Raw genomic sequence first — 57,671 nt, forward strand, 5'->3', positions numbered from 1 at the left:
CATCTTTGGAGTCTGGTAAAGCCCCGTGTAAATAACCTCCATACCAGCATCTTTGAACGCCTGAACCAGCACATGAGCCCCCCTATCATGACAATCTGCCCCAGGCTTCGCCAGTAAAATCCTTGTTCTCGGCTCTTGCACTACTTTATACCTCCTTAACTAACCCAAATTAATTCCTTCATTTTGTTATGTATCCATTATAGAGCTTACTCTGAAAACTTTCTCCACCACATTACCAAAACAAACCTTCCTCTTTATATGTTTATTTTCACTAATTCCTCATATGTTCATCTCCCCTATGGCTTTTGGAGCTAAAACCAATTACCTGATTGCAAATATAGCTTCTGCAATAATCATACCAACGCACGTTTCCGAATAAGGAAAGTCGTTTGTATTTAATGTAAGTTTTTGTTTTTTCGCCATATATCATAAACAAACGATCAAAAAGCGTTAATATGGATTTGTAAGAAAGAGTAATGGTTGGATATCAGCGTTGCAATTTTACAAACCCTTTATCGTCAAAGTTCTTAAGGGTTGGCTAGGTATTCCAGCGAACAGGATTTGCAAACTTGCACAACTTTTGCATTATTGCAAGTAAGGCAAGAAGGATTAGATTTGCAATGATAGATGACACATTTTGCTAAGTCTTATGTCGTTTGATCTTACGGTAGAGTGTGGATGGATGTAATTCTGCAAAGGCTGCAGCCTCGTTCAAATCCCCTCCTGTCTTATCCAAGATCTCTTGTATGTACCTTTTTTCAAATTCTGCTCTTGCCTTCTCAAAGGGGGATAGTGCAAACCATTTTTCAGATTTCTCTTTGGGCTCCCCCATTATGTATTTGGGTAAATCTCTGACTGTTATCGTCTTCTCTGGCTGAAAAACGATCGCCCTTTCAATCACGTTTTCGAGTTCTCTAACATTACCATCCCATCGGTAGTTAATAAGGGTATCCAACGCATCTGCGGATATGTCTTTTTTATCAACCCCTATTGTATTCGATAACTTATTCAAAAAATGGTCTACCAGAAGGGGAATATCATCCTTTCTCTCCCTCAGAGGGGGAAGTAATATCCTGATTACATTCAGTCTGTAATAGAGGGCAAGCTGAAAGCTTCCAGAGTCTACTTTCTTTTGAAGATCACCACTGCTGGCAGCAATAAGCCTGATATCTATCGGGATGGATTTTGTACCTCCCACCCTTATAAACTCCCTGTCCTGTATGACCCTCAGCAATTTAACCTGGAAGGATAAGTTTGTATCACCAATCTCGTCCAGGAAAAGTGTCCCTCCGTCTGCCTCTTCAAAATATCCTTTAGTGGTTTTATAGGCACCGGTAAATGCGCCTTTTTCATATCCGAAAAGAGTGCTCTCCAGCAAGTTTTCCGGTAACGCCGTACAGTTTGTCCCCAAAAACCTTTTGTCACTCCGTGGACTGTTCTGGTGAATGGCGCGAGCAACGAGTTCCTTACCTGTCCCACTTTCACCTTCTACCAATACATTGGAGTTTACCAAAGCCGATTTTCTTATCAATTCGAAGATCGCCTTCATTTGTTTGTTCTTACCCACTATGCTGGATACCTGAAAGTCCAGTTGGCTCTTGAGATAGATATTTTCCTTTTTTAACCTCCTTTGAGACAATCCATTCTTTATACTTATCAGTACCTTGTCGGAGTCTTCGAATGGCTTTGTAAGGAAATCACATGCACCCATTTTCATGGTTTCAATTACGTTTTCCATGGTCCCATAGGCAGTAATCATGATTACCGAAAGTTCACGATCTATCTCTTTTAGTTGCTTAAGAACCTCAATACCGTCTATATCAGGCATTCTTATGTCGAGTAGAACCAGGTCAAAGGTGTCTTCCTGAGACCTCTTTACTGCTTCATAACCACTGGCAACGGATTCAGTTGTATATCCGGACTCTCGTAAGAGAATTTCAAAATAGCCGCGGGTATACTTTTCGTCATCCACTATCAATATTTTCTCACTTGATTCCATAAAACACATCCTGGAAAAAATCTCTATTGCATATTTTGGGCTGGTAATCTAATAGTAAAGGTCGTTCCTTTACCCTCCATGCTTTCGACGTCGATTTTACCATTATGTTCTTTTACGATTGTGTACGCTATGCTTAGACCGAGCCCTGTCCCGTTATCCGCATCCTTTGTGGTAAAAAATGGGTCGAATATTTTATCCAGATTTTCTCTGGGTATCCCAACTCCTGTATCAATAAACCGTACCTCTACAAAACCATTCCTACGACTTGACCTCGCTTTCTCACTGTTTCTTACTTCTACCCTCAGGTTTCCACCATTCAGCATTGCCTGGAGAGCATTGACAATAACATTCAGGAACACCTGCTGCAGTTGTGTCTCATCACCTAGAATTTTTGAGATGTCAGGGTCATACTCCTTTATGATGCTAATCCCGTTTAAGAAAGATTGCCGCTTTACCAATAAAATGGAATTTTCTACGGTTTGAACCAGATTCAATTCTGAGAACACAGACCTGGGCTTTTTCGAAAATTTGAGAAGGCTGTTGGTAATCTTTCGACACTCATTGGCAGCCTCTCCTATTGTTTTTACTAATTCGAAGGTCGGGGCATCCTTCCTTATCCTTCTTGTGAGGATATCCGCCATATTGACGACACCAACCAAAGGGTTATTGAGCTGGTGGGCAAGTCCCCCAATCATCTCTCCCAAATCCGCCATTTTCTTTGATTGTATCAAACTCTGTCTGAGCTTCTTCTTTTCCGTAATATCTTCAATTAAGAAGAGTAGCGCTATCCTGTTTTCATCTTCATCTACAATCTTGGAAATGCTGAGCCTTGTTGGAAAATTTGAGCCATCTTTTCTCAGGCTAGTGACTTCTCCCTCCCAGTGGAAGGTATCAGACAGGATTATCTTTTTGATCCTTTCGTTTTCCTCTTCCGAAAACAAGAAGTAGTACTTACCTCCTAATACTTCGCCAGCATTTACTCCATATACTTGCTCGGCAGTTTTGTTAAAACTGATAACCCCATCGCACTTATCAATGGAGATAACAGCATTAGGAGATGCATCTATCAGGTTGTAGAGAAAGTTTGTTGAGAGCTTCAAATCCTTGGTCTTTTCTTTTACCTCCCTTTTCGTTTCATAAAAACTATCTTCCCTGTCTACGAAGATCACATATCCCTTATTCTTACGCAAGGGGGTCCCTCTCATACGAAAGGTGCTTTTTCCATCATTCACATTAGGTATATACAAGTCAAAGTTTACATCATAAGGGGCGTGCTTTTCAATCATATCTCTATGGGCAGCAGAAAGGAGGGGCTTCAGCATATTTCTAGGAAATGCTTCGTACATAGTTCGGTTTGACAGTCTTTCTTTTGCTACCTTAATATTGCTTTCTAATTTTCTATTACACCTTATGATTCTTTGGTCTTTATCCAAAATAAGAATCCCAATTTCAGACTCTTCGATAAAATCCTCTATTATCTTTTTCGATTCCTGGATTTCCTTCCTTAACCTAACCTCTCTGGTAACATCCTTGAGCACTGTTGTTACCCCTGTAACTTCATTAACTCCGTCCTTAAACGGATAGAGGCTGATATTGAAGAAGGTATTAATTGGATTTCTATCGTTTTGGGTACTTTCGCAAGTAACTCCTTTCTTTTTAAGGATACTTCCATTCGTTAAGACATCGGCGTACTTTCCTCTCCACTCCGAGGTGTCAAAAAGGGGAATTACATTAAAAAGGTATTTTCCTATTATATCATCTCTCGTTCTTTTGAGAAACCTCTCGACAAACGAAGTGCTATTTACAAATCTAAACGCCCTGTCTACAATAAATACACCCAAGTTCATATCTTCCAGGATTTCCCCTGCCCAATCAGGCAACTCAGGATTGGGCAGGTATCGATAAGGCTCTGATTCTTCCGATATACCTTCAAGAATCTGGTATTGATTCATCTCACAACTCCTTTAAACTAATGTCCCAAATACCTTCCCATCCTGAACCTTGGTGACAATAATGGGAATCTCCTCATTTGCCATATTGTTCCCTACATCTATCAACACGGGGATGTAATTTCGGGAAAATCCTTTCAAATAGTCTGTCCCCGCATCCCTTCTGGACTCAATAAGAATCGAAAGCCGCTTTCCAAGAAACCTCCTGTAGAATTCTTCTTTCTTCCTGATTCCCAGATCTCGCAGTATTTTCCCCCTCTTTTTTATAGTCTTACTGTCTACCTGATCTGGAAAGTCAGCAGCGGGGGTCCCGGGTCGTCTGGAATATGGAAAGACATGGAGATAGCCGACAGGAAGCTCCTCAATTAGATTCAAAGTATTAGTAAAATTTTCATGGGATTCTCCAGGAAAGCCTACTATGACATCAATTCCTATATTCAAATCAGGGATGGCTGAAACAAGCCTCTTTACCAGTTGCTTAAAGAACTCAGAAAGGTAGGGTCTATTCATCTTTTTCAGTACTTCATCTGCCCCGCTCTGTAGAGGGATATGCAGGTGATTACAGATTGTCGTGGAAGATGAGATGAGGTCTATCAGACCGTCATCGAATTCAGCCGGTTCAATAGAGCTCAATCTAATCCTGACGGGGATGCCTTTATCTTCTATTAATCTGAGCAGATTCAAAAGGGTGGTAGGCGGTATTAAATCCCATCCGTAAGAGCCCAGGTGTATACCCGTAAGGACTATCTCTCTGTACCCCTGCTCTGCCAGTCTGGATATGCGTCTTATTGTCTCTTCCTTTTCAAGGCTTCTGCTTTTTCCCCGGGCATAGGGAACGACGCAATAAGAACAGAAAGAATCGCAGCCATCCTGAACCTTTAGAAATGCCCTTGTATGCTCAGGGAAGGTGGTTATGTCACTGGTTATTCCAAGGGGAGCCCCTTTCTTTGAAGATCCATTGATAAAATCGACTATCCTTTCCTTTTCATCAATCCCGACTACATGATTCACCCCTGGAATATCTTTTATCTCCTCAGGTGCCCTCTGGGCATAACATCCGGTAACTATTATCAGGGCATCCGGGTTTAACCGGTGGTACCTCCGTATAAGCTGGCGGGATTGATAGTCTGCCCTCTGGGTAACTGTACAGGTATTTACTATGTAAATATCAGCTTTTCTGCCAAACGGGACAAAACTAAATTCAGCTCCTTCCAGAAGCTTGTGGATTACGGCAGAATCGTATCTGTTAACTTTACATCCCAGAGTTGCAATAGCTATCTTCTTCAAGGTTCTACTTGCCTGTATAGAAACCGGTGGATAGGTATCTCTCACCACTGTCTGCCAGGAGGGCAACCATATTGCCTTTATCCAGTACCTTAATCTTTTCAAGGGCTGCAAACATAACCGCCCCTGAACTAATCCCTGCCAGGATACCCTCTTTGTTAACCAGTTCTATGGCTGTTTTTATTGCCTCCTCATCCGACACCTTCACAATCTCATCTACCCATCTCTGGTCATATATCTCAGGTATCCTTGACTGTTCAAAGTTCTTTAAGCCATAGACCTTATGGTTGGGATAAGGCTCTACTCCAATAACTTTGACCTCAGGTTTCAACTCCTTCAGCCTTTTGCCGGCCCCCATTATAGTACCAGAGGTGCCTATTCCAGCTACAAAGTAATCAACCTCTCCACTGGTATCCTCCCAGATCTCCCTGCCGGTAGTCTCATAATGCGCCACCACATTATTTATGTTGAAATTCTGTCCCGCCAAAAAGTATTTCTCCGGATACTGGTTATAGAGCATCATGGCTTCATTCCTTGCCCCATCTGGTCCCTTTTCAGCAGGTATCAGGAAGACCTCCACTCCATAACACTCCAATAAACTTCTCTTTTCAAAGCTTGCAGATTCCAGCAAGGTAACCGCCACCTTGTAGCCCTTCACAGCACCCACCATTGCAAGACTGATACCCATATTGCCACTGGTGGATTCCAAAATAACCTTATCCCTGGTCAGTACCCCTTCTTCCTCTGCTTTGGAGATTATATAATAGGCTACCCTGTCCTTAAGACTTCCAGTTGGATTAGCACTTTCCATTTTGGCCATCAATTTAACCCTCTTGTTGGGATTCATGCGTCCTATTTTCACTAAAGGGGTATTACCGATGGTTCCTAGTATACTGTCCTCTACCACTTCTCAAACACTCTCCTTTATCCACCCGCCACCTACAACTACATTCCCATCATAGAAAACAATAGCCTGGCCAGGTGTAATGGCCTTCTGTGGTTTTTTAAACCTTACAAGAACGCTCCTGCCATTATGGGGTATAATGGTTGCTTCCGTATCCTTGTATCTGTATCGAATCTTACAAGAAATGCTAATCTCCGCATCTAAATCTGGAAATAAAATCCAGTTGAGATCTTCAGCAATCAAACCTTTACTCAATAGCTCCTCATTTCTTCCCACTATCACACTGTTACTTTTTAAGTCAAATCCCAGGACGTAATAGGGATGACGGGCAGGGATACCCAACCCTTTTCTCTGCCCTATGGTAAACAGATGAATCCCTTCATGCTTACCCAGCACTTCCCCATTTTTATTTATGACGTTACCCCTGGCACATTTGTCCCTCCCTATTCTCCCGGTTATAAACCTTCTGTATTCATTGCCCGGGATGAAGCATATCTCCTGACTCTCTTTCTTATAAGCCACTTTAAGTCCAAGGTTTGCAGCTATTTTTCTAACCTCTTTTTTAACAAAATCTCCTACCGGAAAAGCCAATCGTCTAATTTCCTCTTGTTTTAAAGTAAAGAGAAAGTAGGACTGGTCTTTTTCAGCGTCTTCTCCTTTGAGTAAAAGGTGTCGCCTCCTTGAATCATCCCAGCTTATTCTCGCATAGTGTCCGGTTGCCAGATAATCTGCCTGAAGCTCCAGGGCTTTCCTTAAGAGAATATCAAACTTCAGCTTTTGATTACACAGGATACACGGATTAGGGGTTCTTCCTTTCATATATTCGGATACAAAGTAATCTATCACCTCTTTCTTAAATTCATTCTCTAAGTTCAGCACATAAAAGGGTATATCAAGTTTGTCGGCTACTGCCCTTGCATGATAGATATCTTCAGGGGAGCAGCAACTCCTGAACCCTCCCTCTCCGTGGCTGGAATAATCCCAGATTTGCATGGATACCCCGATGACATCATAGCCCCTCTCCTTCAACAAGGCAGCTGCCACCGAGCTGTCTACCCCTCCACTCATGGAGACTACAACCCTTTTTTTGTCTCTGTTCCTCATAATGCCGAACCCTTCACCTTCTTGAGATAAAGAGGAGACATAGAGCGAAGCCTGTTTACTATCTCTGGAAGCACATCAAGTACATATTCAACATCCTCTTCAGTATTATTCCGCCCCAGACTGAATCTAAGAGAACCCTGAGCAATCTCCGGTGTAAGCCCCATAGCTGTTAGGACATGAGAAGGCTTAAGGGATCCCGATGTACATGCCGATCCGGATGAAACTGCAACCCCTTCCAGGTCTAAGTTTAGCAAAAGGGATTCCCCCTCGATGAACTCAAAACTGACATTTAAGGTATTTGGAATTCTCTTTACTGGGTGTCCGTTCAATTTTATATAATCCAATTTATCAATGATCCCTTCATAAAGCCTGTCTCTCAATTTTGTAATACGCTTTACCTGGAATCCCATGTCCCTGCTTGCTATCTCGCATGCCTTTCCAAGCCCCACTATGCCGGGGATGTTTTCAGTCCCTGCCCTCATGCCCCCTTCCTGGTGCCCCCCATGTATCAGGGGCACAAGGGATGTCCCTTTCTTTACATACAAACAGCCTATGCCTTTCGGCCCATAGAGTTTATGCCCAGACAGTGAAAGAAGATCAATCTTCAAATCCTTTAAATCCATGGGGATCTTCCCTACTGCCTGAACAGCATCGGTGTGAAACAGAATGCCTATATCAGCAGCAATCTCCCCAACTTCTTTTATGGGAAGGAGAGTTCCCGTTTCATTATTGGCATACATAATACTTATTAATACCGTTTTGCTAATAATAGAATCCTTTAGCTCATCTAAGTCGATCATTCCCTCATGGTCCACAGGCAGATAAGTTAGTTTATAACCTGCCTTCTCCAGATATTCACAGGTATTTAAAACAGCAGGATGTTCTACTTTTGTTGTTATTATATGGTTTCCCTCCTTCTTGAGGGCATAGGCAGCACCTTTAATGGCAAGGTTATCGCTCTCAGACCCCCCGCCGGTAAAGGCGATTTCAGAGGGGTCTGTATTCAAGAGATTGGCTACTTTTTCTCTTGCCTCGTCAATATACTTCCTTACTCCTCTTCCCGCCCAATGGATGCTGGATGGGTTTCCAAAGTTGTCCTTCAAAAAAGGCAACATAGCATCCAATGCCTCTGGATGGAGAGGGGTAGTAGCGTTATGGTCCATATAGATTTTTTTCATCCTTACCCCCAGGTTAAAAACTGTTAACGGTCAACTGTAATTAATCTATTAGAGATTGCTGGTTTTGTCAAGCAGTTATAAACCCCAACAGCATATCACTTGCACTTGCAATTTTTTGTACCAGTGTGGTAAAATGCAAAAAAACGGCACGTCATATTTTTTGCAAAAGGCCCCCCCTATGCTGTATAATTAGTCCACCCTGAAAAGTGAAAAGGGAATTTTTCAGGACGAACTAATTACCTATGGTGGGAAAGACAGGGGCTGGCATCATCTTCGCGGAAGAGATAAGAGAGGCAAAGAATCAAGAGGAGTTGAAGACCAGAAGATGAATGGGACCCGTTTAAAACAGATGCGATCCGAGGCTGAGGCCATTTTCAGGCATTGCATTAAGGCTGTTGATCCTTACATGGCAGTAAAGCGTTTCCTTCGCCTCGATGGCAAAAAGTTGATTCTGGGGTTAAAGGATCGACCCCTGTCAGAGTTTGATCTGAACGGGTATGATCGAATTTTCATTGTCGGAGGGGGAAAAGCAACGGCGCCCATGGCCAGGGCCGTCGAAGAGTTACTGGGAAAACAGATTAGTAGAGGAATGATCAATGTAAAATACGGTTTTACTGAAAACCTTGCCTGTACCGAGATTATAGAGGCCGGTCATCCCTTGCCGGACCATAACGGTGTGGCAGGAACCCGGGAGATTCTTGGTCTTCTTGAAGGTGCGTCTGAAAATGATCTGGTTTTTTCCCTCATATCAGGCGGGGGATCGGCTCTGCTTACTCAGCCTGGGGGAAAGATCACGCTTCAGGAAAAGCAGGAAGTTACGCGCAGTTTACTGGCATGCGGCGCCGGCATTGATGAGATAAATACTGTGAGAAAGCATATCTCATCTTCAAAGGGTGGGCAGATGGCAAGAACAGCATACCCTGCCACTGTTGTGAACCTGATGCTCTCTGATGTGGTGGGTGATAAAATGGATGTCATAGCGTCAGGACCCTTTGTCTCTGACAGTTCCACATACAAAGACGCCCTGGATATCCTCAAAAAATATGATTTAAAAGAGATCCCACCTTCTGTCCGGGAACATCTGGAAGATGGCTCCGGAGAAAGGCTCCCCGAAACACCCAAAGATGGGGATCCTATTTTCGATCGGGTTTTTAATATGATCGTCGGCAGCAACATACTAGCACTGGAAGCGGCAGGGGAAGAGGCAAAAACGCTCGGATACGAGGTTATAATTCTATCCTCTATGATGGAAGGAGAAACGAAGGAAGTGGCAGTAGTGCATAGTGCTATAGCCAAGGAGATATTAAAGACATGCCGGCCGATTCCGCCACCTGCCTGCCTCATCACCGGAGGAGAAACGACTGTAACCATTAAAGGCAAGGGGCTCGGCGGAAGGAATCAGGAGTTTTGCCTGTCAGCGGCAATTGACCTCGCAGGGCTTCCGCCACGGGTCGTTATCTTAAGCGGGGGTACAGACGGAAATGATGGACCTACTGATGCGGCGGGGGCTGTGGTTGATCCTTTTACTGTTAACAGGGGAAAAGATGCGGGGATCCATGCCGAACGTTTTCTGGAAGATAATGATGCCTATCACTTCTTTGAAAAGACGGGAGACCTGCTCATAACAGGCCCTACCAATACCAATGTGATGGATGTACGGCTTGTTCTGGTTCGTTAGGTGCCACTGGGCTTAAACAGAGATTAACGTTGTTTTTTTAAATTGTTTTGTTTAAGAGGCTTGGAGGAATAAACGACAATACACAATAAGGAGGTATCCAAAATGAAAGGAAAAGACAAGAAAAAAACAAATGAAAAGAAAAAACCACAGCAAACCCTTAAAGAAAAAAGGAAATTGAAAAAGGAAAAAGAGAAAAAGTGGTAGATTGTAAGGCATTGTTGATGAAGTCGTAAAAAGTCAAAATTAGGATGGTAAGGTAATCATCTATTGCCATTTGTTACCTTGAGGAATGTCCTGAAAACCCTAGAACACGCCATATTGAATGATACCCGGATAGTTTTTATGGCATTCTGGTATTTTTTAGTTCTGGAAATCATCTGTGAATATAATAGAATAGGGGTGATGGACGAAACCAGGGAATAAATTGCTGGACTATAAAAAATGACTAACCAATCAGACAATAGAATGGGGTGGATTCGGAATATTGAAAAGCTAGAAAAAACAACTTCTGAATATACCGCTGAATATGAGCTTGCATCTGAATCGCAAATTTTTGGTGTTCTGGATTATAAGAATGGAGCAATTCAATGTGGTATCATGACATTTAAAAAAGATTCAAATGGAACGTATAAATATTTGCTTAGAATAAAATATCCACCTTATAATGAAGAGCCCCACTTCTTAAAGGCAAACAAAAGCGGTTATCTTTTCCCGGAAGGAATTCCTGGCGAATTGATTTCAATTCTATTTTTATTTTTTCAATGTCGTTTCTTTCTTATAGCAGCTTACTCCGGAGATTTATCATCAAATGGCCTAAAGTTGAAGACAGAATATTTTCCGCAAATAAAAAGATGTGAACCTTACTTTGACCCAGATATGTTCCCAGATGGTAAGCGTAATTTTGCAGTTGGATTAGTAGATTTTCTTGAAAAACTGGCACGAATTAATGATCAGTATCATCAGAGACTGATTTTGGGGTTCTATAATTATGCAAGGGCGTTAAGAGAATTCGGGATTGACGAAGAAATGGTTTTTATTAGATTGGTTTCATCCATAGAAGCATTTACAAAATGGGTTAATTTAAGCGAGAATGATGACTTATTCAGCGGCGTGAATTTTGAGAATATTATTCAATCTGAAAGACTTTCGGCATCTCAGAAAGAGGAACTCAAAAACATTTTTTTTAATGTTAGGAAAGCTAAAACGAGATTTGCAAATTTTATACAATTATACTCGAAAGGATTTTTCACAGGTGGTAATTTTAGAGCACCACATACAAGGATAAAAAAAGGTGATTTGAAAAAAGCCTTAAGCGCCATATACGACAGTCGATCAAATTATTTACATCAAGGCGAGACGATGTATCTTAGTCGTCACATGAGAAGTGGTCATAAATGGGATACTGATCCAACAACCGGCATGATAATAGATAATAGACATTTTTCGGTGGATAAGAAGCTTCCTTATGCTTCATTTTTTCAGCGATTAGTCAGACATTGTATAATGCAATTTTTATCAGAAATATCAAATTTGGAAAATACATAAACCCAACAACGACTTACACCTGATAAAGGGGGAAAAGGGGGACGATCTTAAATAATAAAAATATCTACACTGCTCAATAAAGTTATTTACGAATTTAAGGTCGTCCCCCTTTCTGGTGAAAAAATGATAATAAGAATACTGGCAGTTTGTTTCATTCTTCTATTGTGCGTCACAGATTTTGGATATACCGAAGAACCTTTCGTTGATGTTCTTATTGAAGGATATGATGACGGCGTTAAATCCACCGTTCGAAATGACCGTGAAGAGGCACTGGTCGATGCCAAGCGCCAAGCCATTGAGCGGGCCGGTGTACAGGTATCTTCCACGACGCAAATGAAAAATTTTGTCATCAGAAAAGATTGGGTTGAAAGCAAGTCAAAAGGCATTTTACTCCCCGGTTTTCAGATTATCGATAAAGGGTATCAGGCTAACGGCTCCTATCTTGTCATACTTGCCGGAAGGATTCGACCCATCCTGACTGGCGCCTCTGTTTCTCATGATGAAGGCAGCAAAAAACCAGTCCAGGGAGATTTAGATTCAATTTATAATGAGGTGAATTGGGAAGTTTTACTCGGCGGGTGGGAATTCAAAAACAATTCAATCACATCAAAGTATACTTCAGACGATAACTATTTGATCCTGAAAAAAGAATTAAAAGATTATATTATGGAAGCGACCATAACGAAAATTCGAGGGGATTTCTGTTATATCACAATCGGCATACGTCAGAATATTTTTGAGGGCGGACATGAAAAGTTTTTCCGAAACAATACATCCAGCAGACAAGGGTATCAGTTTGGGATTATTTTGGATGGAAGATATAATTTATTCAACGGGTTGAATGGGTTATATTATACAGTAGAAAATGTGAAGGGACTTTTCAAAAAAAACTGGGAGACATCTCCTTTAATCGACAGCATACAAAACAAAGTAAAAATTGAAGCTATAGAAGACATTATAAAAATATCCTTGAATGGAAAAGACTTTGCCGAATTTAAAAATAATTCCCACCTCTATGGTTCTCCGATGTTCATAGTTTCAAAAAATGCCGTCATCCGCTTTACCGATATTAAGATTATCCCTAGATAGCCTATTACCAAATGAGGCGCCAGATGAATCCATTGAAAGGTATTTTAAACCTTTCCTCTCTGATGTTCATGTGGCGATACTTTCGCGGTCAAACCCCCTGGGACACCAATATCACCCCGCCTGAAGTTATGGAGTTTATCCAAAAAACATCTCCCGGCAGAGCCCTGGACCTGGGGTGCGGTACGGGTACCAATGGCATTACCCTGGCCCGCCATGGCTGGAAAGTTACCGGTGTTGATTTTGCCCCCATCCACCCCACGCTACAGACTGGTCATATTTCTGATTATATTCTTCTTGCAATATATGAAATGTTTTTCTATTATGACCGAAAATGCAGGTTATATGACCGTTAATTACAGTTTGGAGAGGGATCACGCTTATTACACTCGCACCTCTCAGACCGAGCACTGTATACAAAAGGAGTAACAATATAGAATGAAAAAACTTTTTTACGCAATATGTTTGACATTTTTACTATCGAGTAATGTTGTAGCTGAAGATGTAAGTGCTGTTGAAGTTAAAGTATTGGTGAAAACAAGTTTAAGCTGGGATGGGCAACTCCTGCCAAACTACCCAGAAGGCAAGCCGGAAATTACAATCTTAAGAATTAAAGTTCCGCCGGGGGTACAGTTGCCAATGCATAAACACCCTGTGATAAATGCAGGTGTATTGCTAAATGGAGAACTGACGGTGGTAACAGAAGGCGGTAAGACATTACATCTCAAATCCGAGGATTTGATCGTCGAAGTTGTGAATGCCTGGCATTACGGAAAGAATGAAGGCGATAAACCGGCAGAGATTATAGTTTTTTACGCCGGCATATCGGATATGCCGATAACCATTAAGAAATAGGATTGGATTAATATACCTGCAAAAAGGAAGGTTCTGATTCGTATAAACAGTCCGTAGCCGCCAACATCAGTTTAGATCAGTTAACTCTTGAATTGGAGGTACAAAAATGACAATCGTAGCAAAGGATGGTATTGTACAAATTGAGAGGCTGGAATTGGGGCCCTTTGGTACGAATGCTTATATCGTAATGTGCCAATTGACCAAAGATAGCGTCCTGGTGGATGCTCCCGGGGAAGCTTCAAAAGTTATCAAACATCTGAGGGGGACAAACCCCAGGTACATACTGATCACTCACAATCACTGGGACCATCTTGGTGCTCTTTCCCAGTTAAAGTCAGAACTTAAAATTCCAATAGCTGCCCACCCTGCAGACAGTGCAAATTTACCTTCACCCCCGGAGATACTTCTCAATGATGGTGATGTGGTAACTCTTGGGAACGTAAAGCTCAAAGTGCTGCACACCCCTGGACACACACCTGGTAGTGTATGCTTCCTGACTGGTAATTGTCTGCTATCCGGTGATACTGTATTTCCGGGTGGCCCGGGCAAGACCTCGTCGCCATTGGCTTTTGAGCAGATAATTAAGTCTATAACCAGCAAGATTTTTGTGTTGCCAGGGGATACACAGATATTCCCTGGACATGGTGATTCCACACTGTTAGAGAAAGAGAAGCAGCAATTTGAGGTCTTTTCTTCACGCCCCTGTAAATCCAATCTTTGTGGGGATGTGCTTTGGCTTTCGTAATAGTAAACTCTATCACTTCCATACTTACAAAGTTGAGTTAGTTTCTTTTTTTCTCTTATTTTATGCTAAAAAAGTGATATCATCAAAAAAAACTGGATTTTAGTGGGTAAGTGGTCTATTATAATATGGTGCCAAATCTTTTACAATCACCTATAATATAACCAGATGGATGACATAATTTTTGAACCCTAATATTAAATGGGGGCTGATTATGGAGGCGTCTTTCTTTTAATCCTACAGTTGTGGAGAAAAGAAGGGCGCTTTTTGTTTCATGTAGTGCTGCTATCAAAAGCAGTAACGGTTATAAGAAAGGAGGTGAATAAAGCTACATGTGATTGGTATTTGCAGTTATTTTAAATTAACCCTTAAGGAAGGAGGTAATGAGCATGCCCGAGAGTACTTACAAAATTATTGAGTTAGTTGGAACAAGTAAAACTTCCTGGGAGGAGGCCGCCAAAAATGCTGTCGAAACCGCTGGAAAAACCCTAAAAGACCTAAGGATTGTGGAGGTTGTCAGGCTAGACATGGCAGTGGAAGAAGGAAAAGTAACTAGTTACCGGGCAAGGGTCAATGTTTCATTCAAATATCATGGAGAACAATAATAAATGGAATAACGCGTCTTGAAAGAAAATAGAAGAGATAGAGAAAATAGGGTCAGAACCACCTTTTTTGAGAGTGAAGCTTTATATATAAGCATGTCACGAATTTCAGGAGCATCAGCTAGGAACTTATTAAACGGTTGCTGGCCCTATTTCTTATCAGTAAGTCATAATTCCCCAGAGTTTTGCCCCTTTTCCCTTGACAGACGGTAACGATTATGGTTTTATAAAAACTACAGATATATAATGATAGAGTCTTTGAGAGCTTTGAAAGAGTATCCCTTTTTGCTTAAGCATCTATAGGGGAACAGGATTTTAAGGTACCCAAACGAAAAAGGACAGTTTCCCCAGGCTTTTATTTTTACAGGTGGTGTATTTTCAAAAGGAGGTTCTGTGTGTATGGCTAATATAGAAAAGGCTATTAGGTTTCCATTTAATGATGAGCAGTGGTTACCGAAGCTTATTGTAGGAGGAGTGCTTAATGTAATCCCTATTATAAATTTTCTTTCGATTGGTTATGCCTACCAGGTGTTTAGGAGCACCCTGAAAAAGGAAGATGCTGTTATGCCAGAATGGGGAAACTGGGGTGATCTGTTTATTCAAGGATTAATCATTGCCGTAATTTGTTTGTGTTATAGTTTTATTCCAGGTTTTATAACCGCTTTAGGTATAAGCTTAATAACCAAAGGGTGGCTTGCCAGTTTTTTAGGCGCTCTTTTACTAATTATTGGTTTTGCAGTTGGACTGGTGATTACGTTCTTTTTACCTATGGCCATTGCCAGTTATGCATTAGGGGAAGAACAGATTGGGGATGCATTTAAAATTGGATTTATTCTGGATAAAGTTAAAGAGATATTGGATAGCTATCTCGTTTCTTATCTCGTAGGCATAGGTGCTATGATACTTGTTGCTCTGTTACTTTTTATTCCCATTGTAAAATATCTTATTTTACCAATAGCTCTGTTTTATGTGTATCTATTTCTGTCTGTACTCTTCGGGGAGACATGTGCCTCCGTTGGAGATGTAACTGAGGAAACGATAGAAGATGAAATATGAAAATATGTAACATTTGAAACTGATAAAAGCTGGGTATCTTTAATATGCCTGGCTTTTTTATTTTTTAGAATAATATGATAAGGCTAAATGACATTGTAGATAAAATACATACTTGTAATCCTGATACAGATGTGAATTTGATTGAAAAGGCATACGTATTCTCTGCCAAGATTCATCAGGGACAGGTCCGGCTTTCAGGTGAACCTTACCTTATCCATCCGTTGGAAGTAGCAGGTATCCTTGCCGATCTCAAGTTAGACGTTGCAACTATTGCAACTGGGATGTTGCACGATACTGTGGAGGATACATATACAACCTTGGAGGAGATCGAAAAGTTATTCGGTAAAGAGATTAGTTTTCTGGTTGATGGGCTTACTAAGATCAGTAAAATTACCCTTGGTACTTATGAAGAACAACAGGCTGAGAATTTTCGAAAGATGCTGATAGCGATGGCTAAGGATATAAGGGTAATACTTATAAAATTAGCCGATAGGCTTCACAATATGCGGACACTGAAATACCATTCTCCAAAAAAGCAAAAAGAGATTGCCAGGGAGACTCTGGATATTTATGCCCCTCTGGCAAATAGGTTGGGTATAGGCTGGGTTAGAGGCGAACTTGAAGACCTCTCCTTACAGTTTCTGGAACCAGAAGTGTATAATGATTTGATGGATAAACTAAAGGAAAGGAAACAAGAAGGGAAGGAATATATAAATGAGGTAAAAACTATTATTTCGAATAAGCTAAAAGAGTATAACCTTAAAGATCATGTGGAGGGGAGATTAAAACATATCTATAGTATTTATCAAAAGATGAAGAAACAAAACATAGATTTCGATCGGGTTTATGACCTTATTGCCTTCAGGATTATTCTTGACAGTGTTCAGGAATGCTATGAAGCCCTAGGAATTATTCATTCCCTGTGGAAACCTGTTCCTGGTCGATTCAAGGACCATATAGCTATGCCGAAGGCCAATATGTATCAATCCCTCCATACTACAGTTATAGGTCCTCACGGGGAGAGGGTCGAGATCCAAATACGAACAGGAGAGATGCATAGGATTGCAGAGGAGGGCATAGCTTCCCATTGGAAGTATAAAGAGGGGAAGGACATTGAGAAAAAGACAGATAGGGAGTTTGCCTGGCTGAGACGACTTCTGGAATGGCAACAGGACATGAAAGATCCCAGAGAGTTTTTAGAATCGGTTAGGGTTGATCTTTTCCCGGAAGAGGTATATGTATTTACCCCGAAAGGTGAGGTAAAGGAGTTCCCCCGAGGTGCTACCCCTTTGGATTTTGCCTATAGTATTCATACTGATGTAGGGCATCAGTGTAATGGTGCAAAAGTAAATGGTAAGATTGTTCCTTTAAAATATGAGTTAAGAAACGGTGATACAGTGGAGATAATAACCTCCTCCAATCAACATCCCAGTATAGACTGGTTAAAGATTGTTAAGACATCCAGAGCTAAGGCAAAGATTCGGCATTGGGTAAAAACCAATCAACGCCAACAGAGTATTTCACTGGGGTTAGAAATCTGTGAAAAGGAGTTTAAAAAATACAAGCTCAACTTTTCAAAGCTTACAAAGTTGGGTGAGTTGAAGGTAATAGCAGAAGAATTTGGTCTCCAGGATGTAGACGACCTGCTGGCTGAGGTGGGGTATGGAAAGCTTTCTGTTAAACAGATAATACATGCAATAATGCCGGAAGAGAGATTAGCTACGGAGTTTACAGAGGAGGCAGTATTAGAAAAGGTTGCCAAGAAGACAGGAAAGAAAGATGGCAGCGGTATTAAGATACGAGGCGTTGAGGATATAATGATGCGCTTTGGAAAGTGTTGCAACCCGCTCCCCGGTGATGATATAATCGGATATATTACTCGTGGCAGAGGGGTTACCGTTCACCTCTCTAACTGTCCCACTGTTCTTCATAGTGTATCTGAGAGAACGATAGATGTGGAATGGGATCTAGAAGATAAATCGATGCATCTGGTTAGAATTAGGGTTGTCTGTGTAGATAAAAAGGGACTGCTTGCTGCTATGAGCTCCTCTATTGCTTTATCTGAGGCCAATATTATAAATGCGCAGGTACATACCACTCAGGAGAAAAAGGCAGTGAGTATATTTGAGGTTGAGGTAAGTGATCTAAAGCACCTTCAGAATATAATTAATTCCATGCAAAACGTCAAAGGTGTTATCAATGTTGAAAGACTGAGAACATGAACCAATTAAACATTGGCGACAAGTCCAGACCTTATACAACGGGTACAGACATTAATCCTTTTTACCGATCCGTTTCTAACTGTTTTAACCTTTTGAATATTTGGGTACCATCTCCTTTTGGTTTTATTATTGGCATGGCTGACATTGTTACCAACTGAGGGACCCTTTCCGCATATCTCGCACACTCTTGCCATTTATATACCTCGCAACTCTATTTAACTATCCATGAATTTCTATATATCCCCAGAACTTACCTCGATTCCATTATCAATTAATAGTGCTGTTAGGACACCTTTCCCTTCTTTTAAACCATTATCATCCCAGATATAATTGACGCCACATGAAGGGCTCTTATCCTTTAATATCGCTTTATTAGCGCCTACCAACATGGCAACATTCAAAGCTTCAATAGCACCTTTTATAAACTGTGGGGTTACATCTCTGCCTTTTATATCTATAAGCCTGGCTCTGGACTTTAAGACATCGAATCCGTCCCCGCTTTGGATTTTAGCAGGGGTTCTGGGCGTGGGAAGTCCCCCCAGCTGTTCAGGGCAGACAGGCACAGCCCCTTTTTTCTTCAAGAGATCAAGAAGCTCAGGTTTGGTTTCACTGGAACCATCGTGCCTGCAATTGATTCCTACCAGGCAGGCACTGATAACAATCATATCTCTATCAAGTGCCTCTTCCATCAAAGGAATTTAAAGGATTTCTCTCCTTGTTCTCTTCTGGTAATCTCACCAATAATATATGCTTCTTCTTTTAAGCCTTTTAGTCTCAGAAGAATTTCATCGACATCAGGAGGGGATACGACAACCACCATTCCTATACCATTATTGAAGGTTCTAAACATCTCGTATTCGTCAACGTTTCCCTTCTCTTTGATAAACCTGAATATGTAAGGAGTTTCCCATGAATCTTTATATATTAGTGCCTGGCAGCTTTGGGGCAGTATCCGTGGTATATTTTCTAACAATCCTCCTCCGGTAATATGGGATATTCCCTGGATATTGAAATCCCTTATAAGGTTCAGAATAGCCTTTGCATATATCTTTGTAGGTTTAAGCAGTTCTTCACCGAGTGGGATTTGAATGCCTTCTACTTTAGCGTTTATATCCAGGCCAAGATCATCAAATATTATCTTCCTGACCAGAGAATATCCATTGCTGTGTAAACCGTTGGAGGCGATCCCTATAAGTTTATCCCCCACGGTTATAGCAGAGCCATCGATAATCTTATCATTATCAACAACCCCTAATGCAAAACCGACTAAATCATATTCTCCATCTTTGTAAAAAGATGGTATCTCGGCAGTTTCTCCACCTATTAAGGAACAGTTAGCCTCTTTGCATCCATCGGCAACCCCCTTAATGATATCTTCGGCTCTATGTAGTACCAATTTGCTTGTGGATATATAATCCAGGAGGAAAAGGGGTTCAGCACCTGAGGTTATTATGTCATTCACACACATGGCCACCAGATCAATCCCAACGGTATCATGTTTATCCATCATAAATGCAATTTTTAACTTGGTCCCGACTCCATCGGTAGAGGATACAAGAATTGGCTTTTTGTACTTTCTCGTATTTAATGAAAATAGACCGCCAAATCCACCGATTTCTGTCATAACTTCAGGTCTAAATGTGGATTTGACCAAGGGAGTTATCTTTTTTATAAATTCGTTACCTGCGTCAATATCCACACCTGCGTTTTTATATGTGTTTTTCTCACCCAATTTCCGCTCCTTTTCAGATTCCATGAGAATCCCTTAACACAGGAATACTTATCCATGATTATAAAAGAACAAAAGCCGGGTAATATTACCCGACCAGTCATTGTCTCCGTGATTATCATAGAAATCCGCCTCTGGCGGATAAATTTCTTGACATCAAATATTAGCCTGTACCTCTTAAGATGTCAAACCTTTTTTCTTGTCAAGGCTAAAATATTTTGATAGAAACAAATTAGATTCATATGTAACGAGTTGAAATTAAAACCAAATTAAGAACAGAAGCTTACTATGAGAGAACTTGTGGATATTATTGTAGCCTTATATAAACCACTGGACTATGTTTCGAAGAATTCCTTTGCCAATCTTGAGATTGTTAAGGGTTTAGAAACCCATGTTATGAATCTGACCAGTCAGGCTCTGTCCTTGCCTTTAGACTCGGAGAAGGTCAGCTTTATTCAGGGGTTGGCAAGAAACTTCACAGGTTTTGATTCCTTGGATGTATATTCAAAGAAGATTAGGGTGATAGATTCTTTAAGGGTGCTTCAACGGATAAAAGATAATAACGAGTGTCTACCATCACAAGAAAAAAAAGCCCTGTTGATTGAGTTCGTTAAGAAGAGGAAAGAGCTGTCCACACCTATTCAATTTATGAAGGGTGTTGGCCCTAAGTTGGCAAGTATCTTAAAAAAGAAGGGAATCAATACTGTTGAAGATGCCCTGTATTTTATTCCCCGAAAGTATGAAGACAGGAGGAGTATAAAGCCAATATCGGAACTTCAGGTGGGAAAAAGCGAAACAGTCCTGGGTGAGATAAGAGATTTGGGAGCCGTCTCTTACAAAAAGAACCGAAGGGGAGGCTTCGAGATGATTGTGGGAGATGAGAGTGGTACTATTACTGCCAAGTGGTTTGTTTATAATAGTCACATTAAAAACAGGTTTAAAAAGGGGCAAAAGGTAATCCTGTCTGGCGAGATAAAGGTTTATCGTTTTCAAAAAGAGATTCACCACCCGGACATTGAGGCAGTTAATGATATGAGTGATTCTCTCAATTTCAATCGCATTGTACCTGTCTACTCTGAATCTGAAGGGCTGTACCAAAAAACTCTAAGGAAGATAATGAAAAACATCGTGGATAGGTATTCGAATTCTATCCAAAGTGCTATACCTTCATATATATGCCTCAGACAGAATTTAATGGAGCTTTCCGAAGCTATAAGGGAGGTACACTTTCCAGAACATGACCGTAACCTTTCAGATATTGTATCTGGCAGATTCCCTGCTTATAGAACCATCATCTTTGATGAGTTTTTCTTTCTGGAATTAGGATTAGCCCTTAAGAAGAAGGGGGTTACAATTGAAAAAGGGATATCTTTCAATATTACCGATGAGAGTAGAAATAAGTTAATAAAGTCTTTGCCTTTTCATCTGACTGATGCACAAAAAAGGGTGATTGCTGAGATTGAAGAGGATATGAAACGTCCTTATCCGATGAACAGACTCCTTCAGGGGGATGTAGGAAGTGGTAAGACTGTTGTGGCGTTGCTCTCATCCTTAATAGCGGTGGATAATGGTTATCAGGTCAGTATTATGGCACCCACCGAGATTTTAGCTGAACAGCATTTTTCGAGTATTCAACATCTGACCAAAAAATTCGGTGTAAAAACGGTTCTGCTTACCAGTAATATAAAAAAAACACAGAAAGACAAGGTTATTGATGCCATTAAAGAGGGCAGTATTGATATAACTGTAGGAACTCATGCTGTTATACAGGAAACGGTTGAGTTTAACAGGTTGGGGCTTGGAGTTATTGATGAACAGCACAGGTTTGGGGTAATACAGAGGTCGATGCTGAAGCGAAAAGGCCACAATCCTGATATATTGGTAATGACTGCAACACCAATACCAAGAACACTGGCATTGACTGTATACGGAGATCTGGACGTTTCGATACTTGATGAAATGCCCCCGGACAGAAGACCTGTAGTTACAAAGCTGTACCATGAAAGAGATCGAAAAAGGGTATACGAAATTGTACGTAAAGAGACAGAAAAAGGTAGACAGGCATATGTAGTCTATCCCCTGGTGGAAGAATCTGAAAAGCTGGATTTGAAAGATGCAACCCAGATGGCTGAGCACTTCCAGAGAGACGTTTTCCCGGAATGTAAGGTTGGTCTGCTCCATGGGAGGATGAGTTGCGAGGAAAAAGATAACATTATGTTGGGGTTTAAGGAAAAAACGATAGATATCTTAGTCTCAACAACCGTGATCGAAGTGGGAATTGATATACCCAATGCATCCGTTATGCTGATAGAGCACGCTGAGAGGTTTGGATTGTCTCAGCTGCATCAATTGCGGGGGAGAATCGGTAGAGGTGAGTTCCCCTCCCTGTGTCTTCTCCTTGCCCAGTACAGCAAATCAGACGATGCCAGACGGAGGCTCAGAATAATGGAGAGCACCGCTGATGGGTTTAAGATATCCGAGGAGGATCTGGCTATAAGAGGACCTGGCGATTTCCTGGGGACCCGTCAGTCCGGGTTGCCCGACTTCAGGGTGGCAAATATTGTCAGGGACATAAAAGTACTTCAGGAGGCGAGAAGGGAGGCATTTAAAGTGGTAGAAATGGATCCAGCCCTGACAAATCCCTCCCATAGATACCTGAAAGAGATACTTAAGGAGAGATGGAAGGGTAGACTGGAACTGGCAAGTGTGGGATAATGAGGGAGAGAAGCAGAAAAACGAGGAGAAGGAAATATTATGGCGAAAAAAGTCCTTGACAACAAATTATCAATATGTTAGAGGATTGACTGAATGCTCATTCAGTTTAATCTTTTTGAGAGCTTTGAGAATCTATACAAACTGTCACTTATAAGATTTCTCCTTCCAGTCGAAATGGCAAAGTGCGTATTTTTCAAAGTTTTCCTTTTATCTTCATAAAGCCTACTTATAACTATAAGTAGGTTATTTAATTATATCTAAGAGGTGGAATCTATTCCAAAAATCCTCCATATGCAATATCTTGGCATTTCTCTTTAAATAAGAAACTATGTCCAATTAAACGTAGAAACCTTTTAATGGTGTCCGACACTTTCAAAGGGATAAGGAGATAAACGACATGCCAATTGATTACCTTCCCATCTTTGCTTTTCTGGTAATTGCTATACTCTTTGCTGTTGTGACAATAGCCCTATCTTCCATAATTGGGACAAAGAAACCTTCCCCGCAGAAAATGATGACGTATGAGTGTGGAGTAGACCCTATAGGGAGTGCCAGAAAGAGATTCTCTGTTAAATTCTATATTATAGCTATGCTGTTTATAATCTTCGATATTGAAGCGGTTTTTTTATATCCTTGGGCAGTGATATTTAAGGACCTGAAATTCTTTGGTTTTATTGAAATGGGGATATTTATTGTTGTATTGTTTGTTGGTCTTATCTATGCATGGAAAAAAGGAGCTTTAGAATGGGAATAGAGGCTCATCTGGGAAACAATATTATTACAACTACTGTAGAAAAACTCGTTAACTGGGGCAGGAGGTCATCTTTGTGGCCTGCAGGTTTCGGTTTGGCATGTTGTGCCATTGAGATGATTGTGGCTGCTTCTGCACGGTATGACCTGGCTAGATTTGGTTCTGAGGTTTTCAGGCCTTCCCCCCGACAGGCGGATTTGATGATTGTAGCAGGAACGGTAACTAAGAAGATGCTCCCCCCGGTTATCAGAATCTATGAGCAGATGGTAGAACCCAAATGGGTTATTGCCATGGGGGCATGTGCCTGCTCCGGGGGTATCTTTAATACGTATGCAGTAGTACAGGGTATTGATCAATACCTGCCGGTTGATGTTTATATACCTGGTTGTCCACCAAGACCAGAGGCCCTTATCTATGGTATTATGAAACTACAGCAAAAGATAGATAAGGAAAAACTCAATAGGTCGATTATTAATACATAGGATTAAGGATATGAATGAAGAAGATATTACGGTAAAGAAACTTAGGGAGCAATTCCCAGATTCTATTCTAAATGTTTCTTTTTTCAGGGATGAGGCGACTTTTGTTGTCAAGAGAGAAGATATTTTGCCAATTGCCAGGTTTGTTCAGAGTGATGCAGATCTTTCCTACGATTTTCTCTCAGATCTTTGTTGTGTAGACTACTTGAAAAGAGAACCGAGATTTGAGATAGTTTATCATCTCTACTCGATAAAAAACAACAAGAGAGTAAGAATAAAGGCTTCCATTCCCAGTAACCAGCAGGTAGTTTCGTCTGTATGCTCTATCTGGAAAACGGCTGATTGGTTGGAAAGAGAATGTTACGATATGTACGGGATAGGTTTTGAAAGTCATCCTGACCTCAGAAGGATCCTGCTTACCGATGACTGGGAAGGATATCCTCTTCGAAAAGATTACCCTCTAAAAGGAAAATGATGGGTTAAGATGGTTCAGGGAGTCAGGGATCCAAGTGAGATGTTAAAAAACAAGGCACTTATTGAATCCCTGGAAAACAAACGCTTGACCCCTTGAATCCTCGAATCCTCTTCTCCAACTAAACTCATATTAAAACAACTCTATTTACTAAACGTATAATTATAAAGAGGTAAAAATGACAAGAACAGAAACTCTGATGATAAACATGGGTCCCCAGCACCCCAGTACCCATGGGGTACTGAGGCTTGTTTTGGAACTGGATGGAGAGGTTGTTGTCAAGGCAACTCCCCATATTGGATACCTCCACAGGGGGGTAGAGAAATTAGCGGAAAACAAGACATACTATCAGTGTATCACCCTTGTTGACAGGCTTGATTATCTGGCTGGAATGTCAAATAATCTGGCTTATGTATTAGCAGTGGAAAAACTTTTGGACATTAAGGTACCTGAAAGGGCACAGTATATTCGGGTAATCATGGCGGAGTTGCAGCGAATTGCCAGTCATCTCATCTGGTTGGGCACTCATGGCCACGATATAGGGGCTATGACCCCTTTATTTTATGCGTTAAGAGAGAGAGATGAAATCCTTTTTCTCTTTGAGATGGTATGTGGTGCTCGCTTAACACCAAGCTACCTGAGGATAGGGGGTTTGGCATTTGATTTGCCGGATGGGTTTGAAACAAAGACAATGGAATTTATCAGGACCTTCCCATCCAAGGTAGACGAATATGAGACGCTTCTCACTAAGAACAGGATCTGGATACAGAGGACGAAAGGAGTGGGAGTCTTATCTAGAGAGGATGCCATCAACCTTGGTGTTTCTGGACCAGTGATTCGAGGTTCAAATGTTAAGTGGGATATAAGGAAGTCCACTCCATATTCGGGTTATGAGAACTTTAATTTTATAATTCCCACAGGCAAAAACGGTGACTGCTACGATAGATATTTAGTCAGAATGGAGGAGATGCGCCAGAGTGCTGAGATAGTGAAGCAGGCACTTGAGACCCTGCCAAAAGGGGAGATAAATGCCCATGAACCAAAGGTAGTCTTGCCTCCAAAAGAGGGTGTTTACACTGACATAGCCTCCCTCATTCATCATTTCAAGATTGTAAGTGAGGGGTTCAATCCGCCGGTTGGTGAAGTATACGTCAGTATAGAATCTCCCAAGGGAGAACTGGGATTCTACATTGTCAGTGATGGAACGAATAAACCCTATCGATTAAGGATCAGACCCCCGTCTTTTATCAATCTGGAAGCCCTCCCAGCGATGGTTGAAGGAAGGCTCATAGCTGATGTAATTGCGGTTATTGGCAGTATAGATATAGTCCTTGGTGAGGTTGATCGATAGGGCTCTCAAAGTATGAGAGGTGGATTCTGGAAGACCAGGAATTACAGAGTTTTGTTGACAAATACCATGTGTTTCGGTGCATCCAGTGCGGGAAGTGTTCCGGAGGGTGCCCGATGCTCAGAAAATCCCATTTCAACATCAGGAAATTCATCTATGACACCTTTGATAAAGATGCTGCAAAGGTTGTATTTGAAAGAGAAGGCATATGGGATTGTACAACGTGTTCTGCCTGTTTGAAAAAGTGTCCCAAAGGGGTAGATACTACGGGAATTGTTATGGGATTGCGCGGTCTTATGGTAGAGGATGGAAGGATACCTCCTCCCGTAAGAGATGCCTTAAAAAGCATAGCCATACACAAGAATCCATGGAAGATTTCTGCTGAAGAAAGAGCCAGATGGGCGGAGGGACTTAATGTAAAAAATATTTCTGAAGGGGGAGATATCCTATACTATGTGGGTTGTACACCTGCTTATGATGCACGACTTCAAAAAGTAGCAAGGGCAATTGTTGAGATATTGAATAAGGCAGGAGTGGATTTTGGCATCCTAGGAAATGAAGAAGGGTGTTGCGGAAGCGAGATAAGAAGGATGGGGGATATATGGACTTTTGAATATCTGGCAGAAGAAAACATTGAAATATTCAAAAAATACAATGTCAAAAAGGTAGTAACAACATCTCCTCACTGCTACAATGCGTTTAAAAACGAATATAAAGGTGCCGACTTTGAAGTTCTACATTATACAGAATTGGTTGCCTCTCTTATAGAAAAAGGTCGACTTTCATTTACCCACCAAATAGACAAAACCGTTACCTATCATGACCCCTGTTTTCTAGGCAAGCAGAACGGCGTCTTTGACCCTCCACGTAAAGTACTTACGAGTATTCCTGGAATAAAACTTGTAGAGATGGATAGGGCAAGAGAGAGAAGCCTTTGTTGTGAAGGTGGCGGTGGAAGGATGTGGGTAGAATCCGAGGATTCGGAAGATAGACTTGCAAAGATAAGGGTTGGAGAGGCTATGGATGTGGGTGCTCAAATATTGGCAACATCATGCCCTTTTTGTCTTCTGACTTTGGAAGATGTAGTGAAGACAGGTGATCTGGAAGAATCCATTAAAGTCATGGATATTGCGGAGATAGTTAAAGAGGCATTGTGAGGGTAGTAAGCAGGAAGGAATGGAAACGGTAGAGATAAGGATTGGGGTATATATATGTCATTGCGGGATAAATATTGCCTCTACAGTTGATGTGGATCGCGTAAGGGATAGTATATCTCAACTGCACAATGTTATTGTCAGCAGAGATTTTAAATATATGTGTTCCGATCCCGGCCAGGAACTGGTGATAAGGGATATAAAGGAAAAAGGGCTTAACAGGGTCGTTGTTGCTTCTTGCTCTCCCAGGATGCATGAGCCTACCTTCAGAATGACCATTCAGCAGGCTGGACTTAACCCCTATTGTCTGGAGATGGCAAATATAAGGGAACAGTGCTCATGGGTTCATGAAGACAGGGAATACGCTACTGAAAAGGCAGTGAAACTCGTATCTGCAGCGGTTGCAAGAGTATCGCTCCTTGAACCCCTGGAAGAGAAAGAGGTGGAGGTTAGACCACAGGCATTGGTAATGGGGGGAGGGATAGCGGGGATTCAGGCATCTTTAGATATAGCTGATGCAGGTTTTAAGGTATATCTGGTTGAAAGAGAGCCCTCCATAGGCGGTCACATGGCACAACTGGACAAGACTTTTCCTACCCTGGATTGCTCAGCGTGTATCCTGACCCCGAAGATGGTTGAGGTAGAACGCCATCCCAATATAGAGCTATTATCGTATTCAGAAGTGATAGAGGTGAGTGGTTACATAGGCAACTTCCATGTGAAGGTAAGGAGAAAGCCAAGGTATATCGCAATGGACAAGTGTACTGGCTGTGGGATGTGCGCTGAGGCATGCAGGATGAAGGGCAGGATTATTTCTGAATTCGATGTGGGTATGGGAAAAAGATCGGTACCATATATACCTTTTCCCTATGCTGTTCCTTCTAAGTACACTATAGACCCTGAAAATTGTTTGTTTATCACAAAAGGAAAGTGCGGAAAATCCCCTGCATGTAAAGATGCCTGTTCCTCAGATGCTATAGATTTTGAACAAAAGGAAGAGATTGTAGAACTGAATGTGGGAACGATAGTGGTGGCGACAGGTTTTGATCTCTTTGATGCCCGAGAAAAACCAGAGTATGGATACGGTTTATACGATAACGTTCTATCGGGGTTGGAGTTTGAGAGGCTTGTGTCCTCCAGTGGACCTACACAGGGGAAGATTGTTATCGGTGGCAAAGAGCCAAAAAACGTTGTTTTCGTTCAGTGTGTAGGATCCAGGGATAAGAGTGTCGGGAATGAGTATTGTTCAAGGGTTTGCTGTATGTATACTGCCAAGCAGGCCCACCTTATACATGAGAAGTTGCCCGATGCAAAATTAACGGTATTCTATATGGATATAAGGGCATTTGGTAAAGGTTATGAAGAGTTCTATGACAGGGTGAGAGAAGAGGGTGTCAGGTATATCAGGGGAAATGTCTCCGAGATAATAAAGAAAGGAGACCGATTGTTGGTAATGGCAGAGGATACCCTCCTTGGAGAGCCGGTTGACATAGAAGCCGACCTGGTAGTATTGGCAACGGGTATCGTTCCCAGGAGGGACGTAAAGGAAGTGGGGAATCTGCTGAAGATATCCCAATCCCCGGACGGTTTCTTCCTTGAAGGTCATCCAAAGATGCGCCCGGTTGACACCGCCACCGATGGCATCTATCTTGCGGGATGTGCTCAGGGCCCTAAAGATATTCCGGATACGGTTGCACAGGCAAAGGGTGCTGCATCTTCCGCAATGACAAAGATGGCTAAGGGCAGGGTAAAAGTGGAGGTGACCACTGCCAGTGTAGATGAGTTTGTTTGCCGCGGCTGTGGCAGATGTGTCGAGGTATGTGAATACAGTGCCCCCAACCTGGAAGAGGTGGAGCCGGGTATTTTGGTTTCCCGAATAAACGATTCCATTTGTAAGGGCTGTGGCGCGTGTTCTGTAGCCTGCCCTTCAGGGGCTATATCTATGAAGCATTTTAAGAACGAGCAAATCCTGTCGCAGATAGCGGCGGTAATATAAAAAAGTTGACTAAGGACTGTCGAATGAGCGCAGAATTCGAACCAAATATAGTTGGTTTTGCATGCAACTGGTGTTCCTATGCTGGAGCTGACCTTGCCGGCACATCCAGGATGAAGTATCCCCCGAACATAAGGATAATCAGGGTGATGTGTTCGGGTAGGGTGAGCCCTGCCTTTATTTTAAAGGCTTTTCAGATGGGGGCAGATGGTGTTTTGGTAACAGGCTGCCATCCGGGAGACTGCCACTACATAGCAGGTAACCTGAAGGCTGAAAGGACTATGGAAACCACCGGGAAGCTGATAGACGTTTTGGGTATAGGTGAAGAACGGCTTCGTCTGGAATGGGTATCGGCTTCTGAAGGAAGCAAATTTGCTGATGTAGTAACTGATTTTACCAATCATATTAGAGAATTGGGACCTCTTTCAGGAAAATCACAGGGATGAATTCCGAGGCTATTGTAAAGGAAACAAGGGCGTATCATTGTCTGGAATGCGGTGTGTGTACATCCAGTTGTCCGGTTGCAAGGGTTAACCCGTCATTTTCGCCCAGGCTGTTGGTAGAAAAGGCCCTTTTTGGATTCGGGGATGAGATTGTCAGAGACAGAGACCTGTGGTCCTGCCTGGTTTGTGGGAGATGTACAAGCCGTTGCCCTTCTAATGTAGACTATCTCAATTTTATAAAAGAGATGAGAATAGAGGCATTAAAACTAGGACAAAAAGGTCTTTTTTCCCATGATGGGATATTGAATACCATGATGGAACTTCAACTAATGAATCTCCAGCAGAAAAGGACCTCCTGGATTACCGATGACCTTGAAGTTGCCGATGAGGGTGAATACTTCTATTTTGTTGGATGTCTGCCCTACTTTGATATTGTCTTTGGCGAAGGAGGGTACTGTGACGTTGGTCAGAAACCTACGGAGAGGGCAAGGAATACCGTAAGGATACTCAATAAGATGGGGATAAAGCCTGTTGTAAGCAATGATGAAAGGTGTTGTGGCCATGACCTCTTATGGAATGGGGATTTAGAAGGATTTCGAAGGTTGGCTGAACTCAACCTGAAGACTATAAAGAAGAGTGGAGCCAAAAAGGTCATTTATCTTTGTCCTGAAGGGTATATGACCCTAAAAAAGGATTATCCTTTATATATGGGAGAACAGGATATAGAGGTTGTCCAGTTGTACCAGCTCCTTGCAGATGAGTTGAAGAAAGGGAGGTTGAACTTTGTTGAGAATAGTTCGGATAATCCTGTCAAAGTTACCTTTCATGACCCGTGTTCCTTGGGAAGGATGTCTGGAATATATGAAGAACCCAGGGAGATACTATCCTGTATCCCTGGTATAGAGCTCGTAGAGATGGAGAGAAACAGGGCTGATGCCCTATGCTGTGGTACAAGTGGATGGGTTAACTGTTCCAGCTGCTCCAAGCAGATTCAGACAGAAAGGCTTAAAGAGGCAGAGACTACAGGAGCGGATGTTCTTCTTACAGCATGTCCCAAGTGTGGAATCCATCTTAGTTGCGCAAAGTATAACAGCGACATAAAGATTGAAATTAAGGATATTACTGATTTAATAGTGGAAAAAATGGCATGATGGGAGATATTGATATGACCAAAAACGTCCTCGTGATAGGGGCGGGGATTGCAGGTATTCAGGCATCTCTGGATCTTGCTGATGCTGATATCAAAGTCTATTTGGTGGAGAGGGAACCAAGCATAGGCGGAAAGATGGCGCAGCTTGACAAAACCTTCCCCACAAATGACTGCGCCATCTGAATACTTTCGCCAAAGCTGCTGGATGCAGGCCGACACACCAACATAGAACTCCTCGCTTACAGTGAAATAGAAGAAGTTACGGGTCAGGCAGGCGATTTCAAGGTTAAGATAAAAAAGAAGGCACGGCTTGTTGATGAGAGCAAGTGCATTGCTTGCGGCCAGTGTGCTGAGAAATGCCCCAAGAAAGTACCTGATGAGTTCAATATGAAGCTTGGCAAAAGAAAGGCCATATACAAGCACTTCGCTCAGGGTATCCCTTCCGTATATACCATAGATAAAGAAAGCTGTATAAGGATTAAAAAAGGGGCGGGGAAAAAGAAAAAACCCTGCGGTTTATGTGCGGATGTTTGTCCTGCAGGTGCAGTCGATTTTGATCAGAGCGATGAATATATTGAAATTAACGTAGGGGCAATTGTCTTAGCAACCGGGTATGACCTGTTTGATCCTTCTGGATTAAGTCAGTACGGTTATGGGAGGATCAACAATGTGGTTCTCAGCCTGGAATATGAGAGGCTTATGAGTGCCAGCGGTCCTACACATGGCCATATTAACAGGCCATCCGATGGGAAATTGGCGAGGAAGATAGGGTTTATCCAGTGCGTTGGAAGCAGAGACCTGAGAAACAAGAGTTACTGCTCAAATTTTTGCTGTATGCACTCAATCAAGGAGGCCATCCTCACAAAGGAGCACGACACAGAGGCGAAGGTTTATATATTTTACAACGATCTGAGGGCTATGGGAAAGGGTTTCCATCAGTATAGAATACGCGGTGATAGACAGTACGGTATTCAGTACATCAGGGGCAGGGTTGGGGAGATAACGCAGGATCAGGAAGGGAATCCCATAATATGGTACGAGGATACAAGAGAAAGTAAGGTAAAAAATCTGACTGTGGATATGGCTGTTCTTGCTACGGCTTCTGTGCCTAGCGCAGGAATCGAAAAGTTAGCCAATATCCTGGGTGTCAATCTTGATGAAGATAGTTTTATCAGGTCAGATCCGATTCACCCTCTGATGACCTCGGTACCTGGGATATTTACCTGTGGAGCATGTCAGTGTCCCATGGATATCCCTGAATCGGTTGCCCAGGCCAGTGGGGTAGCATCAGCGGCAGCAGAGGTTGTATTGTCGGCTGCTCTATAGGAGCAATATATTGGAAGATGTAAGGATAGGCGTCTTTGTATGTGATTGTGGTTCAAATATTGCCGGGTTTTTAGATGTCCCGAAGGTAGTAGAGTACGCAAAGACCTTGCCTCATGTGGTTTTTGCCAAGGAAAATCTCTATTCGTGTTCTGAAACCGGGATAACAGAAATCAAAGATAGCATAAAAAAACATGCATTAACACGGGTTGTAGTTGCCTCCTGTACCCCAAGAACTCATGAACCCACCTTTAGGCTTGCGTGTGAAGAAGTTGGCATGAACCCATTTTATTTTGAGATGGTCAATATAAGGGAGCAGTGCAGTTGGGTCCATATGCAGAACATGGAAGATGCAACAAACAAGGCAAAAGACCTGGTGAGAATCGGTGTTGCCAAGGCAGCACTCCTGGATGCCCAGGATTTCATAATCGCTGATGTGAATAAAAAAGCGCTGGTCATTGGCGGAGGTATTGCAGGGCTTACGGCAGCTATTGCCTTGAGTCGTAGGGGATTTGAGGTAGCCCTGATAGAAAAAGAGAAAGAATTAGGGGGAAGGCTCAGAGATCTCTATATGCTCTATCCATCCGGTTTGAAGGCTTCGGAATTGATAGGGAAAAAGATTAAAGAAGCCACGTCAAGCCACTTAGTTGAAATTCATACTTCAAGTGTTATAAAGAGTGTACGGGGATATGTGGGAAACTATGAAGTGGACATAGAAACCGGTGGGCAAGATGTCCATTTTAATTGTGGTATCATCATTGTGGCAACAGGTGCTTCTGTCCTGGAACCCAGGGGGCTTTACAACTACAATGGTCAGAATATAATAACCCAGCTGGAACTGGAGAAGAGGTTAGCAAAGGGGAAGATCAAGGCTGAGAATGTTGTGATGATCCAGTGTGCAGGTGCGAGAACTGAGGAGAGGAACTACTGTTCAAGAACGTGCTGCATGACGGCAATCAAGAACGCAAATCTGCTGAAAGAAAAAATGCCGGACACGAAAGTTTTTGTCCTCTATCAGGATATGCAGTGTTACGGACTTGAAGGTGAAGCCCTTTTCCGTAAATCAAAGGAAATGGGGGTAATATTTATCAATTATGATCCAGGTAATCCACCAATTGTGGGAGATAAAAGTGTAAAGGTATACCATCGGTTGATGGGAAGAGATATGGAAATAAGATACGATCTGGTAGTCTTATCAACCCCTATGATCCCCGGAGAGGATACCGATGCCCTTTCCAGATTGCTGAGAGTCCCAAGGGATGAGAATGGTTTCTACCTTGAGGCACATGTGAAACTAAGACCCCTGGATTTTGCTACTGATGGGATATATCTGTGCGGAAGTGCTCATTGGCCTGCCGATACCCGGGAAAGCATTTCCCAGGCTCTTGGTGCTGTTTCAAGGGCATCAATCCATTTGGCAAGGGGTTCTGTCAAGGTTGATCCTATAGTTTCAACCCTGGCAGACGAAGATCTGTGTAAGGGGTGTGGTCTCTGTGCCGCTTTGTGTCCCTATGGAGCTATAGAAATCATTGATACCCCTAAGGGCAAAAAAGCCAGTATGATCTCTGTGGCATGTAAAGGCTGCGGGGTCTGTGGAGCTACCTGCTATCATAGAGGAATCAAGATGAACCATTTTACCAATGAACAGATTAGTGCCCAGATAGCAGCCGTTGTGGGTAATTAGTGGAAAATGGAAAAGGTAGATACAAATGCCTGAGGATAATAAAATAAAGATATTAGCGTTTGCCTGCACCTGGTGAGGCTACGGAGCTGCTGACTTCGCCGGTGTGGCGAGGATGCAATATTCTCCCGATATCCGTACCATACGGGTCATGTGTACGGGAAGAATCGATCCTTTTATGATCCTCGATGCCTTCCTTTGTCGGGTTGATGGTGTCCTCATCCTGGGTTGTAAGGATGGTGAATGCCATTACGTTACAGGGAACATGGAGGCTAAAAACAAGATAGATATGACAGGCCGCTTGCTGAAAATCATCGGTATTGACCAGAATAGAATCCAGTTTGGGCAATTGTCCTCTGCCGAGGGGGCTCGTTTTGTTGAATTGGTGGAGAACTTTACCAGAAGGATAAAAGAAATAGTTAATTTGGAAACCGAGATAAAAGAGGGTAAGGAAGAGTTGAAGTTCAGGCTTGAGGCGGCAAAGGCAGCGGTTGAGGGTGGAAAGCTGAGATGGATTATTGGGAAAAAGACAGAATTCATGGCTATAGGAAACAAATATGGGGAGACGTTTACCCGACATGAGATAGACAGGCTTTTAGATGGGGTAATCATGGATGAAGTTGTGGTAAGGGAGATACAGTTACTATTGCAAGAAATGCCGTTGTCGGTTAAACAGATTTCGGAAAGGCTGAAGATACCTTCTAACAGGGTTTTGAGGTACATAGCTGGTTTGAGGAGAAAGGGTGTTGTGGGGCTGGAGAGAGTAGATGGAACCTCTCCATTATATGGTTTGCAGGAATGAGGTTTCTCAATTGGGGAATAAGACTGTACTGATAATAGGTGGTGGACCGGCTGGTATACAGTCAGCGTTGGAGCAGGCTGAATCCGGTAATACGGTGTATTTGGTTGAGAATACTGCAGGTATTGGTGGTGAGAGGCTCTTGTATGATGAGGACTCAAAGACTGTGGATTTTGTCTCTCCGGATCTGGAAAAGGTTAAGAATAATAAAAATATCAGGATAATTACCAATGCAGATATAGAAAAGGTTGAAGATGATAACGGTAAATTCGGTATCAGGATAAAAAAAAGGGCTATCAGAGTCATCGAAGAAAAGTGCAACGATTGTAAAGCCTGCATTAAGGTATGTCCGGTAAATCTCTGGGATGATGAGGATCAGGGATTATCATTTAGAACAGCCATAGATTTTTTTAATCATGTAGACCCTTCCTACAATATAGTCAAAGAGGCACCTGTCTGTCAGAGGGCATGCCCGGTACACCTGGATATCAGAGGATACATTGGTTTCATCGCCGACGGTAAATTTAAAGAATCTCTTGCCCTGATTAAAGAGGTACTTCCTTTCCCATCTATATGTGGACATATATGTCCACATCCATGTGAAGAGGAGTGCAATAGGGGAAAGGTAGATTTTCCCCTTTCCATACGGGATTTGAAGCGTTTTGTTGCCGATATCGACTTGCAAGATTCCTGCAAATCCAAGCCGGGAATGGTGGTAAGGGGAGCAAATAAGGGGAAAAAGGTAGCCATAATCGGTGCAGGACCGGCAGGGCTTGCCTGTGCATATGATCTGGCTTTGCTTGGTTATGGTGTGACTGTCTTTGAGGCTTTGCCCAGACCAGGGGGGATGCTAGCTGTGGGCATTCCCGATTATAGATTGCCCAGGGATGTCCTGGAAAAGGAAATAGATGCAGTAAGTGCACTGGGGGTGGAGATCAGGTGCAATACGGTTATTGGTAAAGGCTTAAGTCTTGATGATCTCTTTGAGAAAGGTTATGAAGCTGTTTTTATCACTGTGGGTGCTCACAAGAATCAGGAAATGAGGATACCCGGTGAAGATGCCCTGGGAGTTATTCCAGGGGTTACCTTTCTTCGAGATTTGAATCTTGGAAATCCTGTTGATGTGGGTGGAAGGGTAGCCGTAATCGGTGGAGGTAATGTGGCTATTGATTCTGCCAGGTGTGCTCTTAGATTGGGTGCAAGGGATGTAACCATACTCTACAGGAGATCGAGGCAGGAAATGCCGGCAAGTGATGAAGAGATAGAGGCAGCCCTGGAAGAAGGGATTAAGATAGAATACCTGGTTGCCCCTCTGCAAGTATTTACTGCAGATGGTAAAGTGGCAAGTCTCAGGTGTATGAGGATGGAGTTGGGGAAACCTGATGCCTCAGGGAGGAGAATGCCGATACCAGTTGAGGGTTCAGAGTTTGATATAGAGTTGGACACGTTAATACCTGCTATAGGGCAGGTTCCCGATATATCTTTCCTTGGTGAAAGTTCTGAGATTGAGTTGACAAAGAAGGGGACAATAGCTGTCAATCCAGATACCCTGGAAACAAGTAGACCAGGGGTTTTTGCCGGTGGTGACTGCCAAACCGGACCTAAAATAGCCGTTGAGGCTGTAGCAGCCGGCAAGAAAGCAGCCGTATCCATTGATAAATATCTCAGAGGGAAATGACTGGTTATGGTGGAAGAGAAGAAGAGATATATACTAGAATTTCCAGATATCCCGGCAGAGCGTCAATCGGTACAGGAGCTTCCTGTCGAAGAGAGGGTAGATAATTTTAATGAAGTGAGCCTGGGGTTTACTGAAGATGCAGCCGTGAAAGAGGCAAAAAGGTGTCTGAGTTGCCGCAGATGCCTGGGATGTGGGCTTTGCCTGGCAGAGTGCGATGAAGATGCGATAGTTTTTGAACAGGCTGATGAAAAGCTTGACATATGTGTTGATTCTATGATAATCACCACTGGAATAGAAAGGGTTTGTCCTCCCCCACCGGAAAGATTTGGCTATGGTAGATATGCTAATGTAGTTACTGATATTGAATTTGAGCGAATTTTGAGCGATAATGGCCCGTATGGCGGCCTTTTGATTCGGCCTTTCGATGGAGAGATACCAAAGAAAATAGGTTTTGTATGCTGGGCTGATAACAATGAGGGAATAAGTGAAAGCGGTATTGAATCTTTGAGTTATGCTATACATGAGGCTATGTTGGCGAAGAGGAAGGTTGATGGACTGGAAATATCACTGTTTCTCCCTGATAATAACGACTATATAAAGGAATTAAAGAGAAATGATGGAAAAGTGCTGGGGGTCAGTGCTAAAAAGGGAGGAATAACGGCAATAAAAGAGGTTCAGGAGAGCAAAAATCTCATAGTCCAGTGGGACGAAAATGGGGATGTGAGAGAAGATGAATTTGAGATGGTTGTATTGGCGACAATGCCTGAACTCCCGACCTATATAATAGAACTGGCAAAAAAACTTAACATAAATCTGGAGGATATGAAGAAGGGTATCATCTCGCTGGAGGCATTTGATATAAATAAAGGGGGAAGAAGAAATCATGCTTGAGGCGATAATTGCTATAGCAATAATGTTGATAAAGATAATTGTAGTTTTTTCTGCCACAATGCTGGTGGTAGCCTATGTCACGTTGATGGAAAGAAAGGTTCTGGGACATATACAGGTGAGGCATGGACCGAGGAGGGTGGGCTGGCATGGATTATTGCAGCCTATTGCTGATGGATTGAAGCTTTTCTTTAAGGAGGAGATAACCGTTAGCCAGGCCAACAAAGGGATTTACCACCTGGCTCCGGTTATATATATGACCTGTGCACTGGTTGTCTACGCTGTCATTCCATTTGGAAATGATTTAAAAATCTTAGGGAGGGTAATCCCACTGCATATTACAGACGTAAATATCGGGATTCTCTATATCTTTGCCCTTTCTTCCCTGGGCGTGTATGGGGTAGTTTTAGCCGGTTGGTCTTCAAACAATAAGTATTCTCTGCTGGGAGCCCTGAGGGCTTCTGCTCAGATGATCAGTTATGAGCTACCACTGGGTCTTTCTATCGTAGGTGTTTTGATGCTGACCGGGTCCCTCAGTATGGTTGAGATAGTAAAAGCTCAGGAGAATGTATGGTTTATCGTATTACAACCCCTGGGGTTTCTTCTGTTTCTAACCTGTGCTTTTGCAGAGACCGGAAGGACGCCGTTTGATCTCACTGAATGTGAAAATGAGCTTGTTGCCGGTTATCAAACAGAGTACAGCTCCATGAAGTTTGCCATGTTCTATCTGGCGGAGTATACCCATATTGTTGCTGTAAGCGCCATTGCAGTGACCCTTTTCTTAGGAGGCTGGAGAGGCCCCTTCTTACCTCCTGTACTTTGGTTTCTAATTAAGGTGCTTGCCTTTGTGTACTTTTTTATCTGGGTTAGGGCTACCTATCCCAGGTTCAGATACGACCAGCTCATGAAATTTGGTTGGAAGGTACTGCTTCCATTGGCTTTAGTCAATATTGTTATAACTTCTTTTGTGATGGTAATTATTTAGGAGAATTCAATGATTATACCACTAATCAAAGGATTGAGTCTAACGCTCAGGAGGTTTTTTTCAAAACCAATAACCATACTCTATCCCGAAGAAAAATGGGAGTGCTATCCTCGATATAGAGGGCTTCATCAATTACAGCGTAAAGAGGATGGCAGCGCAAAATGTGTTGCATGCCAACTGTGTGCTACAGTCTGTCCTTCCGGGTGTATTAAGGTTGATGGTGTCGAAGGTCCAAACCACGAGAGATATGTAGAGAGTTATGAGATTGACCTGACCCGGTGTATCTTTTGTGGATTTTGTGTAGAGGCATGCCCGGTAGGGGCAATAACCATGACTTGCGAGTATGAATTGGCCAATTATTCACGTCAGGCTGTTCAGTACAATAAGGAAATGCTTCTAGAAAAATAGGTAACCGTTCACAGTTGTCGGTTTACAGTTCACAGTTTTTTCAATAAAATATTTGATGGAATTGATATAGATGAGCGCAGCATTTGATCTTTCATTCCATAATCACAGCACTCTCTTAATAATTTTTCTCTACCTTCTGTTTTTTTCAACCGTGAACTGATAACTGTAAACCGTGAACGGTTACAAAAAAGGAGTCATGTATTATGATAGTAACAGGCTTTTTCTTCTTTTCCATAGCGGTGGTAGTGTTAATTTCGGCGATTTTGGTTGTTGTTTTGCGAAACCCGGTTCATAGTGCCCTGTCTCTGGTTTTGACCTTTTTCAGCCTTGCCGGTCTCTATATCCTTTTAAATGCACAATTTATTGCTGCTATCCAGGTCATAGTGTATGCAGGGGCAATAATGGTGCTATTCTTGTTTGTGATTATGCTGCTTAATTTAGACAAGGAAAAAAGAGTGGGAGAAAAACACCCTTTGCAAAAGGCCTTTGGGATTGCTATTGCGGTCTTCTTATTGGTTGCTCTGGGTTCAATTGTAGCCGCAGGGGTTCTTTATGGGAATAAGGGGATACATACCGATGCTAAGGTAAGCGCCATAGGAAACACAAAGGCTATAGCCAGTTTGCTCTTTACGGACTGGGTTTTGCCTTTTGAGATAGCCTCTATCTTGTTATTAGCAGCTATTGTGGGAGCTATTGTTTTGTCAAAGAAGGAGTTGTAATGATGATACCATTGTCGTACTATCTTATCCTTTCTGCTGCCCTTTTTACGGTAGGAGTTATAGGTGTACTGGTCAGGAGAAATGCAATCGTTATATTTATGTCAATAGAGCTTATGTTAAATGCCGTTAACCTTTCATTTGTAGCCATTTCGAGATACCTTGACTCTCTGGACGGGCAGATATTCGTCTTCTTTGTTATGACCGTTGCTGCAGCAGAAGTCGCTGTGGGTCTGGCGATTATAATAAACCTGTTCAGAAACAGGGAAACAGTGAACGTTGATGAGATAAACATTATGAAATGGTAAAATTGATAGTCTCGTAAAAAGTCAAAACCTCCCGTCAGGGGAGGGAAAAGCGACTTTTTACGAAGCCATCAAAATTGGAGGAAAAATATGTTGGATTATGTGTGGTTGGTTCCCCTGTTTCCTATAATTGGCGCCATTATCAACGGAATTTTTGGGACTAAACTGAGCAAGAAGACCGTAGGTGTGGTAGCCTGTGGAGTTATAGGATTGTCATTCCTTGTGTCAGTTTTAGTATTTTTCAGCCTGTTACAGCTTCCTCCAGAGAGCAGGTCATTTGAAAAGATTATCTATACATGGATACCTGCCGGAGACCTGAAGACCACTGTTGGTTTTCTGGTGGACCCTCTTTCCATGATAATGATGCTGACGGTCTCAGGGGTCTCTTTCCTGATTCATATTTACTCTGTTGGGTATATGCATGACGATGAGGGATACAAACGTTATTTTACTTACCTGAATATCTTTGTATTCTCTATGCTGGTATTGGTTTCTGCCAATAACTTTCTGATGATGTTTGTAGGCTGGGAAGGTGTTGGGTTGTGTTCATACCTTCTCATAGGGTTCTGGTATCAAAGAAAGGAGCCCTCGGATGCGGGTAAGAAGGCATTTGTGGTTAACAGGATAGGGGATTATGGTTTCCTTCTGGCTATGATGTTAATCTTTGTCACATTTGGGACATTAGACTTCCAAAAGGTATTTAATATTGCCCACTATAACTTTCAGGCTGGCAGCATGGTAATAACGGCAATAACCCTTCTACTTTTTGTTGGGGCTACAGGGAAATCAGCCCAGATACCCCTTTACACCTGGTTGCCCGATGCCATGGAAGGTCCTACCCCTGTAAGCGCTTTGATTCATGCCGCTACGATGGTTACCGCAGGAGTATATATGGTTGTCCGCTGTAATGTTTTGTTCACTCTCGCCCCTATTTCCCTTACGGTTGTAGCCATTATCGGGGTTGCTACAGCTGTATTTACAGCATCCATAGCCCTGGCTGCAAACGATATAAAGAGGGTTTTGGCATATTCTACCATCAGTCAATTGGGATACATGTTTCTGGCTTGTGGTGTGGGGGCATTCAGTGCCGGTATCTTCCATCTCATGACCCATGCGTTCTTCAAGGCATTACTCTTTCTGGGTGCCGGAAGTGTTATGCATGCCATGGCAGGGGAACTTGACATGAGAAAGATGGGGGCTTTAAAATCCCATATGCCCAAAACGTACTGGACATTTCTAATAGCTACCCTGGCAATAGCAGGTATATTCCCCTTCGCCGGGTTTTTCAGCAAGGATGAAATACTATGGAATGCCTTTCAGAAGAATACGGTTCTCTGGGTATTAGGTGCCGGTGCTGCGTTAATGACGGCTTTTTATATGTTCAGGGCTGTGTTTATGACCTTTCATGGAGAGTCCAGGGTAGATGAACATGTGGCAAAACACCTTCACGAATCTCCATCTGTTATGACCAACCCCCTTGTTGTCCTGGCTATCCTGTCCGCGATCGGTGGTTTTGTGGGTATCCCCATAATAAAAGGGGCAAATGTCTTCCATGATTTCCTGGCGCCGGTTACAGGAGAACATCTGGCAGGCTCAGCAAAGATTACACTGACCAATCTGGCTTATGCCTCGAACACTGCCGCTACTTCCGGAGAAACAGTCCACCATTCTGTCGGTCTTGAGGTATCGATGATGATAGTTTCTCTGGCTATAGCGCTGGGCGGGTTATGCCTGGCATATTACATGTATATAAAAAACCCATCTCTTCCTAAGAGATTAGCAGAGAAATATAAACTCCTTTATCATCTCATCTGTAACAAATATTTTGTTGATGAAATATATGATTTTCTGTTCGTTAACCCTATCAAGAGGGGTTCCGAAGTCCTCTGGCAATTCTTTGATGCTAAGGTAGTCGATGGTATGGTTAACGGCTCAGGTCGTTTTGTCCAGTGGGGCAGTTCTGTTTTGAAAAGGATTCAGACAGGCTATGTTCAAAACTATGCCCTCTCTATACTGGTTGGCATAGGAGCCATTATTACTTATTTCCTTTTCAGGTAATTTCCTAATATTAAAAAAGGAGTTAGTTAATGAATCAGTCAGAGTTTCCTGTATTGACCCTGATTACATTTCTCCCCGCTCTTGGTGCAGTTTTCATCTTGCTCACGAATAAGGCGGAAATAACTCAGATAAGGTGGACGGCATTTATTACTACCTTCATGAACTTCCTGTTTTCTCTACCGGTATTTTTTTACTTCAATGCAGGTTCTGCCGAGATGCAGTTTGTTGAGGAGGTTGCCTGGATAAAGGAATACGGGATAAGTTATTTTGTGGGTATCGATGGAATAAGCCTGCTCCTCATCCTCCTTACAACCTTTTTTGCACCCATCTGTGTGGTGGCTTGCTGGAAGGACATAAAAGACAAAGTCAAGGAATTTATGATATGTCTTCTGTTGTTGGAAACGGGTATGATCGGCGTTTTTGTGTCCCTTGATCTGTTTTTGTTCTATGTCTTCTGGGAGGTCATGCTCATCCCCATGTACCTTTTAATAGGAATATGGGGTGCCCCTGCCCGGAGAATCTATGCTGCCATAAAGTTCTTTTTATTTACAATGTTTGGTAGCCTGTTAATGTTAGTGGCTATTCTGGTACTGTATTTTATTAATCATAGCGTAACAGGAGAATACACCTTCAACCTCTTAAAACTATATGAACTCTCTATACCTTTCCATGTCCAGACCTGGCTATTTCTTGCCTTCTTTCTGGCATTTGCCATTAAGGTTCCAATGTTTCCCTTCCATACATGGCTTCCCGATGCCCACACCGAGGCACCAACCGTGGGCAGCGTACTTCTGGCAGCGGTGCTTTTGAAGATGGGAACCTATGGATTCCTCAGGTTCAGTATGCCTTTATTCCCTGTAGCGTCCCACAACTTTATCCCGTTGGTATCTATACTTGCTATAATCGGGATTATCTATGGGGCTTTGGTTTCCATGGTGCAGAAGGACCTGAAGAGGCTGGTAGCATTTTCCAGTGTGAGTCATTTGGGCTTTGTTATGCTGGGGCTATTTGCCCTTAATATACAGAGTGTGCAGGGTGGATTAATTCAGATGATAAACCATGGTCTCAGCACAGGGGCACTCTTTTTGATTGTGGGTATGATATATGAGAGGAGGCATACCAGGATGATAGCAGACTTTGGAGGACTGTCCAGGGTGATGCCTGTGTTTGCCACCTTCTTTATGATTGTTACCCTTTCATCTATCGGGCTTCCTGGATTGAACGGTTTTGTGGGAGAATTCCTGATTCTTTTGGGTACATTTAAGTCCAATGTCGTCTATGCAGTATTTGCCGCTACCGGGGTTATCTTTGCAGCGGTTTATATGCTCTGGATGTTTCAAAGGGTTATGTTCGGAGAAGTTACCAGGGAGGAGAACAGAAACCTCAAAGACCTTTCCGTCAGAGAAATCGGTGTCCTGGTCCCTATCCTGATCTTTATATTCTGGATTGGGCTTTATCCAAAGACATTTTTAGGTAAAACCGAGGCTTCTGTACAGCATTTTTTGAAAGAGTTTAACAAGAAGTATGAGGCTAGTATCCAGAAAAAAGATAACATCCATGCTGTAAATAAGAGTGAAGAGTTGATTGTAAAGAAGTAACGAGTACATCAATCGGGGGAGATTCATATGGATTTAGCTATTCCTAAAATAGATGTGGCAAGTTTGGGGCCAGAGCTTATACTGAGTATTGCTGCTATGCTTGTTTTGCTGGTCAGTGTATTTTTACCGAAAGGGAGGAAAGACCCTGCTGCCTACCTGAGCTTATTGGGGATTTTCTTTGCTTTCGTAAGCGAAGTATTCCTGTGGGGAAACCCGAGATATGCCTTTAACAATATGATATTGGTGGACAACTTTTCCCTCTTTTTTAACTCGATCTTTCTTATCGCAGCAGGTCTCTCTATATTAATGTCTGTAAATTATCTTAAAGAAGAAGAGATGGACCACGGAGAATTCTATGCACTTATACTTTTTGCGACAGTAGGTATGATGTTTATGGCGATAGGGTCCAACCTGATAACGATTTTCTTAGGTCTGGAGACTATGTCCATATCGATATATGTTCTTGCAGGTTTCTTTCGAAAGAGTAACAAATCAAACGAGTCCGCGTTGAAGTACCTGTTGCTTGGTGCCTTTTCTTCTGCCTTTTTATTGTATGGTATAGCAATGATGTATGGTGCCACAGGCACAACGGATCTCAAGGGTATATCAGAGTACCTTTCCAAAGCCGCTTACCTGAAAGATCCGATGCTCCTGTCTGGAATGGGGCTTTTGATTGTTGGATTTGGTTTCAAGATAGCCTCTGTCCCGTTTCATATGTGGACCCCGGATGTCTATGAAGGTGCCCCCACTTCTATTACAGCCTTTATGTCTGTTGGGGTTAAGGCAGCGGCGTTTGCAGCTTTTGTAAGGGTGTTCCTCTATTCTCTATGGGATCTTCAGCCTGATTGGAACTATGTCTTGTGGATATTGGCCGTCCTTACAATGACTTTGGGAAACGTAGTTGCCATTGCTCAGAGCAACATAAAACGAATGCTGGCATATTCCAGTATTGCCCATGCAGGATATATAATGGTTGGAATGGTGGCTTCAAATGAATTGGGAACATCCAGCATACTGTTCTATATGTTAGCGTATGCCTTTATGAATCTGGGGGCATTTGCTGTTATCATCCTTTATGGCCGTAAAGGTGAGGAAAACCTGGATATCAACGATTACTCAGGCATGGGTTTTAAATACCCGGCGCTTGCCTTGTTGATGTCTGTCTTTATGTTCTCTTTAGCCGGCATTCCTCCGACAGCAGGGTTTGTCGGGAAGTTCTACATTTTCAGTGCAGCAATAAAGTCAGGATATATCTGGCTCGCCATCATCGGCGTTATGAACAGCCTGGTTTCAGTTTATTACTATCTGAGGATTACCGTGATGATGTATATGAAGGAGCCGGTGAAAGAGTTTGCAGGTCTCAAGTGGTCGCCATCTATAACTATTGCCCTGATTATTGCAGTAATCGGAACCCTGCTGATAGGGATATTCCCGTCTCCATACCTGGATATGGCAAAACAGTCCATTCAGCTTTTTATGTAATTACCTCTAATTTTTCTTCATCTATGCTTATTCCACCGAGCATTTTCCTGTCTTTTTAGGCGTTGACATATAAGTCTCCCATTGATACTATTAACACTATGATAATTGGGTAAGGCAAGTTTTACCCGAAAGTGCTTGTCGATCGACGGTTAGGCCGTAAAAAAATGATTGAATTGAGTATTTTGCCCCCAGAACCAGCCAGAACTCCAGAGCAGAACCCCCGTAGCCTTCCGCAGCCAATCACCAACATTGTAGGATCTGGCTGAACCCAGTGTTACATTAACGAAGCAATTTGCTGTATTGACTTTTATGTTTGTTTTAATTACAGTAATTCGAATTATAGGATGTGTATTTCATTATGCAATCCGGCATTAGTGGTTTCAGCAGCTTTTTTGCTGGATATAAATTAAATCTCAAATGATTAGGAGGTTAAAGATGCGTACATTTATAGCAGTAATTGCCGTGGCACTTTTATTTAACATCTCTTTTGCATCAGAAGGGCAACTCCCATCAAAGAAAAAAACCTTGCGATTACCTGACAGAACAACACAAAAAAAGTCGGCATCTACTGAAGATCCAAAAGTCAAATCTTTACAAGAAGCGCAGGCATGGCTTGCCTCTATAAACTACAAGAAAACGATCGAGCAGATACCTGAAATGAAACGGCTTCAGCTTCAGATGTACGGCTCTTTTAACGGTGTGAGTACTGGGCAGCTCATCAGCAATGAAAATATGCGTCACATCAAGGTGATGACAAAACTCGAAGAACTCACTCTTCCCAGATGGACAAATGATTCAGGTCTGTCAAATGTTGCAGGACTCACCAATCTTAAAATTCTTAGCATTCCAATAACAAATGTAACTGATGCCGGTATGGTTTATTTAAAAGATCTGAATTCTCTTGAGTCAATTGGTCTTCACGGCACCAAAGTTACAGGCGAAGGGCTAAAGCATCTGCAGGGCAAAAACTTATCTATCCTTGGCCTGAACCAGACTAACATAGGCGATGCCGACATGGAACTCATCGGAACATTTACCAATTTAAAGAGCCTTTATCTGGTCGGTACAAAGATTACAGATGCGAGCATACCTCACTTAAAAAAACTCAAAAACCTCCAGAGAGTTGATATCGTAGGTACAAAAATATCACAGCAGGGCAAACAGGATCTGCAGACAGCCATGCCAGGGTTGAAAATCTATTAAAAAATAGATAAGGTTACATCTGATAATACAAGGACTTCCTGAAGGTTTTGTTATATGAGCTGTTTTTTGTGGGGCTTTATTTTATGGAGGATATTATGAAAAATTTAGGAAGGAGTTGTGTAGATGAAAAGATCATTGATAGTGGGAGCGATGTCGTTTTTTGTATTCCTCTTAGTGGTGGGCTGCGGTAGGGACAAAGATGAGGGAATAACGGAGAAGGCAGAGGAAAAAGCCGCGATAGCCCAGGAGCTATCGGCGACGGTCGTGAGCAGTTCTGCGGGTAAGACGATAACAATGAAGATTTATATGAAACCGGGCAAATACCGGACAGATTATGAAGCGGCTGGGTCATCCACCATTGTCAGGATGGACCTCAACAAAGTCTGGATTCTCATTAAGCCGCAAAAAGCTTATATGGAAACACTTGGGGTGACAGATGAACAGATCAAAATGGCTAAAGAAAAAGTGAAGGGAGAGGTAAGCCGGAAGAAGGTCGGCAGCGAAACCATCGACGGTCATCCCTCAACAAAATATGAAGTGACCGCCAAGGTTGATGACAACCTCACGCAGACCTATCAGTGGTGGGCTACGGATATCAACTTTCCTATCAAGATGGCGGCCTTGGACGGAAGCTGGGTCATGGAATACCAAGACGTCAAGTTGGGCAGCCAGCCAGACAGCCTTTTCGAAGCGCCTTCAGATTACAAGAAGATGTCTATACCCGGAATGCCGGCAGGCATGAAGAGCAAGATACCGGGAATGGATACAAAATAAGTTTTGGTGGAGAAAAATAGTAAAAATAGATAGTAACCAGAACTAGAGAATTAATTGTTCGCCAGAAACGTAGACGAGGAGTGGAAAGATGTCTCCAGCAATCTTCAGATCAGGGCCGTACAGGTTCTACTTCGTGAGTCACGACCTGCACGAACCACCACATATAAATATTGACCAGGACTATTTTTCCTTACCTGGTGGATCATCGCATTTGACGGATCTACAAGGGAACCTAAGAGGATAAAGAGGGTAAAGGGGTAAAGGGGACGACCTTAAAAATTAAAATAACTTGACGTGATTTAAGAATGCTGGTATGTTTAGAGTATGCCAAGGATAGCCCGATTAGACACTCCCGGTTTGTTGCATCATGTGATTATCAGGGGGATAGAACGAAGAAAGATATTCACGGATGATAAAGACCGCGAGAACTTCATCGACCGGCTGGACGTACTGCTGCCTAAAACCAAGACCCAATGCTACGCATGGTCATTTTTATCAAATCACGCCCATTTTCTGATCAGAAGCGGCCCGATGGGAATTGCCGCTTTAATGAGAAGATTGCTTACCGGATATGCAGTATCTTATAATAGACGACATAAGCGCCACGGACAACTTTTCCAAAACAGATATAAATCGATTATCTGTGAGGAAGACATCTACTTACTTGAACTGGTTCGGTATATACATCTGAATCCTCTGAGAGCAAAGGTTGTGGTTGAATTAGATGAACTGAATAGTTACCCCTATTGCGGGCATAGCGCCTTAATGGGGAAGCAACAGAGGGGATGGCAAGATGTGGAATATGTGCTTGGGTATTTTGGAAAAAGGGTTGGTGAAGCGAGAAAGAAATATATATCCTATGTTCAGGAAGGCATTGCCTTGGGCAGGCGACCTGAACTGGTAGGAGGCGGCCTGATCAGAAGTCTAGGTGGTTGGGATGAAATCAAAAAGATGAGACTTGAGGGTCAGGATCGCATAAAGAGCGATCAACGGATATTGGGTGGGAGTAATTTTGCAAGATATGTACTTTCGGAATCAGAAGGAGAGTTTTCCCGTAAACACAAACTAAAACAGTTGGGGTATGATTTTGAAAAGGTTGTCGAGAGGGTCTGTGACTTGTTCCAGATGGAAAAGGAGTTCATAACCCAAAGAGGCAACCAACGAGATCGGGTCAAAGCGAGGGATTTAGTTTGCTATTGGTCTGTTATTGAATTGGGGATATCAATGGTGGATGTAGCGAGGAGACTAGACATAACACCTGCTGCCGTGAGTTATTCTGTTCAACGTGGAGAAAGAATGGCGAAGCGAGAAGGTTACCAATTGGATTCATGAGTTATTTTAATTTTTAAGGTCGTCCCACCTTTCCACACCTTTCACACCTTTCATCTGAGATAAAATGAAAAAGTATCTGCTTGTATTGGGCTTCTTTCTTATAACAGCTGTCATTGCCCTGGCACAATCTTTCGATAGCCTGGAGCAAGCTTTTCTTGCACCTGAAAAAGTGACACACCTTTCTCTTCACAAATTTGACCCTGAAATGAAACATTTGCCTTCCCAAATCGGATCACTTGTGAATTTAAAGGAATTGGAAATTTCTTGCCAGGAAAATCTTGAAGATCTTCCAGAGGAAGTCGGGAAGTTAAAGAAGTTAGAAAGATTAATTATTGATAATGGGAATGGCTGTCAAATTAACATCACTATTCCATCATCAATTGGCCAGTTACAAAACCTTAAGATCTTGATATTATATGGGGCTATAGATCCACGTGAAATTGGCTCCCGGAAACCTGTGCCCCCATCCAAAATCAAAAAATTGCCAGAGAGCATAGCAAAACTCCAGAACCTTGAAGAATTGAATTTGGGTAGGAATGGTCTTCAAACTGTACCGGCTGAGATTGCTTCCCTGAAAAAATTAAGAAGATTAGCCTTGGATTATAATGATATCCACCATATCCCAGCCTTTGTCGGGGATCTGAAAAACCTTCGAGAATTTTCAATACGCTCAAACGGTGGTATCAAACTGCCTCAGTCGTTAGCTAAATTAAAGGGACTGAAGGTGTTTATGGGGAATAATTTTCTCAAATTAAAAGATCAGAAGAAATTACGCAGCCTCTATCCTCACGCAGTTTTTTATTTTGAGAATGAATATAGTGACGTTTCTGCTAATGAAAAATCTTTGAAGTAAACATAGGATATAGGAGAAAAATTATGTTTGACGTGATTGCATTCATCTTAATGTTGTTCAGTTCCCAACATCTTCAGCCGGGGAATACTTGGACATATCTATTTGAACCGGGGCACTCTCTGCGAATTATGGAAGTTATTGAAGAGAAAAAAATAGAGGGAGAACCATTTTCCTTGATAAAAGATAGTGCTATGTTAAGGGGAATATTAGTTAGAAAAGCTCCTGGGTATTTGGAAGTTAAAAATCCAGATAGGGTAGACATGCCAGCAGAAAGATTCCCTTTGGTTAAAGAAGGTCCAATACCATTTTTCTTTTTCCCTGATTTCATTATTGAAACAAAGAATGTCCACTCTGCTGAGCTAGCAACACCAGCAGGTTCTTTTCAAGAGTGTATGGTATTTGATATTTTCATAAAATCACGCAATGCATCTCCCAATGAAAAAGCAAGGTTCGAAGGCACGATTTGGTACAAAAAAGGTATTGGTGCCGTCAAGATTGAAGGGCCTTTCTTTCGTGAAAAACCTGTGAGTTTAGTTATAAGCTCTTACCATGTTAAAAAAGTAACCTTGGCCATTCTTGATTTAGAAGAAGTTGGAACTGTTTCTGGGCTTGGAAAGACTATTGCAGAGGCTCTACGCACTTTTTGGATCAAAAGTGGTGAATATAGCATTGCAGAGAGGGTGATGATTCAAAAGGTATTGAATGAGCATGCATTAAATATGACTGGGTTGATTAATAACGAGACAATTGCAAAAGTTGGAAAATTGCTCGGGGCTGAGAAAGTGCTCGTAGGTTCTGTGTCCAAATTAAATAACAGTTTTATGGTTAACTTGAGGTTTGTCGATGTAGAAACTGGTTTAGCGAATAATGCACAAACAGTAATTGCTGACAACGAGAAGGAGTTATTGAAAAAACTGATTGCCGACAAAAAAATAAAGTAGTGGGGTTCTATTTTGGATTCTGATGTCTGCGTAAAAGGGATGCAGCCCTTTTCTTGATATTTTTAATTTAGGAAGTATATGTAATACATTATGCCAAGGATAGGTAGAATAGTTGTTGGAGGTATTCCTTGCTATGTATACAAGGATGTAACAAGCGAGAGGATAATTAGATAAGGAGACTTCTATGAGGATCAAGATTTGGGGTAGCCGGGGTTCTATCGTATCGCCTGGCCAGAAAACACTGCGCTATGGCGGCGAATCAACATGTCTCGAACTGACATCAGACACAGGACAGAAGATAGTAATCGATGCGGGGTCCGGGATACGTAAATTGGGGCATGAGTTGTTGAAAGATAAGACTGTTTCTAGTATCAACCTTCTACTCACACATTCTCATTGGGACCATCTCACAGGCTTTCCGTTCTTTTCGCCCGCATATCTTCCCGGCTTTTCCATAGTCATCTGCGGCTGTTCCATGGCGCAACAATCCATCTTAAAATACCTGGCCCATCTGATGGAGCCACCTTATTTCCCGGTAGCATTCGAGGTGTTGAATGCCAGATTTGACGTGGGTTGTATCTGCACCAGGGAATTATGTGATCACATATTGCCACATGATTCTTCCATAATGTGCCATTCGCTTCCCCTGAATCACCCCAACGGCGGTTACGGATTTAAGTTTGTAGACAAGGACAAAACGTTCGTGTTTCTGACAGATAATGAAATACGATATCACCACGAGACCGGTCTTTCCAGAAAAGCATACCTCGATTTCTGCGGCAATGTCGGTCTCCTGTTTCATGATGCCCAGTATACCGAGGCTGAATATGACAGGACACGCTCCTGGGGACACTCGACATTTAAGGACGCCGTTGACCTTGCTATGGAGGCTGAGGTGAAACGTCTGGGATTATTCCATCATGATCCCGACCGTTCGGATGAGGAAATTGACCACCAGGTAGATTGGTGCCGCGAGTATATTCTCAAATCCGGGAGCTCCCTTGAATGTTTCGCATGCGCCGAGGGAATGGAGTTCGTGTTGTAAGGTACCCGTAACAGGTGCTTAAAAGTACTTGAGGGCGTTGTTTCTAATTAACACTACTTATTGAGGGGGACACTTCTAAAATATATCAATTAATATAACTAGTTAGAAGATAATTGTTTGGGTTGTTAAAAGAGGTAAATAGGGTAGATCATTTTGTAGTCGAGGATTTGCCAATGATGCTATGAACAGCAAGAATAGCCTTTTCATCAAAGGCCTCATCAGATCATAAGCAGAGGGAATAATCAGGTGGTTGAGGCTAAACGACCAATAAGAGGAATACCAAGAAAATAGTTTATATCTATATGATATTACTAAATAATATTAGAACCGCCCCTGTAAGCTACGTCCCTGTAAGCTAAGGATTTGGAATCCCGCATATCCACAAAGAGAATTAAGATTCTTTAATGTCCGTCTAAGATTGGAGGATAAGTATGACAAGTATATTGGTTATTGACGATGAGAAACCTATCAGACGTTTGCTTGGTGGAATGTTGGATGTGGCTGGATATAAATGCAGTCTGGCTGCCGATGCAGTGGAGGCACGATCATTGATTAAGAGCCAAAATTTTGATCTTATTCTCTGTGATGTGAACATGCCTGGCGAGTCTGGGTTAGACTTAACACGATATGTTCTTGCCGAGCATCAGGAAACAGCAGTCGTTATGGTCAGTGGTGTGGATGATCCTGAGATTGCAGAGACTGCTTTGGAAATAGGGGCTTTTGGCTACGTTATCAAACCGTTTAGGCACAACGAGTTAATGATAAATATAGCCAATGCTCTAAGGCGTAGAGAACTTGAGATTAAGAATCGGATTCAACGTCATGGTTTAGAGCAGGCGGTTCTGGATCGCACCAGAGAACTCCAGACGACTCTTAATAAGTTGGAGGTAGCCACAGAGGGGGTCATTCAGGCAATGGCAATGACGATTGAAATGAGGGACCCTTATACTGCTGGCCATCAAAGGCGCGTGAGAGACCTTTCCTGTGCTATCGCTAAAGATATGGGCTTTTCAAAGGAACGATTTGATGCTATCCGGATGTCAAGCATGATTCATGATCTAGGGAAGATTGCTTTACCATCTGAGATTCTCAGTAAGCCCGGTCGGTTAACCAAGACCGAATTTGAACTGATTAAGACTCATTCTCAGATAGGTTACAGCATATTGAAAGACATAGAATTCCCGTGGCCATTGGCAGAAATCATACTCCAGCATCACGAAAGGATGAATGGTTCAGGATACCCTCGGAGCCTCTCTGGTGAAAACATTCTCTATGAAGCAAGGATAGTAGCTGTAGCGGATGTTGTTGAAGCTATATCTTCTCACAGGCCCTATCGTCCGGCTCTCGGTGTAGATAAAGCTCTGGTAGAGATTTCAAAGAATAAAGATATCCTTTATGATAAAAGAGTAGTGGATACCTGTGTGAAACTTTTTTCTGATGGTAGATTTGAATTATAACAAAATATCCCCTTTGTTGGCTTAATTCAGATAAAGGGTAAATGGAAGAGGGCATTTGCCCCAGTTGTAAAAAGGCATACCTTTAAATGCCAACATATCGGATCTATTAAAAGGGTAAAAGGCAATAAAAATCTTGACAGTCTTCGGTGTGTGTGGTAATTTTTGAATGAATGCTCATTCAGCTTTTTTGATCTTGCCGTTTAGAAAGGATTTCTCTTATTTTTAAGAAATGCAAAAACTTTTTAGTTATGTTTTTTAGGAAGGATGTTGTCTTTCACTTCATGGGAACTCGGAATTTCTACATTCCCTTATGGCTATGGTCATTAGATGTCTTTTAGGTTAAGGAGGTAATTATGGTTGGAATCAAATCATACGGGGCATATATACCCATCTCTAGAATGAACAGAGATATAATCGGTAATGCATGGGGCACCCGTTCCATAGGTGGCGAAAGGAGTGTTGCCAATTATGATGAGGATAGCCTGAGTATGGCTGTGGAGGCTGCCCTAAACTGTTTAAATGGAGAAGATCGTCGCGGGATTGAAGGGTTGTTCTTTGCCTCAACAACTTCGCCGTATAAGGAGAAGGCATGTTCGTCCATAGTGGCTACTGTTGCCGATTTAAACAGGGAAATCTGGACGGGTGATTTTGCTAACTCTCTTCGGGCAGGGACTTCTGCCATGAGAACGGCATTCAATACCATTAAAAGTGGTGAAGCAAAGAGTATCATGATAACTGCTGCTGACTGCAGGCTTGGGACCCCTCGTTCTGTTGACGAACAGACCTTTGGAGATGGTGCAGCAGCCCTTCTTTTAGGAGATTCAGATGTTATAGCTACCATAGAAGATGCTTACTCAGTGTCTGATGATATTACCGATGTTTGGAGAACAGATCAGGATACTTTTGTCCGTTCATGGGAAGATCGTTGGGTATTGATTAATGGTTATACAAAGAATATGAAGGCGGCGATCTCTGGAATTATGAAGAAAAGAGGATTGACACCAAAGGATTTTACCAAGGTGGTCTTATACAGTCCTGATGCCCGAAGTCATGCTGATTTGGCAAAGAGCCTTGGATTTGATCTAAAGACCCAGTTGCAGGATCCTTTAATTACGACCATTGGAAATGTTGGGAGTGCACAGCCTCTGGTTCTTCTGGTTTCAGCGCTGGAAGAGGCAAAAGCCGGTGACAAGATTCTTCTGGCTAGCTATGGAGATGGAAGCGATGTTTTTATATTACAGGTAACGGATGCCATCGAAGGAGTAAAAAACAAGCGAGGGCTCAAAAAGAGTATGGGATTGAAGATGATGTTGCCTACTTACGAAAAATACCTTGCTTACCGTCAGCTTGTATCACTACCAGAGGAGTTTATAAAGCTTTTCCCTTCAGCATCGGTAATGTGGAGGACCCAAAAGTGGGTCTTAAGCTGTCACGGAAGCAAATGCAAGAATTGTGGGCTTGTTTCTTTCCCAATTCAGAGGGTGTGTTTTGGGTGTCATTCTCGGGATGAGTTTGAAGAGGTGAGACTTTCTGATAAGAAAGGCAAGGTCTTTACCTATTCCTTGGATAACCTTGCTGGTGGTGTAAATCCTCCAACGGTACAGACGATTGTCGAGTCAGAGGAGGGAGGAGCAAGAATCTATTGTCTGATGACCGACTGTGATCCCAAAGAGGTTAAGGTAGGGTTGCCAGTGGAGATGACTTTCAGAAGATTCCATAGAGAAGGAGGGTTTTATAACTATTTCTGGAAGTGCAGACCGGCAAGATAAGGAGGGAACAAAATGGAAAGTATCAAGGATAAGATTGCTATAATCGGGATGGGGTGTTGTAAGTTTGGTGAAAACTGGAATAAAGGACCTGAAGATATGATAATAGAGGCGGCTTATGAGGCATACGAGGATGCTGGTATCGATCCTAAGGATATTCAGGCTGCCTGGCTTGGAACGGTCAGTGCCCATTGGATAGGGATGGGAGGACTTGCTTTGGCTGAACCCCTCAAGCTTCATGGGATACCCATAACCAGGGTAGAGAACTGGTGTGCTACCGGGCATGAAGCACTGAGGAATGCCTCTTTTGCTGTAGCATGTGGTATGTATGATATTGCTATAGCCGTCGGTTTTGAGAAACTCAAGGATACAGGTTTCCCAGGACTGGGAGTTGGACGAGGGATGCATCCTGTGATGGAGATGCGGAGAACAGCTCCCAGCAGTTTTGCCTTTATTGCTACCAGGTATTTTCATACCTATGGTTTAAGCCCGGAGGAAGGCAAAGAGACTATAGCCAAGATCGCAGTCAAGAATCACAAAAACGGGAGTCTGCATCCAAAGGCCCATTTCCAAAGGGAGATTACTCTGGAGCAGGCCGTAAAAGCTCCTATTATTGCATGGCCCCTTGGATTGTTTGATTGCTGTGGTAACAGCGATGGGGCAGCAGTGGCAATCATAGCCAGGGCTGACATGGCTAAAAAATTCAGGGATGATCCTATCTATATAAAGGGGATAGGGCTTTCTCAAAACAGCATGATGCCTCATTTCCAGCCAGGATTTGACTGGACAGGTTTTGAGGTAACTCAAAGAGCTGCCAGACAAGCATACGAGCAGGCAGGTATTAAAAACCCCCGCAAGGAGATAGACCTCGCTGTGGTTCATGATTGTTTCACTATAACTGAGCTTATTATTTATGAAGATCTGGGTTTCAGCCCTAAAGGGAAGGCAAGAGAGGATGTTGATGCCGGTACTTTTACCCTTGAAGGAGATCTTCCTGTCAATACTGATGGTGGGCTCAAATGTTTTGGTCACCCTGTTGGGGCAAGTGGCTTGAGGATGAGCTATGAGATATACAAACAGTTACAGGGGAAGGGGGATAAACGCCAGATTAAAAATGCTGAAATTGGATTAGCTCATACCCTTGGAGGACATCCTTCTGTATCCTGTGTGATGTTATATGGTAATAATCGCGGTTAGAAAGTATGTATCCGTTTACAGTTAACAGTTGGCAAAAACTTGAATCTAAGAAATACAAACCGTAAACTGAGAACCGTGAACGGTTACTAGAGGATTTTACTTTAAGGAGGGAACAAAATGGATTTTGAATTTACGGAGGAGCAAAGGATATTTAGAGAGGCGATAAAGAACTTCGCGGAAAACGAGATAGGACCATTGGTTGAAGAAGCAGAAGAGACAGAGGTTTATCCTGTGGAGATAATTCCCAAGGCTGGAAAGCTGGGTTTCCTGTGTGTCAGGTATCCGGAGAAGTACGGTGCTGCAGGGACAGACAAGCTCACTGAAAATATATACATAGAAGAGCTTATGCGGGTGTGCTCCGGGATAGGTTCCGGGCTTCTTGTCCAATCCAGCCTTGGTACTTCTATGATTCTTGAGCATGGGACAGAGAAACAGAAACAGGAGTATCTTGTGCCGGCCATTAAAGGGGAGAAGATATCAGCATTTGGCCTTACAGAACCCAATGCTGGTTCTGATGCAGCGTCAATACAGACCACGGCAGTAAAGGATGGGGATTATTATATAATAAATGGCAGGAAGATATTCATCACCAATGGAAGTATTGCCGATTATATCTGTGTGGCTGCATACACTGACAAGAGCAAGGGTTCCAAAGGTGGAGTTAGTATACTCATTGTGGATAAAGGTACTCCCGGTTATTCTGTTACCAGAAAGCTGAAGAAAGTAGGGAACCGTTCGGCTGACACTGCAGAGTTGCTCTTCGAAGACTGCAGGGTTTCAAAAGATAAGTTAGTGGGAGAAGAAGGGGAGGGATTCCCTTACCTGATAGCCACCCTCAAGAGTGGAAGGATTTCCTATGGTGGAAGGTGTATCGGGGTAGCAAGGGCTGCCTTGGAGGCATCCATTCGATATGCTGGAGAAAGGGTCCAATTTGGCAAACCCATAAAGGATTTTCAGGTAACCAAATTCAAACTAGCAAGAATGGCGATGGATATTGAAGCTGCCAGGTGGTTAACATATAGAGCATCCTGGTTGTTTGATCAGGGGAAAGACTGTATGAAAGAGGCCTCAATGGTGAAGCTGTTCGCAAGTGAAGTAGCTCAAAAGGTTACCAGTGAGGCTATGCAGATCCATGGTGGATATGGATACATAATGGAATACCCTATTCAGCGCCATTGGCGGGACGCAAGACTTCTAACCATTACTGAAGGTACTTCAGAGATTCAGCAGATCGTCATAGCCAGGGAACTGGGCGTTTAAAAAATTCTCCAAAACTCACTTGACAATAGTAATTAGAAGTTGCATACTTTTTGACTGTTAGGTATATTAGGCAAGGGGCGAATGGTCAAGGACCAGAGCGACTACAGCAGATGGACTTTTTACGAAGCTATCAGATTTCTTACTTTTAGGGAGAGATTGTCATGGAATATAAGAGCATAATAGTTTCAAAAGAAGAGGGTGGTATAGCAGTGATAACCCTTAATAGACCTGATGCGTTGAATGCCCTAAATGCCGGAGTGGGTAAAGACCTGAGAAAAGCAGCAGAAATATTGAAGGAAGACGATGAAGTAAGAGTTATCATTGTGACCGGTCAGGGAAGGGCTTTTGCCGCTGGTGCAGACATAAAAGAACTTAAAGATGCCGGCCCCTGTGAAGCCAGAGAATGGGCCAGGGCATTATTCGATTCATTCGAAGTTCTCGGGAAGATGCCTAAACCGGTAATAGCTGCAGTGAATGGTATTGCCTTTGGAGGAGGGTGTGAACTGGCTTTGGCATGTGACTTTATTGTTGCATCAGAAAAGGCACAATTTGGTGTGCCTGAAATAAAGATAGGGGTGCTTCCTGGTGCAGGGGGAATGCATCGTTTAGCTCGAGCTGTCGGGATGAGAATGGCAAAGGAGATGGTTTTCGCTGGAAACCCCATTGATGCAAAGACCGCCCAAGGTATTGGATTGGTGAACAGGGTGTTTCCTGCGGACAAGTTTTTGGATGAGGTTAAGGTTTTAGCCCGCAATATCGCATCAAAAAGTGGAATTACTTTAAAACTGGCAAAACAGGCACTCAATGAAGCACAGGATGCTCCTGATCCGGAAGGGGTATACAGGGACATCGATGCAATGGGAGTTGTCTTCTCAACCGCTGATCAGAAAGAGGGGATGGCAGCATTTGTTGAAAAAAGGGCGCCAAAGTTTGTGGGAAGGTGAGAGTTTAATAGAAGAATTTAAAGGAGGAGGTAAAACGTAAGTGGCTGATCAATCTAAAGGAACACCGGTAGTAGTACCGATGGTAGGAAAGATAATAGCAGTAGACGTAAAAGTGGGAGATAAGGTAGAAGAGAGCAGCCAGATGGCATTAATGGAGGCAATGAAGATGGAGATTCCGGTGGTTGCCCCGGTGTCTGGGAAGATAAAAGAATTAAATGTATCAGTGGGACAGACGGTTCAAGCAGATACGGTTATTGCTGTCATAGAATAAGTAGCTAATCCTAAGGGATTTCTATTAATGTATGCAGTGGGTCCAGATGTAGCATGGTTGATGGGGACAATTACGGCTTCAGGAATTGTTTCTGGTAATGGTTGAGCAGAGAAGGGCGCTTTTTGGGGGATTTAGTGATGGAAGAGGATATAGAAAAGATACGAGAAGAAACAAAAAGGTGGAACAGGGACTGTCTGGGAAAGCATACATTCAGGAAGTCTGAAACGGATTGGGGCCTAGAGATTAAGCCTCTTTATACTGTAGATGAC

Annotated in this window: 55 protein-coding genes and 2 pseudogenes (1 of these 57 running past the window's edge); 46 read left to right on the forward strand and 11 right to left on the reverse strand. The window is 42.5% G+C overall.

All coding sequences use genetic code 11. The features are described 5' to 3' along the window. The 7 genes from AB1401_10320 to nifS all read right to left on the reverse strand — a co-directional run. The coding region (locus AB1401_10320) for a methylmalonyl-CoA mutase (protein MEW6615846.1) at positions 1–141 on the reverse strand (141 nt) is incomplete at its 3' end. A 499-nt stretch (positions 142–640) separates the two neighbouring features. Beyond that, positions 641–1,999 (reverse strand): sigma-54 dependent transcriptional regulator, encoded by a 1,359-nt coding sequence (locus tag AB1401_10325; GenBank protein MEW6615847.1) that lies wholly within the window; start codon positions 1,997–1,999, stop codon positions 641–643. A 23-nt stretch (positions 2,000–2,022) separates the two neighbouring features. Next, a complete protein-coding gene (locus AB1401_10330; protein MEW6615848.1) occupies positions 2,023–3,951 on the reverse strand; it encodes an ATP-binding protein in 1,929 nt (642 codons plus the stop codon). Positions 3,952–3,963: 12 nt separating this feature from the next. Then, a complete protein-coding gene (mtaB, locus tag AB1401_10335; GenBank protein ID MEW6615849.1) occupies positions 3,964–5,280 on the reverse strand; it encodes a tRNA (N(6)-L-threonylcarbamoyladenosine(37)-C(2))-methylthiotransferase MtaB in 1,317 nt (438 codons plus the stop codon). Beyond that, on the reverse strand, positions 5,240–6,139 hold the full coding sequence (locus AB1401_10340; protein MEW6615850.1) for a cysteine synthase family protein: 900 nt from the start codon (positions 6,137–6,139) through the stop codon (positions 5,240–5,242). Before AB1401_10340 ends, mtaB begins: the two co-directional genes overlap by 41 nt. A gap of 3 nt (positions 6,140–6,142) precedes the next feature. Beyond that, a complete protein-coding gene (gene mnmA, locus AB1401_10345; protein ID MEW6615851.1) occupies positions 6,143–7,240 on the reverse strand; it encodes a tRNA 2-thiouridine(34) synthase MnmA in 1,098 nt (365 codons plus the stop codon). Further along, positions 7,237–8,418, reverse strand: coding sequence for a cysteine desulfurase NifS (gene nifS, locus AB1401_10350; GenBank protein MEW6615852.1), 1,182 nt, complete (start codon positions 8,416–8,418; stop codon positions 7,237–7,239). Before nifS ends, mnmA begins: the two co-directional genes overlap by 4 nt. 325 nt (positions 8,419–8,743) lie before the next feature. Between nifS and AB1401_10355 the strand changes: the two genes are divergently transcribed. The 10 genes from AB1401_10355 (at position 8,744) to AB1401_10400 (ending at position 18,204) form a co-directional block, all read left to right on the forward strand. Next, on the forward strand, positions 8,744–10,096 hold the full coding sequence (locus tag AB1401_10355; protein MEW6615853.1) for a glycerate kinase: 1,353 nt from the start codon (positions 8,744–8,746) through the stop codon (positions 10,094–10,096). A 267-nt stretch (positions 10,097–10,363) separates the two neighbouring features. Beyond that, positions 10,364–10,519: a hypothetical protein gene (locus AB1401_10360; protein ID MEW6615854.1), complete on the forward strand. Its 156-nt coding sequence runs from the start codon at positions 10,364–10,366 to the stop codon at positions 10,517–10,519. 18 nt (positions 10,520–10,537) lie between these two features. Next, complete coding sequence (locus AB1401_10365) at positions 10,538–11,641, forward strand: hypothetical protein (protein ID MEW6615855.1); 1,104 nt, start codon at positions 10,538–10,540, stop codon at positions 11,639–11,641. Positions 11,642–11,764: 123 nt separating this feature from the next. After that, positions 11,765–12,730, forward strand: a complete 966-nt coding sequence (locus AB1401_10370) for a hypothetical protein (protein MEW6615856.1) — start codon at positions 11,765–11,767, stop codon at positions 12,728–12,730. Positions 12,731–12,753: 23 nt separating this feature from the next. Next, complete coding sequence (locus AB1401_10375) at positions 12,754–13,083, forward strand: methyltransferase domain-containing protein (GenBank protein MEW6615857.1); 330 nt, start codon at positions 12,754–12,756, stop codon at positions 13,081–13,083. Positions 13,084–13,165: 82 nt separating this feature from the next. Then, positions 13,166–13,582: a cupin domain-containing protein gene (locus AB1401_10380; GenBank protein ID MEW6615858.1), complete on the forward strand. Its 417-nt coding sequence runs from the start codon at positions 13,166–13,168 to the stop codon at positions 13,580–13,582. Positions 13,583–13,688: 106 nt separating this feature from the next. Further along, on the forward strand, positions 13,689–14,327 hold the full coding sequence (locus AB1401_10385; protein MEW6615859.1) for an MBL fold metallo-hydrolase: 639 nt from the start codon (positions 13,689–13,691) through the stop codon (positions 14,325–14,327). A gap of 386 nt (positions 14,328–14,713) precedes the next feature. Beyond that, complete coding sequence (locus tag AB1401_10390; GenBank protein MEW6615860.1) at positions 14,714–14,929, forward strand: dodecin family protein; 216 nt, start codon at positions 14,714–14,716, stop codon at positions 14,927–14,929. Positions 14,930–15,325: 396 nt separating this feature from the next. After that, the gene (locus AB1401_10395) at positions 15,326–15,982 is read left to right on the forward strand and encodes a DUF4013 domain-containing protein (protein MEW6615861.1); all 657 of its coding nucleotides are present in this window, start codon (positions 15,326–15,328) and stop codon (positions 15,980–15,982) included. 74 nt (positions 15,983–16,056) lie between these two features. Then, the gene (locus AB1401_10400; GenBank protein ID MEW6615862.1) at positions 16,057–18,204 is read left to right on the forward strand and encodes a bifunctional (p)ppGpp synthetase/guanosine-3',5'-bis(diphosphate) 3'-pyrophosphohydrolase; all 2,148 of its coding nucleotides are present in this window, start codon (positions 16,057–16,059) and stop codon (positions 18,202–18,204) included. A 5-nt stretch (positions 18,205–18,209) separates the two neighbouring features. Here the strand turns inward: AB1401_10400 and rpmB are convergent, their stop codons facing one another. Genes rpmB through purM form a run of 3 tightly spaced genes read right to left on the reverse strand, consistent with a single transcriptional unit; the run spans position 18,210 to position 19,936 of the window. Next, complete coding sequence (rpmB, locus tag AB1401_10405) at positions 18,210–18,398, reverse strand: 50S ribosomal protein L28 (protein MEW6615863.1); 189 nt, start codon at positions 18,396–18,398, stop codon at positions 18,210–18,212. Positions 18,399–18,437: 39 nt separating this feature from the next. After that, positions 18,438–18,869, reverse strand: a complete 432-nt coding sequence (locus AB1401_10410) for a DUF523 domain-containing protein (GenBank protein MEW6615864.1) — start codon at positions 18,867–18,869, stop codon at positions 18,438–18,440. Between the two features lie 23 nt (positions 18,870–18,892). Further along, the gene (gene purM / locus AB1401_10415; protein MEW6615865.1) at positions 18,893–19,936 is read right to left on the reverse strand and encodes a phosphoribosylformylglycinamidine cyclo-ligase; all 1,044 of its coding nucleotides are present in this window, start codon (positions 19,934–19,936) and stop codon (positions 18,893–18,895) included. A 285-nt stretch (positions 19,937–20,221) separates the two neighbouring features. Here purM and recG point away from each other — a divergent pair, with 285 nt between their 5' ends. From recG to nuoI, 18 genes and pseudogenes are all read left to right on the forward strand, one after another. Then, positions 20,222–22,648 (forward strand): ATP-dependent DNA helicase RecG, encoded by a 2,427-nt coding sequence (gene recG / locus AB1401_10420; protein ID MEW6615866.1) that lies wholly within the window; start codon positions 20,222–20,224, stop codon positions 22,646–22,648. Between the two features lie 397 nt (positions 22,649–23,045). After that, a complete protein-coding gene (gene ndhC, locus AB1401_10425; protein ID MEW6615867.1) occupies positions 23,046–23,402 on the forward strand; it encodes an NADH-quinone oxidoreductase subunit A in 357 nt (118 codons plus the stop codon). Then, positions 23,393–23,881 carry an NADH-quinone oxidoreductase subunit B family protein gene (locus AB1401_10430; protein ID MEW6615868.1) on the forward strand — a complete coding sequence of 163 codons (489 nt, stop codon included), beginning with the start codon at positions 23,393–23,395 and terminating at the stop codon, positions 23,879–23,881. Before ndhC ends, AB1401_10430 begins: the two co-directional genes overlap by 10 nt. 10 nt (positions 23,882–23,891) lie before the next feature. After that, positions 23,892–24,353 (forward strand): NADH-quinone oxidoreductase subunit C, encoded by a 462-nt coding sequence (locus AB1401_10435; GenBank protein MEW6615869.1) that lies wholly within the window; start codon positions 23,892–23,894, stop codon positions 24,351–24,353. Between the two features lie 175 nt (positions 24,354–24,528). Beyond that, positions 24,529–25,701: an NADH dehydrogenase (quinone) subunit D gene (nuoD, locus tag AB1401_10440; GenBank protein MEW6615870.1), complete on the forward strand. Its 1,173-nt coding sequence runs from the start codon at positions 24,529–24,531 to the stop codon at positions 25,699–25,701. A 68-nt stretch (positions 25,702–25,769) separates the two neighbouring features. After that, positions 25,770–26,855, forward strand: coding sequence for a (Fe-S)-binding protein (locus AB1401_10445; GenBank protein MEW6615871.1), 1,086 nt, complete (start codon positions 25,770–25,772; stop codon positions 26,853–26,855). Between the two features lie 19 nt (positions 26,856–26,874). Further along, the gene (locus AB1401_10450) at positions 26,875–28,848 is read left to right on the forward strand and encodes a CoB--CoM heterodisulfide reductase iron-sulfur subunit A family protein (protein MEW6615872.1); all 1,974 of its coding nucleotides are present in this window, start codon (positions 26,875–26,877) and stop codon (positions 28,846–28,848) included. Between the two features lie 23 nt (positions 28,849–28,871). Further along, positions 28,872–29,291, forward strand: a complete 420-nt coding sequence (locus tag AB1401_10455) for a hydrogenase iron-sulfur subunit (GenBank protein MEW6615873.1) — start codon at positions 28,872–28,874, stop codon at positions 29,289–29,291. Further along, entirely contained in the window at positions 29,288–30,439 is a 1,152-nt protein-coding gene (locus AB1401_10460; protein ID MEW6615874.1) for a (Fe-S)-binding protein, read from the forward strand. Before AB1401_10455 ends, AB1401_10460 begins: the two co-directional genes overlap by 4 nt. Before the next feature lie 14 nt (positions 30,440–30,453). Continuing rightward, positions 30,454–30,621, forward strand: coding sequence for an FAD-dependent oxidoreductase (locus AB1401_10465; protein ID MEW6615875.1), 168 nt, complete (start codon positions 30,454–30,456; stop codon positions 30,619–30,621). Between the two features lie 108 nt (positions 30,622–30,729). Continuing rightward, positions 30,730–30,807, forward strand: a pseudogene (locus AB1401_10470) (4Fe-4S binding protein). A gap of 18 nt (positions 30,808–30,825) precedes the next feature. Next, positions 30,826–31,764 (forward strand): hypothetical protein, encoded by a 939-nt coding sequence (locus AB1401_10475; GenBank protein MEW6615876.1) that lies wholly within the window; start codon positions 30,826–30,828, stop codon positions 31,762–31,764. A gap of 10 nt (positions 31,765–31,774) precedes the next feature. Then, a complete protein-coding gene (locus AB1401_10480) occupies positions 31,775–33,445 on the forward strand; it encodes a CoB--CoM heterodisulfide reductase iron-sulfur subunit A family protein (GenBank protein ID MEW6615877.1) in 1,671 nt (556 codons plus the stop codon). A gap of 91 nt (positions 33,446–33,536) precedes the next feature. Further along, positions 33,537–34,244, forward strand: a pseudogene (locus AB1401_10485) (hydrogenase iron-sulfur subunit). Continuing rightward, positions 34,210–35,919, forward strand: a complete 1,710-nt coding sequence (locus tag AB1401_10490; protein MEW6615878.1) for an FAD-dependent oxidoreductase — start codon at positions 34,210–34,212, stop codon at positions 35,917–35,919. Before AB1401_10485 ends, AB1401_10490 begins: the two are co-directional and overlap by 35 nt. Positions 35,920–35,925: 6 nt before the next feature. Further along, complete coding sequence (locus tag AB1401_10495; GenBank protein ID MEW6615879.1) at positions 35,926–36,810, forward strand: hypothetical protein; 885 nt, start codon at positions 35,926–35,928, stop codon at positions 36,808–36,810. Continuing rightward, complete coding sequence (gene nuoH, locus AB1401_10500) at positions 36,803–37,792, forward strand: NADH-quinone oxidoreductase subunit NuoH (protein MEW6615880.1); 990 nt, start codon at positions 36,803–36,805, stop codon at positions 37,790–37,792. Before AB1401_10495 ends, nuoH begins: the two co-directional genes overlap by 8 nt. A 9-nt stretch (positions 37,793–37,801) precedes the next feature. Next, complete coding sequence (gene nuoI / locus AB1401_10505; protein ID MEW6615881.1) at positions 37,802–38,200, forward strand: NADH-quinone oxidoreductase subunit NuoI; 399 nt, start codon at positions 37,802–37,804, stop codon at positions 38,198–38,200. A 29-nt stretch (positions 38,201–38,229) separates the two neighbouring features. Here nuoI and AB1401_10510 read toward each other — a convergent pair whose 3' ends face one another. Beyond that, on the reverse strand, positions 38,230–38,349 hold the full coding sequence (locus AB1401_10510) for a four helix bundle protein (GenBank protein MEW6615882.1): 120 nt from the start codon (positions 38,347–38,349) through the stop codon (positions 38,230–38,232). A 54-nt stretch (positions 38,350–38,403) separates the two neighbouring features. Between AB1401_10510 and AB1401_10515 the strand changes: the two genes are divergently transcribed. The 18 genes from AB1401_10515 to AB1401_10600 all read left to right on the forward strand — a co-directional run. Continuing rightward, positions 38,404–38,919: an NADH-quinone oxidoreductase subunit J gene (locus AB1401_10515; protein ID MEW6615883.1), complete on the forward strand. Its 516-nt coding sequence runs from the start codon at positions 38,404–38,406 to the stop codon at positions 38,917–38,919. Continuing rightward, a complete protein-coding gene (nuoK, locus tag AB1401_10520; GenBank protein MEW6615884.1) occupies positions 38,919–39,224 on the forward strand; it encodes an NADH-quinone oxidoreductase subunit NuoK in 306 nt (101 codons plus the stop codon). The genes AB1401_10515 and nuoK overlap by 1 nt, the downstream gene beginning before the upstream one ends. A gap of 87 nt (positions 39,225–39,311) precedes the next feature. Next, positions 39,312–41,279 (forward strand): NADH-quinone oxidoreductase subunit L, encoded by a 1,968-nt coding sequence (gene nuoL, locus AB1401_10525; protein MEW6615885.1) that lies wholly within the window; start codon positions 39,312–39,314, stop codon positions 41,277–41,279. Positions 41,280–41,308: 29 nt separating this feature from the next. After that, positions 41,309–42,877: an NADH-quinone oxidoreductase subunit M gene (locus AB1401_10530; GenBank protein ID MEW6615886.1), complete on the forward strand. Its 1,569-nt coding sequence runs from the start codon at positions 41,309–41,311 to the stop codon at positions 42,875–42,877. 27 nt (positions 42,878–42,904) lie between these two features. Then, positions 42,905–44,359: an NADH-quinone oxidoreductase subunit N gene (locus AB1401_10535; GenBank protein ID MEW6615887.1), complete on the forward strand. Its 1,455-nt coding sequence runs from the start codon at positions 42,905–42,907 to the stop codon at positions 44,357–44,359. Positions 44,360–44,794: 435 nt separating this feature from the next. Further along, a complete protein-coding gene (locus AB1401_10540; protein MEW6615888.1) occupies positions 44,795–45,562 on the forward strand; it encodes a hypothetical protein in 768 nt (255 codons plus the stop codon). Positions 45,563–45,685: 123 nt separating this feature from the next. After that, positions 45,686–46,336 (forward strand): DUF4412 domain-containing protein, encoded by a 651-nt coding sequence (locus AB1401_10545; protein ID MEW6615889.1) that lies wholly within the window; start codon positions 45,686–45,688, stop codon positions 46,334–46,336. 324 nt (positions 46,337–46,660) lie between these two features. Beyond that, on the forward strand, positions 46,661–47,668 hold the full coding sequence (locus AB1401_10550; GenBank protein ID MEW6615890.1) for a transposase: 1,008 nt from the start codon (positions 46,661–46,663) through the stop codon (positions 47,666–47,668). A 238-nt stretch (positions 47,669–47,906) separates the two neighbouring features. Next, positions 47,907–48,521 carry a hypothetical protein gene (locus AB1401_10555; GenBank protein ID MEW6615891.1) on the forward strand — a complete coding sequence of 205 codons (615 nt, stop codon included), beginning with the start codon at positions 47,907–47,909 and terminating at the stop codon, positions 48,519–48,521. A gap of 23 nt (positions 48,522–48,544) precedes the next feature. Beyond that, complete coding sequence (locus tag AB1401_10560) at positions 48,545–49,462, forward strand: CsgG/HfaB family protein (GenBank protein ID MEW6615892.1); 918 nt, start codon at positions 48,545–48,547, stop codon at positions 49,460–49,462. Between the two features lie 184 nt (positions 49,463–49,646). Then, the gene (locus AB1401_10565) at positions 49,647–50,507 is read left to right on the forward strand and encodes an MBL fold metallo-hydrolase (protein ID MEW6615893.1); all 861 of its coding nucleotides are present in this window, start codon (positions 49,647–49,649) and stop codon (positions 50,505–50,507) included. A gap of 431 nt (positions 50,508–50,938) precedes the next feature. Next, positions 50,939–51,964, forward strand: a complete 1,026-nt coding sequence (locus tag AB1401_10570; GenBank protein MEW6615894.1) for an HD domain-containing phosphohydrolase — start codon at positions 50,939–50,941, stop codon at positions 51,962–51,964. A gap of 353 nt (positions 51,965–52,317) precedes the next feature. Further along, positions 52,318–53,733, forward strand: coding sequence for a 3-oxoacyl-[acyl-carrier-protein] synthase III C-terminal domain-containing protein (locus AB1401_10575; protein ID MEW6615895.1), 1,416 nt, complete (start codon positions 52,318–52,320; stop codon positions 53,731–53,733). 12 nt (positions 53,734–53,745) lie between these two features. Beyond that, positions 53,746–54,927, forward strand: a complete 1,182-nt coding sequence (locus tag AB1401_10580; protein MEW6615896.1) for an acetyl-CoA acetyltransferase — start codon at positions 53,746–53,748, stop codon at positions 54,925–54,927. 117 nt (positions 54,928–55,044) lie between these two features. Then, positions 55,045–56,187, forward strand: a complete 1,143-nt coding sequence (locus AB1401_10585; protein MEW6615897.1) for an acyl-CoA dehydrogenase family protein — start codon at positions 55,045–55,047, stop codon at positions 56,185–56,187. Between the two features lie 161 nt (positions 56,188–56,348). Beyond that, complete coding sequence (locus AB1401_10590) at positions 56,349–57,131, forward strand: enoyl-CoA hydratase-related protein (protein ID MEW6615898.1); 783 nt, start codon at positions 56,349–56,351, stop codon at positions 57,129–57,131. A 40-nt stretch (positions 57,132–57,171) separates the two neighbouring features. After that, entirely contained in the window at positions 57,172–57,402 is a 231-nt protein-coding gene (locus tag AB1401_10595) for a biotin/lipoyl-containing protein (GenBank protein ID MEW6615899.1), read from the forward strand. A gap of 137 nt (positions 57,403–57,539) precedes the next feature. Further along, positions 57,540–57,671, forward strand: the 5' portion of a protein-coding gene (locus AB1401_10600; GenBank protein ID MEW6615900.1) for a methylmalonyl-CoA mutase family protein. It continues 1,524 nt past the right edge of the window; 132 of the gene's 1,656 nt are visible here — the first part of the coding sequence; it begins with the start codon at positions 57,540–57,542; its stop codon lies beyond the right edge, outside the window.

This window comes from Thermodesulfobacteriota bacterium (assembly GCA_040757775.1).
Lineage (GTDB): Bacteria > Desulfobacterota > UBA8473 > UBA8473 > UBA8473 > UBA8473.

What these genes read in the sequence shown, in the direction of transcription:
- AB1401_10355 (MEW6615853.1), top strand. Translation starts at nt 8,744, where the DNA reads ATGAATGGGACCCGTTTAAAACAGATGCGATCCGAGGCTGAGGCCATT.
- AB1401_10575 (MEW6615895.1), top strand. Translation starts at nt 52,318, where the DNA reads ATGGTTGGAATCAAATCATACGGGGCATATATACCCATCTCTAGAATG.
- mnmA (MEW6615851.1), bottom strand. Translation starts at nt 7,240, where the DNA reads ATGAGGAACAGAGACAAAAAAAGGGTTGTAGTCTCCATGAGTGGAGGG.
- AB1401_10570 (MEW6615894.1), top strand. Translation starts at nt 50,939, where the DNA reads ATGACAAGTATATTGGTTATTGACGATGAGAAACCTATCAGACGTTTG.
- AB1401_10535 (MEW6615887.1), top strand. Translation starts at nt 42,905, where the DNA reads ATGGATTTAGCTATTCCTAAAATAGATGTGGCAAGTTTGGGGCCAGAG.
- AB1401_10465 (MEW6615875.1), top strand. Translation starts at nt 30,454, where the DNA reads ATGACCAAAAACGTCCTCGTGATAGGGGCGGGGATTGCAGGTATTCAG.
- AB1401_10475 (MEW6615876.1), top strand. Translation starts at nt 30,826, where the DNA reads ATGAAGCTTGGCAAAAGAAAGGCCATATACAAGCACTTCGCTCAGGGT.
- AB1401_10565 (MEW6615893.1), top strand. Translation starts at nt 49,647, where the DNA reads ATGAGGATCAAGATTTGGGGTAGCCGGGGTTCTATCGTATCGCCTGGC.
- nuoI (MEW6615881.1), top strand. Translation starts at nt 37,802, where the DNA reads ATGATTATACCACTAATCAAAGGATTGAGTCTAACGCTCAGGAGGTTT.
- AB1401_10515 (MEW6615883.1), top strand. Translation starts at nt 38,404, where the DNA reads ATGATAGTAACAGGCTTTTTCTTCTTTTCCATAGCGGTGGTAGTGTTA.
- AB1401_10390 (MEW6615860.1), top strand. Translation starts at nt 14,714, where the DNA reads ATGCCCGAGAGTACTTACAAAATTATTGAGTTAGTTGGAACAAGTAAA.
- nuoL (MEW6615885.1), top strand. Translation starts at nt 39,312, where the DNA reads ATGTTGGATTATGTGTGGTTGGTTCCCCTGTTTCCTATAATTGGCGCC.
- nifS (MEW6615852.1), bottom strand. Translation starts at nt 8,418, where the DNA reads ATGAAAAAAATCTATATGGACCATAACGCTACTACCCCTCTCCATCCA.
- ndhC (MEW6615867.1), top strand. Translation starts at nt 23,046, where the DNA reads ATGCCAATTGATTACCTTCCCATCTTTGCTTTTCTGGTAATTGCTATA.
- AB1401_10325 (MEW6615847.1), bottom strand. Translation starts at nt 1,999, where the DNA reads ATGGAATCAAGTGAGAAAATATTGATAGTGGATGACGAAAAGTATACC.
- nuoH (MEW6615880.1), top strand. Translation starts at nt 36,803, where the DNA reads ATGCTTGAGGCGATAATTGCTATAGCAATAATGTTGATAAAGATAATT.
- AB1401_10455 (MEW6615873.1), top strand. Translation starts at nt 28,872, where the DNA reads ATGAGCGCAGAATTCGAACCAAATATAGTTGGTTTTGCATGCAACTGG.
- AB1401_10540 (MEW6615888.1), top strand. Translation starts at nt 44,795, where the DNA reads ATGCGTACATTTATAGCAGTAATTGCCGTGGCACTTTTATTTAACATC.
- AB1401_10530 (MEW6615886.1), top strand. Translation starts at nt 41,309, where the DNA reads ATGAATCAGTCAGAGTTTCCTGTATTGACCCTGATTACATTTCTCCCC.
- AB1401_10580 (MEW6615896.1), top strand. Translation starts at nt 53,746, where the DNA reads ATGGAAAGTATCAAGGATAAGATTGCTATAATCGGGATGGGGTGTTGT.
- AB1401_10490 (MEW6615878.1), top strand. Translation starts at nt 34,210, where the DNA reads ATGGAACCTCTCCATTATATGGTTTGCAGGAATGAGGTTTCTCAATTG.
- AB1401_10395 (MEW6615861.1), top strand. Translation starts at nt 15,326, where the DNA reads ATGGCTAATATAGAAAAGGCTATTAGGTTTCCATTTAATGATGAGCAG.
- AB1401_10380 (MEW6615858.1), top strand. Translation starts at nt 13,166, where the DNA reads ATGAAAAAACTTTTTTACGCAATATGTTTGACATTTTTACTATCGAGT.
- rpmB (MEW6615863.1), bottom strand. Translation starts at nt 18,398, where the DNA reads ATGGCAAGAGTGTGCGAGATATGCGGAAAGGGTCCCTCAGTTGGTAAC.
- AB1401_10370 (MEW6615856.1), top strand. Translation starts at nt 11,765, where the DNA reads ATGATAATAAGAATACTGGCAGTTTGTTTCATTCTTCTATTGTGCGTC.
- nuoD (MEW6615870.1), top strand. Translation starts at nt 24,529, where the DNA reads ATGACAAGAACAGAAACTCTGATGATAAACATGGGTCCCCAGCACCCC.
- AB1401_10560 (MEW6615892.1), top strand. Translation starts at nt 48,545, where the DNA reads ATGTTTGACGTGATTGCATTCATCTTAATGTTGTTCAGTTCCCAACAT.
- AB1401_10585 (MEW6615897.1), top strand. Translation starts at nt 55,045, where the DNA reads ATGGATTTTGAATTTACGGAGGAGCAAAGGATATTTAGAGAGGCGATA.
- AB1401_10545 (MEW6615889.1), top strand. Translation starts at nt 45,686, where the DNA reads ATGAAAAGATCATTGATAGTGGGAGCGATGTCGTTTTTTGTATTCCTC.
- AB1401_10495 (MEW6615879.1), top strand. Translation starts at nt 35,926, where the DNA reads ATGGTGGAAGAGAAGAAGAGATATATACTAGAATTTCCAGATATCCCG.
- AB1401_10410 (MEW6615864.1), bottom strand. Translation starts at nt 18,869, where the DNA reads ATGATTGTTATCAGTGCCTGCCTGGTAGGAATCAATTGCAGGCACGAT.
- AB1401_10450 (MEW6615872.1), top strand. Translation starts at nt 26,875, where the DNA reads ATGGAAACGGTAGAGATAAGGATTGGGGTATATATATGTCATTGCGGG.
- AB1401_10375 (MEW6615857.1), top strand. Translation starts at nt 12,754, where the DNA reads ATGAATCCATTGAAAGGTATTTTAAACCTTTCCTCTCTGATGTTCATG.
- nuoK (MEW6615884.1), top strand. Translation starts at nt 38,919, where the DNA reads ATGATGATACCATTGTCGTACTATCTTATCCTTTCTGCTGCCCTTTTT.
- AB1401_10385 (MEW6615859.1), top strand. Translation starts at nt 13,689, where the DNA reads ATGACAATCGTAGCAAAGGATGGTATTGTACAAATTGAGAGGCTGGAA.
- AB1401_10550 (MEW6615890.1), top strand. Translation starts at nt 46,661, where the DNA reads ATGCCAAGGATAGCCCGATTAGACACTCCCGGTTTGTTGCATCATGTG.
- AB1401_10330 (MEW6615848.1), bottom strand. Translation starts at nt 3,951, where the DNA reads ATGAATCAATACCAGATTCTTGAAGGTATATCGGAAGAATCAGAGCCT.
- AB1401_10400 (MEW6615862.1), top strand. Translation starts at nt 16,057, where the DNA reads ATGATAAGGCTAAATGACATTGTAGATAAAATACATACTTGTAATCCT.
- AB1401_10365 (MEW6615855.1), top strand. Translation starts at nt 10,538, where the DNA reads ATGACTAACCAATCAGACAATAGAATGGGGTGGATTCGGAATATTGAA.
- AB1401_10435 (MEW6615869.1), top strand. Translation starts at nt 23,892, where the DNA reads ATGAATGAAGAAGATATTACGGTAAAGAAACTTAGGGAGCAATTCCCA.
- AB1401_10590 (MEW6615898.1), top strand. Translation starts at nt 56,349, where the DNA reads ATGGAATATAAGAGCATAATAGTTTCAAAAGAAGAGGGTGGTATAGCA.
- AB1401_10430 (MEW6615868.1), top strand. Translation starts at nt 23,393, where the DNA reads ATGGGAATAGAGGCTCATCTGGGAAACAATATTATTACAACTACTGTA.
- recG (MEW6615866.1), top strand. Translation starts at nt 20,222, where the DNA reads ATGAGAGAACTTGTGGATATTATTGTAGCCTTATATAAACCACTGGAC.
- AB1401_10460 (MEW6615874.1), top strand. Translation starts at nt 29,288, where the DNA reads ATGAATTCCGAGGCTATTGTAAAGGAAACAAGGGCGTATCATTGTCTG.